This window comes from Pseudarthrobacter sp. MM222 (assembly GCF_947090775.1).
In the GTDB taxonomy this organism is placed as follows: Bacteria; Actinomycetota; Actinomycetes; order Actinomycetales; family Micrococcaceae; genus Arthrobacter.
This window is the reverse complement of record NZ_OX352321.1, coordinates 2,408,486-2,465,129: the sequence shown is the minus strand read 5'-3', so window position 1 is coordinate 2,465,129 and position 56,644 is coordinate 2,408,486. Positions and strand designations below refer to the sequence as shown.

Sequence of the window (56,644 nt, the reverse complement as noted above, 5' to 3'; positions counted from 1 at the left end):
AGTTCGTGGTGGAGATCCCGCTCCCGCTAGGCGAAGCGAACTTCCATGACCTAATGCCCGCTGTTCGGTTTGCTTCCCGTCGACCCCCGGACCGTGAGGTGGGTAGGCATCACGGACCGGCTGCGAATGGCGCCGCCGGAGAGGGGATTGAGCTGGGCCAGCAGCATGGACACGGCCACGCGTCCGGCCTGCTCGATTGGCGACGTCATGGTGGTGAGGGGCGGATTGCAGAAATCAGCACCGAAGATGTCATCGCAACCCACGATGCTGATGTCCTCCGGGACCCGGATGCCGCGTTCCCGGAGGCGCTGGAGCATTCCGATGGCAATCAGATCGTTGAAGGCGATGCAGGCTGTCGCGCCGCTGTGGACCGCTGCGTCCGCCGCGGCTGCGCCCGATTGGGTCTTGGGCGCGAAAGGCCCCAGGTTTCGGACTTCGACTGCGCGTTCCTCTGCCGCTTCCGAAAGGGCGGCCCACCGCCGGGTGCTGGACTGGGAGGTGGCCGGACCTCCTATGTAGGCGATCCGCGTGTGGCCCAGTGAAATCAGGTGATCAAGGGCCTGACTGGTCGCCGCCGGCGTGTCGATGATGACGGCCGGAACGCCGGAAACATCCCGGTTGACGGTAACCAGGGGCATCTTGGCCGCAGCGGCGAGAAGGTCATCATCACTCAGCCTCGAGGCCGCAACAATGACCCCGTCGGCCCCCTTGCGCAGCTGTTCCAGTGCGCCGGCCTCAACTTCATCCGATTCCTCGGTGTCCACCAGCAACTGGGTGTAGCCGGCAGCCTTTAGCTGGAGCTGGGTCCCTCGGATGAGGTCGAAATAGAAGGGGTTGGTGATGTCGGGGACCAGCACGCCCACGGCGCCGGTCCGGCCGGAGCTTAGGGCCTTGGCCTGGTTGTTGGGAGTGTAGCGGAGCTGGGCTGCCGCGGCTTCGATGCGCTCCCGCGTGCGGAAGTTGACCCGGTCCGGCGTGGAGAGCGCCCGGGAAACCGTTGAAGCGGCGACCCCGCACAAGGCTGCGATGTCGTGGATGGTTGCGGGACGGTCGGTCCCGGCCTGTGCAGCCATGGCGTTCACCTCTGGTCGTGTTGACGCGGTCGATTGACGCGGCGCCGGAGCCGCCAGAAGGCTTCCGCCGCGACGCCAGTGGATAAAGAGTGCCACATGGACCGGAGCATGGCAATCGGTTGTCAAATATTCGCAAGCCGAACTAGACTGGCACCATACCCCTATTGGGTGTGAAGTGAGTCACTGCGCGACGAAGCCCGCCCCTATGGCGGCTCGCCGGGCGTGGTCGAACGCAAGGAGTTTTTCATGACCGATGCATTGAGCGCCGTGTGGCCGCTGTCCGGATTCGGCGACGAAGTCGACCCGGACCCGGCCGTGCAGGCGGCCGTCCTGCTTGCCCTGGGCGCCAGCCATATCGAAGTCCGCAGCGCGTGGGGCACCAACGTCTCTGAGCTGGACCCCCAGCAGGTCGGAACGCTCAAGGGCATCCTTGACGCAAAGGGGCTTCGGGTATCGGCGGTTGCGAGCCCGATCGGGAAGGTGGATGTCAGCCTTCCGGTGGAGCACGAGCTGGAACGCCTGCGCCGCATTATTGGCGTTGCCAAGGCACTGGACACCAGCTACATCCGTATCTTTTCGTTCTACCGGGGGCCCGGGCAGAGCCCGGCGGACATTCGGAACGATGTCCTGGTCCGGATGGCGGCGCTGGCCGCGGAAGCCGCGGAGGCCGGCGTCGTACTCCTGCATGAAAACGAGAAGGGCATCTACGGCGATACGCCGGATCGGGTGCTCGACATCATGGAGTCCGTGAATTCCCCGGCGTTGCGGATCGCCTGGGACAACGCCAATTTTGTCCAGGTGGGCGTCAAACCGTACACCGAGGGGTACGCCATGCTGCGCCCGTACCTGGAGTACTTCCAGGTCAAGGACGCCGTCCTGGCGACCGGTGAAGTGGTGCCGGCGGGGGAGGGCGACGGCGAGCTGGACGCCACCATCGCCGCGCTGAAGGCCGACGGCTTCGCCGGGTTCGCCTCGCTCGAACCGCACTTGGCCAGCGCCCATGAACTCGGCGGCTTCTCCGGCCCGGGAGCCTTCGGCGCGGCCGCCCGGGCCTTCGCCGGGCTGGCGGCCAAGAACGGCGTGACACTCTCATGACAGTCAGGGCGGCGGTGATCGGCTGCGGTGACGTGTCGTCCGTACACTTCGGGGCGATCGCCAAGCTGGACGACGTCGAACTTGTCGCCGTCTGCGACACGGACCCGGGCCGGCTCGCCGCCGCCGTGGCAAGCTATGGCGTGCCCGGCTTTCCCGACCACCTCAGCCTGCTGGCCAGGCTGAGACCGGACGTGGTCCACATCAGCACGCCGCACTCCGAGCACGCGTCGCTGGCAGCAGACTGCCTGGAGCGCGGCGTGAACGTCATTGTGGAAAAGCCGTTGGCGCACACCCTGGCCGAGGGGCACCGGCTGGTCGAGGCCGCCGCCGGCAGCAGCGCCAAGATCGCCGTGTGCTTTCAAAACCGGTACAACGCCACTGCCCAGGCGATGCACGCGCTCCTGCGCTCCGGTGCGTTGGGCGCTGTCCAGGGCGCGTCGGCGACCGTGATGTGGCAGCGAAGTGCCGGGTACTACCAGAACCGGCCGTGGCGCGGGAGCTGGGCAGGCGGCGGCGGGGGCCTGATGATGAACCAGGCGATCCACACGGTTGACCTGCTGCAGTGGCTGATGGGGGACGTTGTGTCGCTGAGCGGCAACGCCTCCACACGCTTCCTGGCGGGGGCAATCGAGGTTGAAGACACCGCCGAATTCGTGGCCGAGCATGCCGGCGGCGCCCGGAGCGCCTTTTATGCCACCCTTGCCAATGCCGTCAACGCCCCGGTCACGCTGGACATCGTCACAGAGCGGGCCACCCTGAGCCTGCGCGGCGACCTTACCGTGACCCATCAGGACGGAAGCGTCGAGGTGGTGCCCGAGCGGCTGGCGGAGTCCGGCGGCAGGGCCTACTGGGGCGTGTCCCATGAGCTCCTGATAGCCGATTTCTACGCCCGGCTGGGCGAGGACGGCCCGTTCTGGATCGACCCTTCCGAGGCCGCGAAGTCGCTGCGGATCGTCAAGGAGCTCTACCGGCAAAGCTACCCGGAGTTGCGCGACACCGTGCGCTGACGCCCTTTCACGACGCCGGGACCTGAGCTTCCGCAATAGTTGCGACAATCGGTTGCCAAAAACGGCAACAATGCGTACTGTCGGTACACGGAGTGAATGTGGCACGCGCCACATCCCCTCAGCACGGAAGCGATCCGTTCCACCAGACTCATAGGAGCCAACAATGAAGTTAGGTCCCCAGGCAGCTACAGCTGCCCTCATCCTCAGCGCAGCCCTTGCGCTGACGGCCTGCGGCGGCGGTGCATCAGGTGCCAACGGCCCTGCCGCCGCCAAGACAACCACGCTGACCGTGGGTGCCGTTCAGGAAATCCGTTCATGGGACCCGGCCCAGGCGCACGTTGGCCACTTCCTGCAGCCCTACCAGGCGGCCTACGACTCCCTGCTCCTGCGGGAACCGGACGGCAAGCTCAGCCCCATGCTGGCCACCGGATGGAAGTACAACGATGCGAACACGCAGCTGACCGTTGATCTCCGCACGGACGTGACTTTCAGCGACGGCGCCAAGTTCGATGCCGAGGCTGCGAAGGCCAACCTGGATCACTTCAAGAAGGCCAACGGGCCGCAGATGGCCCAGCTCACCGCAGTCTCCGACGTCAAGGTAGTGGATGCCGACACCATCGAACTGAACCTGGCCACACCGGATCCATCCCTCGAGTTCTACCTGAGCCAGGCAGCAGGCCTGATGGGCAGCCCCAAGGCCCTGGGCACCGAAGCCATCAAGACCGAACCCGTGGGCAGCGGTCCGTACGTTATGGACAAGGCTGCCACGGTCAAGGACTCACAGTCCGTGTTCACCGCCCGCAAGGACTACTGGAACAAGGATCTCCAGAAGTTCGAGAAAATCACCTTCAAAATCCTCATTGACTCGACCGCCAGAACCAATGCCCTGGTCTCGGGACAGGTTGACGCCACGCTGCTCGACCCCAAGACCGGCAAGCAGGCGGAGGGCGCCAAGATGAAGCTGGTCACCAATGAGGTGGACTGGCAGGGATTGCTGCTGTTGGACCGCGACGGCGCCAAGAACGCTCCGCTGGCGAACGTCTTGGTCCGCCAGGCCATCAACTACGCCTTTGACCGCAAGACCATCCTGGACCAGGTCCTGCTGGGCCAGGGCACGCCGACGTCCCAGCCGTTCGGCAAGGCCAGCGGAGCCTGGACCGAAGAGCTGGAGACGTACTACCCGTACGATCCCGCCAAGGCAAAGCAGCTCCTGAAGGAAGCCGGCTATGAAAGCGGCGTTACCCTCGAGGTCCCCGCTGTCCCCGGGTTTGAAACCCAACTGGCGGTGGTGAAGCAACAGTTGGCTGACATCGGCGTCACCCTCCAGGTGGGCGCCGCCATCACCAACACCTACACCACGGATGTTGCGGCCCAGAAGTTCAGCAGCATCTACTTCTCCCTGTTCCAGGGTGAGCCGTGGGTGGCCGTCAACCAAATCATCTCCACGAAGGCCCTGTACAACCCCTTCAAGAACACCTCGCCCGAACTCCAAGCCAAGATCGATGCCGTTCAAAACGGCGGCAAAGATGCGGCAAAGCTGGCCCAGGAAGTGAACAAGTACGTGGTGGAGCAGGCATGGTTTGCCCCGCTGTTCCGGGTGAATCAGATGTACTACACCAACTCCAAGATCGATGTGACGCCGCAGGTCCAGCAGGCCGTTCCGTCCATCTACAACTACACGCCCGCCAAGTAGTACGGGTTCTGTAGCAACACACACCGGCGCAGGTCCGGCAGCCCGACTACCCGCGTCGGGCTGCCGGACCGGCAGTCAAACCATGCCAGTTCAATGGAGCCAGCAATGATCACATTCATCCTCAAACGCCTCGGCAGCGGACTTGTAGTCCTGTTCGCCGTCTCGATCCTCACGTTTTCCCTGCTTTACCTGGCGAGTGGCAGCATTGCCCGGAACATCCTGGGCGACCAGGCCACGCCGGAGCAGCTGGCCGTGAAGGAAGCCGAGCTGGGCCTCGACCAGCCCATCGTTCCGCGCTACTTCAGCTGGCTCACGGGCGCGCTCCAGGGGGACTTGGGAGCATCCTGGTTCACTTCCGAGCCCGTAGCTGACGCGCTTGCCACGCGGATTCCCGTCACCATGACCATGGTGATCGCGGCCATGGTCCTCATCGCCATCATCGCAACCCTGATCGGCGTAGCCGCGGCCGTCAAGCGCGGTTGGGTGGACCGAGTGGTCCAGGTCGCGGCCATCATCGGCGACTCCATTCCCGGGTTCGTGATCGGCATCATCCTTGTGACAGTGCTGGCCATCCAGATGGGTCTTTTCCCCGCCACCAGCACCATTTCGCCGGGCGAACCTGCCTCCGCCTGGGTGCTGTCCCTGACCCTTCCGGTGCTTGCCCTGCTCATCAACGGAGTCACCGGCGGCGCGCAGCAGATCCGCAGTGCCGTCATCAAGCAACTCGAACGCGATTATGTCCGCACCCTCCGCAGCCGCGGCATCGGCGAGCGCGAGGTCCTGTTCAAGCATGTGCTGCGCAGTGCCGCCCCGGCGGGGCTCACGGTTCTCAGCCTGCAGCTGATCGGCATGCTCGGCGGCGTGGTCATCATTGAGCAGATCTTTGCCCTTCCCGGCATGGGCCCGCTTGCCGTGGCGGCCACCGGCCAGAGCGACCTGCCAGTAGTTATGGGCGTTGTCATGTACACCGTCGCCGTTGTCATTGGCGTCAACCTCATCGTTGACCTGCTCAACGGCTGGCTCAACCCGAAGGTGCGTGCCTCGTGACCGAGTCCGTCGAAACCTCAGCCCTGACGCCCATCCCGGGAACGTCGGGCCAGACCGGAACAGTCGTCCGGTCAACAGTCCTCAAACGGCTGTTCAAGAATCCCCTCGGCATCATCGCCATCGCCATCCTGCTCGGCATGGCCGTGCTTGCCGTGTTCGCCGATGCCCTGGCCCCGTTCGACGAGAACTTCGCCAACATCTCCAAGACCCTCGCCGCTCCCGACGCCGTCAACCTCCTCGGCACGGACAGCTCCGGGCGCGATGTCTGGAGCAGGCTGCTCTTCGGTGCGCAGCTGACGCTCCTGTCCGCGCTGCTGTGCGCCGCCGTGGCGATCGCGATCGGCCTCCCCGCCGGCCTGATCGCCGGCTACTATGCCGGCAAGTTCGAAGCAGTCTCGAATTGGATTGTCAGCATCCTGATGAGCCTCCCCGGCCTGATCGTGCTGCTGACCATTCGAGCTGCCTTCGGCCCGTCGGTATGGATTGCCATGATCGCGTTCGGCGTCCTGATCAGCCCCTCCTACTTCCGGCTGACGCGCTCGGCGGTGCAGTCGGTCCGCAATGAGCTCTACGTCGATGCCGCGCGGGTCTCCGGGCTGTCAGACCTGAGGATCATCACGCGCCACATCTTCTCCGTGGTGCGGGCACCGATCATTATCCAGACTGCAGCGATCGCCGGTGTGGCCATTGCCATCCAGTCCGGACTCGAGTTCCTGGGACTGGGCGATCCGGCCAAGGCAACCTGGGGTGTGATGCTGAGTGAAGGATTCAAGAACGTCTACCTCACGCCCACGTTGCTCTTCTGGCCCGCGTTCGCCATGGCACTGACCATTGGCGCACTGGTGCTCCTGGGAAACGCCATCCGGGACGCCCTGGAAGACGGCGAGAAGATCAAGCACCGCAGGAAGCAACGCACGGCGGCGCCTGCCGCTCCCGCCGTCAAGCGGGCAACACGACACAGCGTCGCCGCCGTCGAGCCCGGAACCGAGCACCACCTTGTCAGGGTGACCCACCTCGGCGTCGGGTACCCGCAAGCTGACGGAACGGTCAAGAAGGTCGTTGACGACGTGTCCTTCCACGTTGACCGCGGCGAAATCCTCGGGATCGTGGGCGAGTCCGGCTCCGGCAAGTCCCAGACCGCCTTCTCGGTCCTGGGCCTGCTGCCGGACACCGCCCGCGTCGTGGGTGGCTCCATCCAGTTCGACGGCAGCTACACCGTGGCGCCGGGCGATGACACAGTCAACCAGGCCAGGCTCTCCAAGCTGCGCGGCAAGCGGATCTCCTACATCCCGCAGGAACCCATGAGCAACCTGGATCCGGCCTTCACCATCGGCTCCCAGCTGGTCACGCCGATGGTGCGCGTGCTGGGCATCTCCAAGGCCGAGGCGGCAGCGCGGGCGTTGAAACTCCTTGCCGACGTCGGGATCGTCAACCCGAAGCGGACCTTCGACGCCTACCCGCACGAAGTGTCCGGCGGCATGGCCCAGCGCGTGCTGATTGCCGGCGCCATCAGCTGCGAACCGGACCTGATCATCGCCGACGAACCCACCACGGCCCTGGACGTCACGGTGCAGGCCGAGGTCCTGGACCTTCTCCGCGACCTCCAGCGCCGGCTCGGCGTCGGGGTGATCCTGGTGACGCACAACTTCGGCGTGGTGGCGGACCTCTGTGACCGCGTGGTGGTGATGCAGAACGGCCGGCTCGTCGAAGAGGGACCGGTGCGCGACATCCTGCGCAACCCGCAGGAAAGCTATACCCGGACGCTGCTCGGGTCCATGCTCGAGGGCAAGGAACCCATGAGCATGCTCGTTTCATCCACCTCCAAGGGAGCGACATCATGACTGCAGACCTAGTCTCGGGGACGCCCGCCAGAAAGGCAGGGGACGAACTCCTCCGGGTGGACAACCTCGTGGTGGAATACCCGGGCAAGGGCTTCCGCGCCAAGCCGTTCCGGGCCCTCACGGACATCAACATCTCCATCGGCCGGGGCGAGACCCTTGGCCTGGTGGGGGAGTCGGGGTCCGGCAAGACCACCCTGGGCCGCGCCGTCCTGGGGCTCGCGCCCGTCACGGCCGGCAGGATCACCTTCGAAGGCAAGGACATCAGCTCCGCCAGCCGCAAGGAACGGCGCACCCTGAGCCGGGACCTCCAGGTGGTCTTCCAGGATCCCTACACCTCGCTGAACCCGGCCCTGGAAATCGGCGACATCCTCGCGGAGCCGCTCGGTGTCCAAGGCAAGTCGCCGGCGGAAGCCAAGCGGCGGGTCCGGGAACTCCTGGACCAGGTGGGCCTGCCCTCCGACGCCCTGCACCGGCTGCCGCGGGAATTCAGCGGCGGCCAGCGCCAGCGCGTCGCCATCGCACGCGCCCTGGCGCTGTCCCCGAAGCTGATCGTGTGCGACGAACCCGTCAGTGCCCTCGACCTGTCCACCCAGGCACGGGTCCTGGACCTGTTCCTGCAGATCCAGCGGGACACCGGCGTCTCCTACCTCTTCGTCTCGCATGACCTCGACGTGGTCCGCCATATCAGCCACCGCGTGGCCGTGATGTACTCCGGGGAGATTGTCGAGCAAGGCCCGGCCGACGTCGTGACCCGCGATCCCGAGCACCCGTACACCCAACGGCTGCTGCTCGCTTCACCGGTGCCCGACCCGGACCGGCAGGAGCAGCGCCGCGCAGACCGGCACCGGCTGCTCGAAATCCAGCGGATGCAGGACGAACAGGCCGGCGCCCTGGCCTAAGCCGCGGCACCCACTAACAATCAACAACGGAGGACGAACATGGCCAACACAGCCACCGTCGGCGTACAGGCAATGATGCTGAAGGACAGCTTCGCGGACCTCGGGGCGTTCGAAACGCTTCGCAAGGTAAGCGCGATCGGATACAACGCCGTCGAGATTTCGCAGATCCCGATGACGGCGGACAACGTGGCCGAACTGGACCGTTCCCGCAGCGAGCTCGGGATGGACATCGCCGCGCTGTCCGTGGCGATGGAAACCCCCAAGGGCCGGCCGGGTGACTCGCTGGCTGAGCACTTCGACAAGATCGTGGACGACGCCAAGCGGCTGGACTCAAAGCTCCTGCGCATCGGCATGCTGCCGTTTCCCGCGATGACGTCCATCGGAGCCCTCATCGACTTCGCCAAGGAAGCCAACGGTTACGCGGAACGGCTGCAGGAGCACGGTATCGGCCTGTACTACCACAACCATCACATTGAATTCGCGAAGTTCGACGGCAAGTACCTGCTGGACATCATCGCGGAAAATTCCCCGGCGATGGGGATGGAAATTGACGTGCACTGGGTGCAGCGCGGCGGGCTGGACCCGGTCCGGACCCTCGAGAAGTACGCCGGGCGCACGGCCATGGTCCACCTCAAGGACTACCGGATCGGCGCCCTGCCCGAGAATGCCTTCGGACTGCTGGAATCGGGAGACCTTCCCGGCTTTATGCAGGAATTCCGGAACGTGGTGCAGTTCGCCGAAGTGGGCGAGGGCAACCTCGACTTCCCGTCCATCATTCCCGCAGCCCAGGCCGCCGGGGCGGAATACCTGCTGGTGGAGCAGGATGAGCTCTATGGCCGCACCGTGTGGGATGCCCTGCAGACCTCGCATGACAACCTCGTGGCGATGGGCCACTCCCACCTCTTCTAGACCGCCTTTTCCGGGCGGCCCCTTACAACACGACAGGAAGCACCATCCATGAGCAAGAAAGTACGCCTCGGTATCATCGGGCTGGGCCAGCAGGGCGGCGCCTACGCCACGTTCATCACCGACGGACTGGTCCCCAATATGGAGATCGGTGCCCTCTGCGACATTGACCCGGCCAGGAAGGACGCGGCCGCGGCCGCCCACCCGGACGTGCCGTTCTACGAGGACTACATCTCCATGCTGGAAAGCGGGACGGTGGATGCCGTTGTCACGTGCGTTCCGCACTTCCTGCACCCCGAAATGGGCATCGAGACGCTGAAGCGCGGCATCCACGTTTTGGTGGAGAAGCCCGCAGGCGTGTACACGAAGCAGGTGCAGGAACTGAACGACTTCGCCGCCGGCAAGCCCGAACTTTCCTTCGCCATCATGTTCAACCAGCGCAACAACCCGCTCTACCAGCGACTCAAGGAAATCGTGGACAACGGCGAGATCGGCAGGATCCGCCGTACCAACTGGATCATCACCACCTGGTGGCGTCCCCAGGGCTACTACAACTCAAGCGAATGGCGCGCCACCTGGGGTGGCGAGGGCGGGGGCGTCCTGGTCAACCAGGCACCGCACCAGCTGGACCTCTGGCAGTGGATCTGCGGGGCGCCCCGGTCCGTGTACGCCAAGGTGGCGTACGGCTTCCGCCGGGACATCGCCGTCGAGGACGAGGTCACTGCCGTGGTGGACTACGGGGACGGCGCCACCGGCGTCTTCGTTACCGCCACCCACGACCTCACCGGCACCGACCGCTTCGAAATCCTTGGCGACCAGGGCAAGATCGTCGTCACCGACAGCAAGACCGCCACCGTGACCCGGCTGACCAGGCCGGAGCGCGAGCTCAGCGACGGCATGGGCATGGATGACGTGCGCAAGCTCTTTATGGGCGAGCTGAATCCCGAGGAGTACTACAGCTCCGAGGTCATCGAATTCCCGTCCGCCTGGGGCGCCCAGCACGCCGGCGTCCTGGCGAACTTTGCCGCCAACATTTTGGACGGCACCCCGCTGCTCGCCCCCGGCTCCGACGGCATCAAAGGCGTCCGCCTGGCCAACGCCATCCACCTCTCCAGCTGGACGGGCAGGGAAGTAGCGCTGGACTTCGACGAGGACGAGTTCCTTACGGAACTCAACAAACGGATCGCCGAGGAAGGCAAGTTCCCGCAGCGCACCTAGCAGCAACCTGCTCGCGAGAGAATGCGGGAGCGCTTGGTGGAGGCAGGACGGCCGGGGCCGTTGGCAACCGGCTGGCCTGCCCGCATTCCCGCAGTAGCTATGTACGATGGGGCAGTGACCGAACCCGCAAAGCCAGAAGTTGCCGCAACAACCGCTGCTGCCAGGAAGTCCAGCCGGGACGGAAAGCCGAGCGCCACCATCTACGACATCGCCAAGCTTGCCGGCGTGAACCCGTCCACGGTGTCCCGGGCGCTCAGCAAGCCCGGCCGGGTCAGCGCCAAGACGCAGAAACTGATCGAGGACGCGGCCGCCGAACTCAATTACCACGTCAACCCGTTCGCGCGTGCCCTGCCCACCGGCCGGACCAGCACCCTTGGGCTGATCGTCGCGGACATCACCAACCCCACGTTCTTCGGCATCATCCGCGGCGCGGAATCAACAGCCACCGCCCGGAACTACACCCTGATGCTCGCCGAATCCGCCGAATCCGCGGAAACGGAACTCACCGCGGCCCGGCGGATGATGGCCACGGTGGACGGCCTGATCCTGGCCAGCCCGCGAATGGACGACGACCGGATCCGCGAGCTCGCTCGGGAAAAGCCGGTGGTGGTCATCAACCGCGAGGTTGACGGCGTTCCCTGCGTCGTTCCCGAGGTCAACAAGGGCATCGGCGAAGCAGTCCGCAGCCTCGCGGCCAACGGACACTCCAGGATCGCGTACGTGGCCGGCCCGCAACGGTCGTGGATGTCCGGCCGCCGGTGGGAGGGCGTCCAGGCGGCCTGCGAATGGTCCAGGTTGGAGGCCGTCCGGCTTGAGTCCGTGAAGCCAACGGTCGACGGCGGCCGGCAGGCCGCGCGCGATGTCGTCGCCAGCGGCGCCACGGCCGTGATCACCTACAACGACCTCCTGGCCATCGGACTGATGCAGGAACTGCAGGCCGCCGCAGTGGTGGTTCCGGACCGGATCAGCATTGTGGGCTTCGACGACATCTTCGGCGCGGACTTCACCACGCCGCCGCTTACCACCGTGCGCTCACCGATGACCGCCTGCGGCACGGAAGCCGCCACGCTCCTGCTCAACGTGCTGCACGGCGCGGAGCAGGTGGCCGCGATTGTCCGGGTGGACACTGAACTGGTGCTGCGCGGATCCAGCGGACGGCTGCTTCCGGCAAACTGAATGGCAATTTTTGGCAACCGGTTGACAATGACCAATGAGGCGCCTGATCATTGACGTATGTCACAGTCGATTGCCGCCCACCCCGACCGGCTCCTCCCCACGGATCCCGGAACGCGCAGGATTGCCCGCGCGCTGCTGGAGCGGGTACAGGACCTCCCCATTCTTTCGCCGCACGGCCACGTTGATGCTGCCGTTCTTGAACAGGACACCCCGTTTCCGGATCCCGCCGCGCTGCTGGTCAGTCCGGACCACTACGTCACCCGCCTGATCCACGCCAGCGGGGTGCCGCTGGGCCGGCTGCGCGCCTCCTCCGATGCGGCGCCCGGGTCCCGCAGCGTGTGGCGCGAGTTCTGTGCCGCGTGGCCGCTGTTCGAAGGAACAGCGTCCGGGTACTGGCTCCGCCACCAGTTCGAAACCGTGTTCGGCCTCCACCACGAGCTCAGTGCCGAGACCGCGGACGCCACCTATGACGCCATCAACGCCAAGCTGCAGGAGCCCGGGTTCCGGCCCCGCCAGCTGTTCAAGGACTTCAATATCGAGGTCCTCGCCACCACGGATGATCCGCTGGACGATTTGGCCAGCCACAGGGCCATCGCCCAGGACCCCACCTTCCACGGCCGTGTCCTGCCCACGTTCCGGCCGGACCAGTACCTGGACATCGCCCACCCGCGGTGGCAGGCGAACGTCGAGCGATTGATCGGGGCAGCCGGCGACGGCGGCACCGGTTATGCCGCGTACCTCACCGCCCTGGAGAACCGGCGCCGCTATTTCTTGGAGCACGGGGCTGTCTCCGCGGACCACGGCGTCCGCACACCGGCAACGCTGAAACTCGACGCCGCCGAGGCGGCCAGGCTCTTCGACCGCGCCCGCAGCGGACAGGCCACGGCCCAGGACCGCGACGACTTCGAAGCCCACATGATGTACCAGATGGCCCGGATGTCGGTCGAAGACGGGCTGGTGATGACCATCCATCCGGGTTCCTACCGCAACCATCACGAGCCCACGTTCAACGCCTACGGCGCGGACACCGGGCACGACATCCCCTTCGCGGTCAACTACACGGAGGCCATCCGCCCCGTGCTGCAGGACTTCGGCACGGCCAAGGACTTCCATCTGGTGCTCTTCACCCTGGACGAGACCGTGTTCTCCCGCGAACTCGCGCCGCTGGCCGGCTTCTACCCGTCCGTGTACCTTGGCGCCCCGTGGTGGTTCCTGGACGCACCGGATGCCATGCTCCGCTTCCGCGCGGCGGTCACTGAGACCGCTGGATTCTCCAGGTCGTCGGGTTTCATCGACGACACCCGCGCCTTCTGCTCCATTCCCGCGCGTCATGACACCTCCCGCCGGATCGAGGCGGCCTTCCTGGCCCGCCTGGTGGCGGAGCACCGGGTCAGCGAAGAGCGTGCGCACGAGATCATCGTCGACGTCGTCGATTCCTCCCCGAGAAGGGTTTTCAAGCTGTGAGCCTCGAACTGCAGCAGGGCGAGCCAGCGGTGCCTGCAACGGTGTCGCATCCCCGTCTGAACCGGTCCATCCGGTCGGCCGCCAAGGCCCCGGTAAGGATTGTCCACCTGGGGCTGGGCGCCTTCCACCGCTCGCACCAGGCCTGGTACACCCAGCGGGCAGGCGATGCCGCCGGTTGGGGCATCGCCTCCTTCACCGGCCGGCGGCCGGACGCCGCGCTGGCCCTCGCCGAGCAGGACGGCCTGTACACCGTGGTCGAACGCGCTGATGCCGGCGATTCGTTCGAGGTTGTCGGCAGCATCGTCGAGGCTGTGGACGGCGCCGATGTGGACCGCCTCGCCGAGCTGGTCGCCGCTCCGGCGACGGCCGTTATCACCCTGACCATCACCGAGGCCGCGTACCGCCTTGACGCGCACGGCCAGCTTGACCGCGCCGCCCCCGACGTCGTCGCAGACCTCGCGCTGCTGGAAGCGGGCGACGGCGGAGCCGCGGGAGCCGCCGGCAGGCCGACGACGCCGCTGGGCCGGCTGGTCTTCGCCCTGGCTGCGCGGAAGGCGGCCGGCTCTGGCCCGCTCGCCGTCGTGTGCTGCGACAACCTCGCGAACAACGGCAGCGTTGCCCGCAGCGCGGTGCTGGGCCTGGCCGCAGCGTGGAATGCCGGCCTGGCGGCCTGGGTCTATGCCAACGTCAGCTTCGTCAGCACGTCCGTGGACCGCATCACACCGCGGACCACGGAGGCCGACGTCGCAGCGGTCCAGGCCGCCTGCGGTTACTCCGACTCGTCCCCGGTGGTCGCGGAGCCCTTCCGGAACTGGGTGCTCAGCGGCGACTTCCCGGCCGGCCGGCCGCGCTGGGAAGACGCCGGCGCCATGTTCGTGGCCGAGATCGAACCCTACGAGAACCGCAAGCTGTGGCTCCTCAACGGCGCCCACTCGCTCCTGGCATACGCCGGACAGCTGTGCGGCCACGCGACGGTGGCAGAGGCGTTGGCCGACCCGGCGTGCCTGCGGGCCGTCGAGGAGTTTTGGGACGAAGCGGCCGCCAGCCTGGCAACAGCGGACCCGAAACGCGCAGACCTGCGGATCCCGGAGTACCGCGCGCAACTCCTGGCCCGCTTCCGGAACGCCCGCATCGCGCACCACCTCGCGCAGATCGCGGTTGACGGAAGCACCAAGCTCCGGATGCGCGCCGTTCCCGTGCTGCAGGCCGAGCGGGCCAAGGGCCGGTCAGGCGAGGCGGCAGCGCGGCTCATCTCCGCCTGGCTGGACTACACCCGGCTGGACTTCCCCGGCGCGGCGCCGGAACTCGCCGACCCCCTCGCCGCAGAGATCGGGGTCGCCAACAGCCTGTCGGGCACCCGGCGGATCGCCACCCTGCTGGGCCTGCTGAGCCCCGGACTCGGCGAGGACGCCGCCGTCGTCTCGCTTATCGAAGACTTGTGCGGAACGCTTCCGGGGCCGGCTGTCTCCGGGTAGCGCTCCGCACATCATTGCGGCTTTGGCAACCGCTTGCCAAATGATTGCCAAGTGACTAGCATTACATCCAGAAGCAAAACCCCCTGCGGCCCAGCCGCAAATTCTTCCTCCCGGCTCAGCCGCAAAGATGCGTTAGGACCCGAAAATATGCTTAAGCCCCAGGCCAGCGAAACCCGCGAAATGGTCAACCTGGACGGAATCTACCGGTTCAAGGTCGACTTCGACCGAACCGGCCACCGGCAGGAATGGTTCAAGGCGCCGCTGGCGACCGGCCTCGAAATGGGTGTTCCGGCCAGCTACAACGACGTCTTCCCGGACAAAGCCATCCGCGACCATGTCGGCTACGTCTGGTACCAGCGTGAAGTGCGGGTACCCCGCGGCTGGGCAGGGGAGCGCATCCACCTCCGCCTCGATTCCGCCACGCACGAGGGCATGGTCTGGGTGGACGGCGTCCTCGTCGCCCAGCACACCGGCGGCTACATGCCGTTCAGCGCAGACATCACGGACCACGTTCAAGCGGGCCAGACGTTCCGCCTCACCATCTCCGTGAACAACGAGCTCACCCAGGCCACCATCCCGCCGGGCAGCATCACGGTCACCGGCGACGGCCGCCGCCAGCAAAGCTACCTGCACGATTTCTACAACTACGCAGGACTGCACCGCAGCGTCTGGCTCTACAGCACGCCTGCCGTCACCGTTGATGACATCACGGTCGCGACCGGCTTCGAGGGCACCACCGGCACAGTGGATTACCGCATCGCCACCGCCGGCGGCACCGGAAGCGAAACCGTCAAGGTCTCCCTTCGCGATGCGCACGGCACCGAAGTGGCAACCGCCGACGGCGCCGACGGCGCCCTGGCGATTGACGACGTCGTCCTGTGGAAGCCCGGCGCCGGGTACCTGTACCGCCTGACGGCTGAAATCCACGACGGCGGCGAGCTGCTGGACACGTACACGCTGCCGGTGGGCGTGCGGACCGTTGAGGTCAGCGGCAAGGAATTCCTCATCAACGGAGAGCCGTTCTACTTCACCGGCTTCGGCATGCACGAGGACCACGTGGCAATCGGCAAGGGCCACAGCAACGCCCAGATGGTCAACGACTTCCAACTCCTGGACTGGGTGGGCGCCAACTCGTTCCGCACCTCGCACTACCCTTACGCCGAAGAGGTCATGGAGTTCGCCGACCGGCACGGGATTGTGGTGATCGACGAGACGGCCGCCGTCGGGCTGCACCTCGGCTTCGGTGCCGTGTTCGGGGGCATCGCCAAGAAGACCTACGTCGACGGCGGTGTGGACGCCAAAACCGCCGAGAACCACCGGCAGGCCATCGCCGAGCTGGTGGCGCGGGACAAGAACCACCCGTCGGTGGTCATCTGGTCCATCGCCAACGAACCCAACAGTTCCGAGGAAGGTGCCCGCGAGTACTTCCAGCCGCTGGCCGAACTCACCCGCCAGCTGGACCCGACCCGCCCCGTGGGCTACGTCAACGTCATGTTCGACACCCCGGACAAGGAAGTGCTCGGCGACCTCTTCGACGTCATCATGCTCAACCGCTATTACGGCTGGTACCTGCACAACGGAGACCTCGAAACGGCCGAGCAGGTCCTGGAGAAGGAACTGCGGGAATGGGAAGCCAAATACGGCAAGCCCATGATCATGACCGAATACGGACCGGACACCATGCCGGGCCTGCACTCCATCTATGAACAGCCCTGGAGCGAGGAATACCAGGCCGCGTTCCTGGCCATGTACCACCGCGTCTTCGACCGCGTGGATGCCATGGTGGGCGAGCAGGTCTGGAACTTCGCCGACTTCCAGACGTCCAACGGCATCATGCGCGTGGACGGCAACAAGAAGGGCGTCTTCACCCGGGACCGCCGCCCCAAGCCCGCCGCCTTCGCCCTGCGCCAGCGCTGGACCGCGCTTGCGGGGACCAAGAACGGCAGCGACAAGAAGCTCAACAACGACTAGCGTTTTCACCATTGTTTTCGCCGGCCCCGCGGGGCCGGCACCGGGTAAAGGAGCCCACACATGAAAAAGCTGAACAATCTGAGCATCATCGGCTACGGCGCCGGCGACGCCGCCAACAACCTCGCCTTCACCACGGCCACCATGTTCCTGCTCGTCTACTACACGGACGTAGCCGGCATTTCCGCGGCCGCCGCCGGCACGCTGCTGCTGGCGGTCCGGATCTTCGACGCCTTTGCCGATGTGTTCGCGGGCCGGGTGGTGGACCGTGCCTTCAGCAAGCGCTTCGGCAAGTTCCGCCCGTTCATCATGTTCGGTTCCATCCCGCTGCTCCTGCTCAGCGTGGCAACGTTTTCCGTGCCCCAGATCGGCGAGACGGGCACCCTGCTGTACGCCTACGTCACGTACGCGGCGCTCGGTCTCGCCTACAGCCTGGTGAACATTCCGTACGGCTCGCTGGCCGGCGCCATGACGCAGGACCCGGGGGAGCGGGCCAAACTCGGCTCCGCCCGGATGATCGGCGCCCTGCTGGTCGGTTCCGCCCTCGGCATCTTTGTGGCCCCGTTGATTAAGCCCGGCGCGGACCTGCAGTCCACGTTCACCACGGTGACGCTGGTCTTCGTCGTTATCGGCGCGGCGCTCTACTTCTTCACCGTGCTCACGGCCAAGGAGCGGGTGCACCGCGCCGTGCCCAACGTCACCTTCACGCAGAGCATGGACACCCTCAAGGGCAACAAGCCGCTGCTGATGCTCTGCCTGAGCTCCTTCTTCTTCCTCACCGGCTACCTCGCCCTGACCTCCGTGCAGCTGTACTACCTCCGCGACGTCCTGGGCCGTCTGGACCTCTATCCGGTCCTGTCCATCACGCAACTCGTCCTGACCTTCGTGCTGGCCGCCTTCATGCCCAGGCTGGTCCGTTCGTTCGGCAAGAAGCGCGTGTACATCCTCTCGTCCCTGCTGACCGTGGCCGGCGGAACCCTCATTTTCCTGACCCCGGCGAGCCAGGTCTGGATCGGTTTCACCGGCCTGGTGATCAGCCTTGTGGGCGTCCTGGCCGTGAACATCGTGGTCTGGGCACTGGAAGCGGACACCGTGGAGTACGGCGAATGGAAGACCGGTGTTCGCACCGAAGGCATCACCTACGCGCTCTTCTCCTTCACCCGCAAGACGGGACAGGCAGTCGGCGGAGCCCTCGCCGCCTATGCCTTGGCCCTGGGGGGCTACAAGTCCGGCGCCGTGCAGACCGCGGACGCAGTCTTCGGCATCCAGGTAGCCGCCGGAGCCATGCCCGCCATCATGACCATCCTGGCCGTGCTGGTGATGTCCAAGTACAAGCTCACGGACGCGATGCACGCCCGCATACTCGAAGAGATCACCGCCCGCCGCGAACGCGGCGACGGCCCCCACCCCACTGGTCCCGCCGCCGGGCAATCCTCCGACGGTACCGGAACCGCCACTTCACCCACGCCGCTCGCGGCGCCCACCAACTGACCCTGACCCAGTCCCCCCGAAAGGACCTGTTGTGAAAATCATTGCCGCGGAAGTCTTTGTGACCAGTCCCTCCCGTAATTTCGTGACGTTGCGGATCACCACCGAGGACGGGGTGACCGGGATCGGCGATGCGACGCTGAACGGGCGTGAGCTCGCGGTTGCGGCGTACCTGAAGGAGCACGTTGCGCAGTTGCTGATCGGGAAGGATCCGCACCGGATCGAGGACACCTGGCAGTTCCTGTACCGCAGTTCGTACTGGCGGCGGGGGCCGGTGACGATGGCCGCGATCGCCGCGGTGGACATGGCGCTGTGGGATATCAAGGGCAAGCTCGCGAACATGCCGGTGTACCAGCTGCTGGGCGGGGCGTCGCGGAACGGGTTGCGGGCGTACGGGCACGCCTCGGGCGCGGACCTGGAGTCGTTGTTCGATTCGGTCCGGGAGCACCTGGCGCTGGGGTACAAGTCGATCCGGATCCAGACCGCGGTGCCGGGGATCAAGGCCGTGTACGGGGTCGCGGCGCAGGCGCAGGCCTCGGGGGAGCGGTATGACTATGAGCCGGCCGGGCGGGGGGCGTTCCCGCTGGAGGAGGACTGGGACACCCGGGCGTACCTGCGGCACCTGCCGGGCGTGTTCGAGGCGGTCCGGAACGAGTTCGGCCCGGAACTGCCGCTGCTCCATGACGGGCATCACCGGATGACGCCGATCCAGGCCGCGAAGCTGGGCAAGGCGCTGGAGCCGTATGACCTGTTCTGGCTGGAGGACTGCACCCCGGCGGAGAACCAGGAGGCGCTGCGGCTGGTCCGGCAGCACACCACCACGCCGCTGGCGATCGGGGAGATCTTCAATACGGTGTACGACTACCAGACGATCATCAAGGAACAGCTGATTGATTATGTCCGGGCGGCGTCGACGCACTTCGGCGGGATCAGCCCGCTGAAGAAGGTGATGGACTTCGCCGCGCAGTATCAGATCAAGTCCGGTTTCCACGGGCCGACGGATATTTCCCCGGTGGGGTTTGCCGCGCAGCTGCACGTGGGCCTGGCGATCCATAACTACGGGATCCAGGAGTACATGCAGCACTCGGACAAGACCAATGAGGTCTTCGAGCAGTCGATGACGTTCGTCGACGGCTACCTGCACCCCGGGGACAAGCCCGGCATCGGCGTTGAGTTCAACGAGGAAGCCGCCGCGGCCTACCCGTACCAGCAGGCCTACCTGCCCTACAACCGCCTCGTCGACGGCACGGTTCACGACTGGTGATGACTCCCTCAGCTTCCGCAACAGCTGCGGTGCGGGCGCCCCGTGTGATCGTCATGGGCGTGTCCGGCTGCGGCAAGACCACCATCGGCGACCTCGTGGCCCGCGAACTGGGTGTCCGCTTCCTCGACGGCGATTCCCTCCACCCTGTGGAGAACGTGGCCAAGATGGCAGCCGGCACGCCGTTGACCGACGATGACCGCTGGCCCTGGCTCGCGATAGTCGGCAGCGAACTGGCCGCGGCCGGTTCGGGCGGCCTGGTCCTGGCCTGTTCAGCGCTTCGGCGCAGTTACCGGGATGCCATCCGGGCCCAGGCGCCGGACACGGTGTTCCTGCACCTGCACGGCAGCAGGCAGGTGCTGGGCTCCCGGCTGGAGGGCCGGAGTGGCCACTTCATGCCCGCGGCCCTGCTTGAATCGCAGCTGGCAACGCTGGAGCCGCTCGGCCCGGACGAAGCCGGTGTCGTCACCGATATCGCCGCCCCGGTTGCCGAGGTGGTGCGCGACGCGCTGGAGGGCCTTGCCCGCCTGCGTTCCGGTGCCCCGGCCGGCCTGGTCAGCTGGCCGGGATCACCAGGCCCTTGAACTTGGTCTGGATGAAATCCTTCATCTCTTGCGAGGTCAGGATCTTGTAGAGCTTCTGCACGCGGGGATCGTCCTTCATCTCGGCCTTGACCGCCAGCACGTTGTAGTAGGCGCTGTCGCTGCCCTCGACCAGCAGTTGCTTGTCGGCACTCAGGCCGGCGGGAAGGGCAAAGGCCAGCGTCACGATGGCCGCGTCCTTGTCGTTGAGGGCCTGCGGCAGGCTGGCGTTCTCGATCTCCGTGAACTTGAGGTTCTTCGGGTTCGCCTTGACGTCCTTGAGCGTGATCGGGTTCTCGGTGACTTCGATGAGCCCCTTGGACGCGAGGAGCTTCAAGGCGCGGGACTCATTGGTGGGGTCGTTGGGGATGGCGACGGACGCGCCGTCGGGCAGTGCATCCAGGGTGGCCACGCCATTGGAGTACAGGGCCATCGGCGGGAGGTAGACCTTGCCCACGCTGACAAGGTTCTTTCCGGAGGCCTTGTTGTAGGTCTCCATGAACGTGGTGTTCTGGAACAGGTTGGCGTCGATGTCCCCGTCGCTCACGGCCGGGTTCGGCGTGTTGTAGTCGCTGAACTCCTTGTACTCCACGGTGAGGCCCTCCTTGGGGGCGAGCTCCCGCTGGACATGCTTCAGCATGTCCCCGGCCGGCACGGCCAGGGCGCCCACCTTGATGGTCTCGGTGGCTCCGGCGGAGTTGGTGGAGGAGCCGGCACCGCAAGCGGACAGGGCGAGGATTGCGGCCACGCCGGTTGCGGCGGCCTTCAGGACTGGGAAACGGAACATTGGAACTCTTTCGCAGAATGGGATGGGTTGAGGGGAAGGATTGGGCGGTACGGGGCGGTGGCTACCGGTGGGACAGGCGCCGCGCCGCGAAGTTGCCCAGGGATTGGAACACCTGCACCAGCAGGACCAGGAGGATAACGACGCCGAACATGTATTCGGGGCTGTACCGCTGGTAGCCGTAGCGGAAGGCAACGTCCCCGAGGCCGCCGCCGCCTACGGCGCCGACCATCGCGGAGTAGCCGATGAGGCCGACGACGGTGGTGGATAGCCCGAGGGCAAGGGCCGGAACCGCCTCGGCAACCATGACCTTGGTCAGGATGGTCCACCGGGTGGCGCCCAGCGACTGGGCCGCCTCGACGAGGCCCACCGGCACTTCGCGGATGCCGATCTCCACCAAACGGGCGAAGAACGGTATGCCGGCGATGGTCAGCGGGACAATGGCCGCGGTGGGTCCGATGAAGGATCCGACCAGAAGCCGCGTGAATGGAATGAGCAGGATCATGAGGATGATAAACGGGATGGAGCGCCCGATGTTCACCAGGAGGTCCAGCACACGGTTGACGACGAGTCCCAGCGCCCGGCTGCCGAAGAGCTTCGACAGCAGGCCGCCGGACTCGGTGGTCACCAGGAGCACCCCGGCCGCGAGGCCGAAAACGACCGTGAAGAGCAGGCTCAGGCCCACTGTGTAGAAGGTCTCGCCCGTGCCCTTCAGGATCGTGTCCAGGAGGTCCGACCAGAAGTAGGGGTCATTGCGGTCGATCACTTGATTACCTCCACGAAGAGTCCCTGCGAACGGAGATCGGCCACGGCGCCGGCCACGGTCCGTTCGTCTCCGGGCAGCTCGAGCCTGGTGCGTCCTGTCTGGTGTCCGTGGATGGTTTCAACGGCGGCGCCCAGGATTCCGACGTCGATGCCGTGCTTGCGCGCCAGCTGCGCGATCACGGGACGGTCCGTCTTGACGCCGTTAAAGGTGATTTCCACGATTGCGTTGGACGTCTCCGGGATTTCCCCCAGTTGGAACAGGGCCTGGCCCAGCAGGGACTTCTCCGTTGTCAGCAGCTGTTCCACGGGACCCTGCTCCAGGATCCGCCCCCCGCTCATGACGGCGGCCGAGTCGCAGATTCTCTTCACGACATCCATTTCGTGCGTGATGAGCAGCACGGTCAGGCCCAGGTCCTTGCTCAGCTGGCGGATCAGGTCAAGAATTTGCCTCGTCGTTTCGGGGTCCAGTGCCGACGTCGCCTCGTCGCTGAGCAGAACTGTTGGGTTGGACGCCAGCGCACGGGCAATGCCCACGCGCTGTTTCTGTCCGCCGGACAGCTGCGCGGGGTAGGCTCCGGCCTTGCCGTGGAGGCCTACCAGCTCGAGGATCTCGAGTGCCCGGTACCGCCGCGCCTCGCGTCCCGCGCCGGTGATCTCGAGGGAGAGCTCCACATTCGCCTGCACAGTCCTGCTGCTGAGAAGGTTGAAGTGCTGAAAGATCATGCCGATGTTGTGGCGTGCAGCGCGCAACTCTGTGCCGGACAGGGTGGTCATCTCGCGGCCGTCGACCAGGACGCTTCCCGAGTCCGGACGCTCCAGGGAATTGATGGTGCGGATCAGCGTGCTCTTACCGGCGCCGCTTTGGCCAACGACGCCGAAAATCTCGCCGCGGGCGACGGACAGCGAGACGTCGTCAAGTGCCCGGACCGCCGTCGACCTGGAGCCGTAGCTCTTCGAGACCCGGCCTACGGAAATCATGGTGCTCCCTGTGGTGGATGGAATCTTCACGGAAGCCTCCGCAAAAGCTGGCGGGGACATCGTCCGCACCCAATCTAAAAATTCTGCCAAGCGGGAGTGGCTGGCAACAAATCCGAATTTTAAGCCCAAAATCACGCCGCCGGGCCCGCATAATTCTATCAAGCCGAGGACTTCGCCCCGGAAGCGGCCGCCGCGTCCGGAAGTGCCCGGACAAACGGGAAGTGCGGTGGTGTCCACGGAGAGTGAGAGCTTCGTCACTAGCATCGATGCGTGCGAGGGCCCTGTCCGGTTGTGTGGTTCTCATGCAAGCATGAGGACTCTGGAATGAAGCACCGTGAGGAGACTCGATGAAATCCAACGAATTGCTGCTGGACGCTTTCGGCCGGATCCGTGAAACCGTGGCCGCCACACTGGAAGGGGTCAGCCACGAGTCCCTGGTCCGGCGTCCCGCTGGCACCGGAAACTCGATCGCGTGGTTGATCTGGCACCTCGGCCGTGTAGAGGACGCGCAACTCGCCTCCGCCGCGGGCCTGGAGCAGGTCTGGACCTCGCAGGGGTTTGCCGGCCGCTTCGACTTGCCGTTGCCCAAACGCGACACGGGCTACGGCCATTCCAGCCGCCAGGTCGACGCAGTGCAGGCCGCGCCGGAGCTGTTGCTCGAGTACTACGACGCCGTCCACCGGCCGACCGTGGAGTATGTGGAGGCGCTCGGCGACGGCGACTTCGACCGCATCGTCGACACGCGCTGGGACCCGCCCGTCACTCTCGGGGTGCGGCTGATCAGCACAATTGCCGATTGCCTCCAGCACGCGGGCCAGGCCGCGTACGTCAAGGGCCTGAACCCGAACGAAAACCCGAGGGATCGCTAGGATGAACGACTCTTCCGGCGTCGTCCGGGACTAGCTGTGATGCCGCGATCAATCCTTGTGGACCTCCACGAGCCGGACATCCGCCAGCGCTCCGCCGTCGACGCTTGCCGTGAGGTAGGTGCAGACGGGCTGGCGCCGGCGGTCGGTAGGGGAGCCGGGGTTCAGCAAGCGGAGGCCCTTCGGGCAGATCGTGTCCCAGGGGATGTGGCTATGTCCGAAGACCAGGACGTCGGCGTCCGGATACAGGGCCTCGCACCGTTGCTCCCGGCCTTTGGCCGGGCCCGTCTCGTGCACCATTGAGAACCGCACTCCCTCCAGGGTCACGGACGTGGTTTCCGGCAGCCGACTGCGAAGCTCCGGGCCATCGTTGTTGCCGTAGACGGCAATCAGCCGGCGGCTGCGGGACTCGAATTCGTCCAGCAGGCCGGCCGTCACCCAGTCGCCGGCGTGGAACACCACATCGGCGCTCTCGACGGCGGCCCATACCTGGGAGGGAAGGTTCCGGGCCCGGTGGGGGACGTGCGTATCGGAGACGAACAGGAGGCGCAGCGGCATAGCAGAATCCTCCCACGAACGGCCGCAGCCCCTCACCGGCCTGACGCCTCCGGCGCCGCTGGAAACATAGAGCGGCTGGAAACATAGAGCGGCTGGAAAAATAGAGCGGCCGATCCGCTTGGTGGATAGCGTGGCTACGTCTCGATGCTGGTGGAGGAACCCGGGCCGGGGCCGATTGCCGCGGCAACCAACCGGTCGAAGCTGGCGGTGCCGTTGTCCGGCGGAATTACGGTGAAGACCGCAGAAAACTTTTCCGGCGCATTTTTCTCCAGTATCGGGGCCCGTTCCACGTGCAGGCTCAATCCTTGTACACCGCTGACAGGAAGGTAAAGCCGCTCGCCGCTTTTGACCAAGCCCCGAAACTGCTTGACGGAGAGTCGGTCCCCAGACCTGCCGGTCACTTCAACGATCGTTTCATTGACCCGCCTGGTGAGCCCCTGCGTGAATCCCCTCTGGCTCGACACCGTGGGAGCCGTGAGAATCACCGCGAAGAAGGCCGTGAACAACGCAACAGCACCGAAACTCCTGAGACCGGGCAGAAAGGCCATCAAGACCAGGCACAGCAGCAACCCGACGATACTGAACAGGACAAGCCTGGCAACGGGATCCTGACCGGGCTTCTTCGTCCAGCGGACAAGAGTGACGGAGTTCCTCGGGGACTGACCCGGCACCGACTTTTCCATTTCTACTGCCCCTTCACTTCAATCAGCGCTTCAGCCAGGATGACTGCCTCGCGTGCTTCCTTGAGGTCCCCGAGCAGGCCCAGGTCGGACATGGTATCGACGGCACCAGCGGAACCGGCAAGGTCGTAAAAGACCCGGTTCAGCTTCTCGCGGTCCCGGGACAGCATCCGGGAAGAATTCAGTTTGACCCTGCTCATCTCCAGCTCCAGCAGCGACTTGTCGATTGCGGCGCGACGCTCCTGCATGACCAATAGCTTGTCCGCGACGCGCTCGGTACGGTCGCGCAGCATCGACTCCATCTTCACCGCCATGTCGTGGAGCTCGCACAGTGCGGAGTAAGTCTGTGGCGTCCCGGAGTGACGGCCCAGCTGATGACCGACGTGAACGCGGCGACGTTCCCATTTCCGGACGGCGGATTCGTAGGGTCCCAGGAGCAAAGCAACAGCCGATATCGCCTTATCCAGCGCGGCGGCGCGCGTGCCCAGGCTTGTGGTGGCAACGTCCAGCCTTGAGAGGAATTCGTCGTAGTTGTCAGGCGGCGGGGCGCTGCGGGCGTTCATGTGCGGCTCGCACGCTCATCTGCGCCCCCGACTCTCATGGCAAGAGAATAGAGGCTCCGGGCCGGATGGGATAGAGCCGGACTTGTACCTTTTTTGGCGCGCGGAAGCTGCTAGCGCTCCAGGTTGACCGTGATGTCGAGGTGGATGCCGTTCCTGAGCAGCCGGTCCTCCAAGTACCTGGCGAGGCTCGCCTCGTTCTCGGTGTGCTCGCCCTTGGCTATCGCGCCGCGGAGGCACGCCATCGTGTCCGTCGACCCGACAGTAGACAGCGGCGCACGGTGGTCGGAGGTCAGCCGTTCAATATCCGTCCGGAAGGCCCGGAGGTGGCCTTCCCGGGCAGTAGCGCGCAGGGTGAACGGGATAAAAGCAGTGGGCAAGAGGAGTCCTTTTTTCTGGCGGTGGCCACCTGGCCCCGCTGTCTGGAACAAGCCTTCCAAAGCCGCTGTTATTCCTCCGAGAGCGCTTCTGAGGCAGAACTCACGCCGCGCTCCCCGGCACTCCGGGGAACCACGGTGACGGAGGCGACCAGTTCCAGCCCCGGATGCAGGTGGTCGCCGTCGTTCACGACCCCCGTCTGCCACCACAGCTTCAGCCCCTCCGGCGCCACCTCAAGGCAGGCCAGGTTGTTGTCGAACCATGGCCCCTTGACGCCGGACCAACGGAACGGCGGGTCCGGGACCTTCGCGGAGCGGGCGGCCAGGGAACCTGCCGCTTCGCCCAGGCCATAGGACAGGATGGCCGAAAACGACCTCATCAACCGGGGCAGCGGGTTTCGGATAGGGGAGCAGACTGCCTGCACGATCCGGCTGCCCGAGGAGCGCCTCACCTCCGAAACGTAGGAAAAATGTACGTCTCCGGAGAGGAAGGTGACGGTGTCCGGTGCCGCGCCCCGCTTGCCATCGGCGACGTCGGCCGCCATGGCCGCCACTTTCTGGAAACTCCTCTGGAAGGCGCCCCAGTGTTCAAGGTCCAACGCCTGGCGCAGTTTCTCGCCGGCTCGGGCGCCCAGTTTTCCCCACGCGCCTTCGGACACGGCCTCATCCCAGGCCTCGACGTGGTGCAGGCCCATCGGCAGCAGGAATGGCAGCGACGTCGCCACCAGCAGGTGGCGGAAACCGCCGCGCATCCGGCCGTCGAGCCAGGCCATTTCCGCTTCGTCGAGCAGGGAGCGGGTTTCCGGTTGCAGGTTCCGGGCGGCGCGGGAATCCACCACTACCAGCCGGGTGTCCCCGAAATCCCGGCAGAAGCTCCAACGGTAGGATTCCGGGTCCTTATCGGCCCGTTCGGCGAAGCGGTCCAGCTCCGCGCTCAGGTCGAGCTCTGTCTCGGCACCGTGCCGGGCGATTTGCTGCCAGATAGGATCCTCGACGCGCTCCTGCGGCGACAGGTTCCCCAGATGCTGGTAGACCCAGTACGAGGCCAGCCCCGCGACAATCCGTTCACTCCACCAGGAGGTGGCTTCCATTTCCTTCTTCCAGCTCAGCGAGGAGTTCCAGTCGTCGCGGATGTCGTGGTCGTCGAAGATCATGGCGCTGGGAAGGGTGGACAGCAGCCACCTGTTGGCCGGGTCCGACCAGGCCAGGTAGTAGAGGTGGGCGTATTCCTCGTAGTCCTTGAGCTCCTCGCCAGGCGGTTCGGCGATGTTCCGGCGGGCGCGGATGAACTGTTGCATCTGCTCGCTGGTCGAGTCGGCGTACACCTGGTCCCCGAGGAAAGCCACCAGATCCGGCCACGCCTGGTCGCTGCCGGAGGCCATTCGGAGTGCGTAGGCACGTAGCGAGTCGATGCCGTGGGTCCGGTTGCCCGACTCGTCGTGCGGGACACTGGTCCGGCAGGAGCCGAAGGCCATCCGCAGCGGCTTGCCGGGCTTCAACGTGGTGATCATTGGCGGCGGGAACCCGGAAGACGGATCGGGCCAGACGCTGGATCCGTTGACCTCCAGGGTGTAGGGCGTGACCGTTCCCGGCTCCAGTCCGTCCACCTCCACCAGCGCGTAGTGATGGCCGTGCACCGCGAATGTGCGCGCGTCCCAGCCTCTGCCGTCGGCACGGACCGAGACCCGCGCTGGGCTCCGGGTCTCCACCCAGATACTGGCCGACGTCTCGTCCACGTACCGCATCATCGGACCGAGCGCCAGGGGTGAGGTCGTCATCCCTCAGTTGTACCTGCTTCGGCCCGGTACGACCATGGCAGCGGAAAGATCATGGGATGCGTATGTTGTGACTGGTGACCTCGGCAGGAAGTGAGTAGAAGAGAATGAACGAAATAAGCAAAGAAGACGTCCTGGCAATCCTGGAGTCGGAGAACCTCGGCCGCGTTAATTGGTTTGAGGACCGCGGTCCCCGCGCCGACGAGGCGGGAATCGTCCTGCAAATTGGCGGATGGCGCGTTTATTCGACGGATGAGAGGGCAGCCGAACAATATGAAAAGGTCCACGGAGACGAGCGAGAGGCCCTTGCCGATTTCTTGGAGAAGGTGCGAGCAACGAATCGCTATTTTGCCCTGCGCGCGGAACGCCTAAGCTCAGAGGCTGATGTCAATGTCCTGAATGTCTTGGTGGCCGAAAACCTCGGCCGCTTCAATTGGCATGAGGACCGTGATATGGGAATCGAGGAAGCCGGCATCCTTACGCAAGGTGCAGGTTGGCGAGTCTATCTGACGGATGAGCAGGGTCGTCCGAGGTACGAAAGATTCCATGAGGACGAGGGTGAGGCCGGCGCCGACTTCCTGAAGCGAGTCAGAGCCATTAACGAACTCGTTGCCCGACGCGAGAGCCGCATCCGGAAGCAGTCGAACGCCGCAGGTTGTTGCCAAAGTGATCCGGCGGGGCCAAAGTGAAGTAGGTCATGCCGTGGCCGGCTTCCGGCAGCGGTTCCTCAGGGTAGATGTACGCGCTGTGGAGGTCATCATGAGTAAGGCTTCTGAAGAAGTGTTCGACGCAACGCCGGAAGGCGACGAACACGAACTCAAACGGGTACTCGGGCCCAAGCTCCTGCTCCTGTTTATCGTCGGTGACATCCTCGGCGCAGGAGTCTATGCCGTCACCGGAACCATGGCCGGCACGGTCGGGGGCATCGTCTGGCTTCCGTTCCTGCTTGCCTTCATCGTGGCGACGCTGACCGCATTCTCCTACCTGGAGTTGGTCACGCAGTACCCCCAGGCAGCGGGAGCGGCGCTCTACGCGCACAAGGCGTTCGGCATACACTTCGTGACCTTCCTCGTGGCATTTGCCGTGGTCTGCTCCGGCATCACCAGCGCGTCCACCTCCGCGAACGTCCTTGCCCAGAACTTCTTCGGTGGCCTGGAGATCAACGGCTGGATGGACCTCCCCGATAAGGGCGTGATCACCGCCGTGGCGATGGGGTTCATGCTCCTGCTGGCCGCGATCAACCTGCGCGGGGTGGGCGAGAGCGTTAAGTTCAACGTGGTGCTCACCCTCGTGGAGATGACCGCGCTGTGCATCGTGATCGGCGTCGGCTTTTACGTCATGACCCAGGGCACGGGGAATGCAGGAGAAATATTCGTCTTCAACGACTACCAGGACAAAGGCCTGTTCCTGGCCGTCACCGCGGCGACGTCCATCGCCTTCTTTGCCATGGTGGGCTTCGAGGACTCGGTGAACATGGTCGAGGAGACGCAGCACCCCGAGCGGATTTTCCCGCGGTCCATGCTCACCGGCCTGGGCATCGCGGTGCTCCTCTACATGCTGGTGGCCGTCTCCGTGGTCAGCGTGCTGTCGCCCACTGAGCTGGAGAGCATTAGGCAGGCAGAAGGCGCTGCCCTCCTGGAGGTGGTGCACAAGGGCTCCCCGGACTTCCCCATCGACAGGATCTTCCCGTTCCTTGCGGTCTTCGCCGTTGCCAATACCGCATTGATCAACATGCTGATGGCGAGCCGCCTGATCTACGGCATGGCGCGCCAAGACGTCCTTCCCCGGCCGCTGGGAAAGGTGCTGCCGGGGCGCCGGACGCCGTGGGCAGGCATCGTCTTCTCCACCATCCTGGCGCTGGGGCTGATTCTGTACGTCACCAGCGATCCGAAGAGCAACGTCGTAGCCAACCTCTCCGGCACGACGGCGTTTTTGCTGCTGTGCGTGTTCACCGTGGTGAACGTGGCCTGCCTGATCCTCCGCCGCAAGCGGGACCCCAACCGCAAGGTGTTCTTCACTTCCCCCGGGCAGTTGCCCCTCGTGGCGGCCCTGCTCTGTGCCTTCCTCGCCGGTCCCTGGGTGGGCCGCAATGTCATCCAATACCAGATCGCGGGCGGGCTGATGGCGATCGGCGTCCTGCTGTGGTTTATCACCTGGTTGATCAACAGGAGGACCAACACCGGGCAGGGTCAACCGGTCGGCACTCAAAACGTCGGCAAGGACAACTAAGCGCCGGGCCCGCCCGGCCCCCCGCCCGGCTGGCGGATCAGGGCTTGGTCATGGCTTCGGGCGGCGGCGGAAAAGCAGCAACCGCGTAGAGCCCGACAACCTGCTGCATATAGTTCGCCCACTGCGGGCCGGCCAGCATGTATCCGTCAATGGCCTTGTAGAAATTGCCGTTGATGGTGACGTTTTGGCCGGGCCGTTTCTGACCTTCGAGGGTGTCGCCGAAGAAGGACGCCGTGGCGAGGCCTGAGGTGTAGCCGACCACCCAGGTGGCCCCGTTGTTGTTGGACGTCCCGGTCTTAGCGGCCACCGGGACTACGCTCTGGACCTTCGGATTGATGTAGACGCCGGATCCCCGTTTCAGCACGTCCTGAAGCACGAGATTCACACCGCGCGCGACCTCGGGTTTGACGGCGTCCCGGCAGTTCGGGGCCTCCGCCGGAAGCTTGCGTCCCGCTGCATCGGTCACTTCCACCAGAGCGATCGGCGCGCAGTACTTGCCGTCATTGGCGAACGTGGCAAACGCGTTGGCCAAGTGGAGCGGCGCCACGCCAATGGCACCCAGGAGGTTGCCGAGCTGGTGCATGTTCACCGGGGCGTTATCCACACCGCTGTGGAGCCCCACGGCGTCCACCATTTTCTGGATGCCGCAAAAATCAAGTTGCGCGGCCTCAGCGAAGGTTGCGGTGTTGATGGAGTTGTAGAGCCCGTAATCGACCGCCATGGGGCGGTAGTACCCCTCGTCGTTGTTCTGCAGGTCATCTGCGGCGCCGAGGCCCGCATTCTTCTGCGCCGTGCTGTAGGCGCCGAGGACCTTGCCGCAACTGGACTTCCACGGGAAATCGAGCGGGTATGTCCGCCGGGAGGCGTCCACCATGGCCTTCAGTGACTTGCCCTCATTGAGCCATTCCGCGAACGTGAACGGTTTCATGGTGGATCCGGGCTGGAACCCGCCGGCGCCATTCAGGTCATTGCCCTTGGCGTCCTTGGAATCGACGTTGAAGTTCAGCTGGGTGTCGAATTTTCCCGGTGCCGGGAGGAACACAGTGTTTTGTGCCATCGCCACGATCTTGCCGGTTCCGGGCACCACCGAAACCAGGGACGCACCCCACCTGTCCGGGTTGGCCCCCGCGGTGGCGTCGACCTGCGCCTGCGCCGCCGCCTGCAGTCGGCTGTCCAGTGTGGTGGTGATGGTCAGGCCGCCGCGGTACAGCCTCTTCTCGCGGTCGGCCGGGCTGACGCCAAAGGCCGGGTTGTTGAGGATGAGGTGGGAAACGTAGTCGCAGAAGTACGGTGCGATTTCGGCGGCGGCGCAGCCCTGCTTCCCCGGGGTGATCTTGAGGTCCACGCCCGTGGCGACGGCGGCGTCATGTTCCGCCTGGCTGATCTTGTTCTGGGCGAGCATGCTGTCCAGGACCTGATTGCGCCGCTGGAGGGAGTTTTCCGGATTGACGGCGGGATCGTAGAAGCTGGGACTGTTCACCAGTCCGGCGAGGAGAGCCGACTGGGGAAGTGTGAGGTCCTTGGCGGTGGTGCTGAAAAAGTAGCGCGACGCGGCCTCGATTCCGTAGGCGTCACGGTTGAAGAACACGATGTTGAGGTAGCCCTCGAGGATCTGGTCCTTAGTGAACTTCTTCTCCAGTTCGATGGCGAGCTTCACCTCCCGCACTTTGTCGCCGACGCTCTTCTGCCCGCTGAGAATGACCTGATTCCCCTTGTCGGCCGACAGCAGGGACTCGTTGATCACGTTGGTGACGTACTGCTGGGTCAGCGTGGATGCACCTTGCCTGTCACCGCTGGTCAGGTTGGACGTCAGGGCCCGGAGAATGCCCTGCGGGTCCACGCCGGCGTGCTCGTAGAAGCGGCTGTCCTCAATGGCCACGATCGCATCTTTGATGTACGGCGACATCTGGTCCAACCCGACCTTCAAGCGGTTCTCCGCGTAGAAGGTGGCGATCGGTTTGCCGTCTGCGCTCAACACTTTGGTTGACTGTGCCGGCGTATCCACTATCAGCTCAGAGGGAAGATTGTTGAAGAATATGATCGAGTTTCGGACAGCGACTCCGGCTGCAGCGACACCGGGGACCACCAGGCTGGCGGCCAGAACCCCGCAGAGCGCGCTGACAGTCAGCAGTAGTAGGACCCTCCTCAGGGCCGCGACCAAGCGAGATCCTATCCGGTTGTTCCGCGCCATCTTTTGTCCAGCCATCACGCTCGAAAACGTGTGTTCAGAATACGCCGATTGGCCACTGATGGGCAGACAGCGGGCACACGTCTATTATGGCTCGGAATGCGGCTACGGAACGGGGTAGCGTTCGATGGGTGAAACGGAGGCCGGGGCGGAGGCGCGCTGGGCGGCGGCGGCCGTTCTCGGATACAAACTGAAGAAACCCCCTTACCCGGAGCCAGACCGCTCCCAATCTTGAGAAGTGGAGTATTCATGAAGCGGATCGGGTTTCTCTCCTTCGGCCACTGGCGCGACGTCGAAGGTTCACTCGTACGTTCCGCCCGGGACTCCCTCCTGCAGGGCATCGAGTTGGCCGTGGCCGCGGAGGAAGTCGGCATCGACGGAGCGTACTTCCGCGTCCATCACTTCGCCGAGCAGCAGGCCTCGCCGTTTCCCCTGCTCGCCGCGATTGCCGCCCGCACCTCCCGGATTGAGGTTGGCACCGGCGTCATCGACATGCGGTACGAGAACCCGCTCTACATGGCTGAGGAGGCCGCCCCCGTCGACCTCATCAGCGCAGGCCGTCTGCAGCTGGGGGTGAGCCGTGGCTCACCCGAGTCCGTGGTGGCCGGCTACCGGAATTTCGGGCACTTCCCGGCAGAGGGCGAGTCCGACGCCGACATGGCCCGCCGGCACACCGCGCTCTTCCGGAACGCCATCTCCGGCGCAGGCATTGCCCGTGCCAATCCACAAGCCAGCGGGCGCACCGGGCCGGTGCCGGTGCAGCCGCTGTCACCTTCTCTTCCCGAACGAATCTGGTGGGGTGCCGGCAATCGTGCCAGCGCCCGGTGGGCCGGGCAGGAGGGCATGAACCTCATGTCGTCGACATTGCTGACGGAGGATACCGGGATTCCCTTCGACCAGCAGCAGGCCGAGCAGATTGCCGGCTACCGGGCGGCCCGGGCAGACGCAGGCCACCGGCAAACTCCGCGGGTGTCCGTATCGCGAAGTATTGTTCCGCTGATCGATGACGACTCCCGCCGCTACTTCGGATTGCGTGCCCAGGCCGATGCCCGGGACCAGGTGGGGTACCTCCACGGCGGGCTGGCCCACTTCGGGCGCAGCTACATCGGTGAGCCCGAACAGCTCGTGCAGGAGCTGGCCCGCGACGCGGCCGTAGCCGCGGCAGACACGTTGCTCGTCACCGTCCCCAACCAGCTCGGCGTGGACTTCAATGTCCGGCTGCTTGCAGCGATTTCCCGCGACCTGCGCCCCGCCTTGGGCTGGGACTGACGCGGATGCGTCCCACGCCCGGGGACGGTGCTGGCTAGCTCCCGGGATGGAAGGCGGCCGGCCCGCCAAATTCCGGTCCACCAGGGAATGGCCCCGCGAAGCCCGGCGCCCCCGGGAAGGGACCGCCAACGCCACCGCCATCTCCTTCCCCGCCGGTAGCGCTGCCGAGAAGGCTCCGGGTCAGCGCTTCGCCGTCGGCCATCAAGCCCTCCACCGCCTGGGCGAGATGACTATCCCCGACCGGCGTGCCATCCAGGGCAGCCGCGACGACGGCCCGGCGAACAAGCTCACGTGCGAACGAAGCCGTTGTCCCCTCGGTCCGCGCGGCCGCGTCGTGCACCGCTTCGGCGCTGAACGGAATCCCACGGGCGTAGAGCTCGACCAGCCCCACCCGCTCCGCCAGGGCCGGAAGGGGAATATCCACGGCGAGATCCACGCGCCCGGGCCGCTGCGCCAAGGCGCGTTCGAGCATGTCTACCCGGTTGGTGGTGAGAACGAATGCAACATCGGCGTCGTTGTCCAGGCCATCCATGGCGTCCAACACCTCGAACAGCAGCGGCTGGGGGCCATGCCCGAAACTGCGGTCCTCCGCGATGAGATCGCAGTCCTCGAGTACCACGATGGAGGGTTGCAAGGCCCTGGCCATCGTGGCAGCCTCTGAAATCCGGGCCAGCGATCCTCCGGACAGCAGAATTGCGGTGGCGCCCTCGCTCTGGCTCAACAAATACCTCACTGTGTGGGTCTTGCCGGTCCCCGGTTTGCCGTACAGCAGGATTCCCCGCTTGAGATGTTGTCCGTAGTGGTTGAGGGAGTCCCGGTGCCGGGCAATGCCGACGGCGTGGTCCGACACCTTCTGTAGCAGGCCCTCCGGCAGGATGACATCGGAGGCGGAGAGGGCAGGGCGGGCATGGAAGGTCACACCGGCCGCGCTCGGGCCATACTCGCCCATGACAAGCGAGATGACCTGGCCCTTGAGGACACTGCGGTGCTGCATCCGTCGACGGAATTCCGACAGGAAGCCGGCGGCGTGGCCGGTATCGCCGGCCAACACTTCAAGCGAGGCCGACTGCCGCCCATAGCGCGGGTTGGCGTCGCGCTGCAGCACCGCGACCGGGCCTCCTGCGTGGCTGAACAGCCACAGCCCCAGGGCCACCGCCTGCCGCTGTTCGTCCGGGCCGACCGCCAGATTGGTGAAGTCCGGTTGGGAAATCGGGAACTGGGGGAAAAACTGGGATTGCTGCAGCATGTCGCTGAGCGACTGATGGTGGCGCTGGTCCCCGCCGCCAACACCGAGCAGCCGGAAATCCGTGTCCTCGGCCGCGAGCTCTGCCATCAGGATGTCGGCGTCGACGAAGCGGTGCGGCGGAATTTCTTCCACCACGACGGACAGTGATTCCGCCGGAACCGCCAGATGGTCCGTCAGGGTTCTCAGCAGTTGGATTCCCGACTGCACCCGATGCTGCCCGGACTGCGCAAGCTGCACCAGCTCGGCAAAATTGTCGATGAACTTCCCCAAATTTTCATCCATGCGCAGACCCTACCAGCAGCATGGGGTATATAAGCTTCCGCTGGCCCTTGAGGATGTGGCCGCCAGGCATAGACTGAAATCCCCAATATTGCATCGATTGCGGAGGCTGGAATCGCACTCGTTCTGGCGCAGAAAACGGAGCGCCTTTCCTTCCATAGTTCGGCCTTGCAGCCGGTGATTCCTCGGAGAATCTCGTGAAGAAACCTAGAAACCCGAAATTCCGGGCAGGCGTGTCCTTACTGGCTTCAAGTGCCGTGCTGTCCCTGTCGGCCACCCCCGCGGCAGCTGCTCCTCCGCAACACTTCGTGTTCGCCGAAGTGTGCCACTACGTTGCAGCTCCGTATGATCATCTCGTCTGTATCAGCCAGTCGGGACGGTTCAGCCAAACCGATACCCCCGGTGGTAAGACCATCACACAATCCGCCGTCACAACCAGTACTACCGTCTACGCAGGGCCCATCAAGAACGGCCTCGTGACCGCTTGGTCGGATAGTACGCAGCAATTTAATGCGCTGGTGAAAAGCGGTGAACCTGCCCTGTTTCAACTGCGGCAGGTGATCAAGGACGACGGTGTCCTCTCAACAATCTCATGCATGATCAATGTTCGATTCGTCATCGTGGGAACGCAAATCCGGCAGACACACACCGAGGCCAGCTGTCAGTGATGTACGACGGCGTCCCGGGCGGGCGCCCGCCGGAACGGCCCCGCACGCGTACGCGTGCGGGGCCGTTGACACGGGAAGCCCGCGTAATTTTTGTTGCCGAACTACTGCTCAGCGCCGCCCTACTGCTCAGCGCCGCCGTGGAGGCCGTCGTCGCTGCTGTCGCTGGACGGTGACGTGCCCGCGTCGTCAGGAGCCAGGTCCATGTTCCCCCGTGCCTCCTCCATGGTGGGACCGCCGGACGGGACGCTGTAAGTGTCCGGCCGGATGCCGTGGGCCTGTTCCTCGATCAACGCCTGTTCTTCACTGAAGCGGATCACATTCGCTTCATCGCCGGCGTCACCTGGAACGTCCTCGCGGAGTTTTGAGGGATCCGGAACTATAAAACCGTTGTCGCTGTCGTTTTTTTCAGTCATGGCCTTGTCCTTTCCGTGCAGCGCTGTCCCTTACATCGTAAGCTTACTTTCCATTTCGCGGATCGCTGGCGCGGCAAGGGGTAGAAGTGCCTCGTTGGTCGGGAGTAAAGTCTCCCCACCAAGCAAGGAGGCCCTCATGGCTATGAAGGTTCACCACGTCGCCCAGCTCGACAGGGATGTCTCGGGGGAGGTTACGCAATGGCTGGAGTACCTGAAGGGCCAGGTGACAAGCGTGCAGTTCCTCACCACCTCTGTGCCTGACCCCCAGGCTCCCGAGAAGTGGCGGGTGCAGTACGAGGCATACATTACGTACCAGCAGTAACGCGGCCGCGGTCCGCGCTAATGCCTTAGCTGGCTCGCGTGTAGGTCCCGGCGGTGTCGTCCCCGTGCCGGTTGGCGACCGTGACGTAGTGCCCCTGGGCGCGGTTGCGATTCTCCGGGACTCCACTGGACGTCGTTACGTAGCCGCCTTCCGTGTGCGAATCGGCGGCTATGGTGCTGGTTGTCACGTAATTCCCTCCCCGCGGAGCCGGGCGGACGGACTTCTGCTTGTGGGTGGTGGGGCGTGCGGTATTTCGTTCGGCTTGCAAAGTCATGATCTGCTCCTAGGTACAACGGATAGCTAAATGGGTGGTTGATCTGCGGCGGCACGGCGCTTGGAGCGGCGGTCCGGTGTACCGGGCAACCGGCACGGCTAACGGCGCCCGGGCGGCGAACACGTTGAAGGCAACTTCGCTAGTGACGACAACAGGCGGTGTTGGATATAGCCACCCGGCACTCAGCGCGTTGGTGGTGCGTGCAGGCAATGCGGCCGCCTGGGGCAGACCCGCGCTGTGCCCACCAATGCGGCCGCGCGGTTGGTCGGGGCTTGATTGTCCGGCTTCATCCCTGCCGTTGCCCGCCTGACTAAAACGCTAACAGTTATTTTGAGTAGATCAAAATAAGAAGGATTCCGACGGGTACTCCCCGGGGGTAGTTGTTGCTATCGTCGGTAGTGGACGGCCTGCGGGCAGTGCAGCCGGCGAGCCCTGCCGGCACCAGGATTAAGGATCAATATGAATCGCACACGACTTTCCGCCATCGGTCTCATGGCCGCCGCAGCACTGGCCCTGGCCGGGTGCGGGTCGGGGTCGACGACGCCGGCCAGCTCGGCGCCGGCGGGCGGCGCCGACACTTCCCTGAGCGACGTCCAGAGCGCAGGAACGCTCAAGGTCGGCACCGAAGGAACGTACAAACCCTTTTCGTTCCACGCCGACGGCAGCGGCGAACTGACCGGATACGACGTCGAGATCATCACCGCCGTCGCCGGCAAGCTCGGCGTCAAGCCGGCGTTCCAGGAAACGCAGTTCGACGCCATCTTCGCCGGCCTGGAGGCCCGGAGGTTCGACGTCGTCGCCAACCAGGTCTCCATTACCGATGAACGCAAGGCAAAATACGAGTTCTCAACCCCGTACACCGTGAGCACGGGCGTCGTGGTGACCAAGGCCGACAACACCAGCACCAACTCGTTCGAGAGTCTCAAGGGCAAGACCACAGCCCAGTCGCTGACCAGCAACTGGTACAAGCTGGCGCAGGAAAGCGGCGCCACCGTCGAGGCCGTGGAGGGATGGGCGCAGGCGATCACGCTGCTCAAGCAGGGCCGCGTGGACGCAACCATCAACGACAAGCTGACGTACCTGGACTACCAAAAGACCGCCAAAGATAGCGATATTAAGATCGCGGCGGAAACCACGGACAAGTCGCTGAGCGCCTTCGCCTTCCGAAAGGGGTCAACAGGCCTCGCGGAGGCGGTCAACAAGGCCCTCGGCGAGCTGCAGACCGACGGTACGCTGACGAAAATTTCGCAGAAATACTTTGACGCGGACGTCACGAAGTAGCCGGGCGGAAGCCGTCGGCGGACTCTGCGTCAGAGCATGAATATCAACTGGGATCTCGTCTGGGGGTCGCTGGGGCCCATTCTCGTGGGGGCGGTCACCGGCACCATCCCCTTGGCGCTTGCCTCGTTCGGTCTGGGCCTGTTGCTGGCCCTGCTGGTGGCACTGATGCGGCTCAGCCGCAATCCGGTGTTCGCCGATGTCGCCCGGATGTATATATCGGTTATCCGCGGCACACCGCTCCTGGTCCAACTGTTCGTCATTTTCTACGGGCTGCCTTCGGTCGGGCTAACCATCAGCCCCTGGCCCAGCGCGATCATTGCCTTCTCGCTCAACGTGGGCGGGTACGCGGCGGAAGTGATCCGCGCGGCCATCCTCTCGGTTCCCAAGGGGCAGTGGGAGGCCGGACACACCATCGGCATGTCCCGCCGGCAGTCGCTGGTACGGATCATCCTGCCGCAGGCCGCCCGCGTCTCGGTCCCGCCCCTGTCCAACACGTTCATCAGCCTGGTGAAGGACACCTCGTTGGCTTCCCTGATCCTCGTGACCGAGCTGTTCCGCCAGGCGCAGCAGGTGGCCGCCTTCAGCCAGGAATTCATGCTGCTGTACCTGGAGGCCGCAGTCATCTACTGGATCATCTGCCTGTTCCTGTCCGGCGGACAGTCAGCCCTGGAAAAGAGATTGGACCGCTATGTCGCCCATTGAGCCCACCGCCCCGGACGCGGCCGCCATCCTGACGGTCCGGGGGCTGCGCAAGGCGTTCGGTCGACATGAGGTCCTGAAATCGATCGACGTGGACGTCCGCCGCGGCGAAGTCGTCACCCTGATCGGACCGTCCGGCTCGGGTAAAACGACGGTCCTGCGGTGCCTCAATGGACTTGAGGTGCCCGACGCCGGCATCGTTTCCTTCGCGGGCGAACTCACCGTCGACTTCACCGCACCCGTGTCGAAGAAGCAGGTGAATGCCATGCGGGACCGGAGCGCCATGGTCTTCCAGCACTACAATCTTTTCCCGCACAAGACCGTCCTGGAGAACATCATTGAAGGCCCGGTCCAGGTCCAGAAGCGCCCCAAAGCCGACGCCATCGCAGAAGCCCGGGAATTGTTGGCCCGCGTTGGCCTGGAAGACAAGGAGAACAGCTATCCGTTCGAGCTCTCCGGGGGGCAACAGCAACGCGTCGGCATCGTGCGGGCGCTTGCCCTGCGCCCGCAGCTGCTGCTTTTTGATGAGCCGACGTCGGCGCTGGACCCGGAGTTGGTGGGCGACGTCCTGACCGTCATCAAGGAACTCGCCGACGAAGGCTGGACCATGGTGGTCGTCACGCACGAGCTCGCCTTCGCCCGCCAGGTCGCCGATGAAGTCATCTTCATGGACGGGGGCGTCGTCGTCGAACGCGGCCACCCGGATACCGTACTGCGCGACCCGCGGGAGGAACGCACACGCCAGTTCGTGGACCGGCTGCTGAACCCGTTCTAGCAAGTGCAGTATCCGGCGGGCGGCGCTACCGTTGAGGTGGAGCCCCGGATGGACGAGTTGGACGAATTGCTGGCCACGGCGCGGACGGCACACGCCCGCGGGGACTGGCACGCCGCCCACCGGCAGTTTCTGCAGGCACGGACACTCTCGGAGCTGGCCACCGGGGATTTGGATCTTCTGGCCGGCGCGGCGTGGTGGCTCGGACGGGTCAAGGAATCGTTAGGGATTTCGGAGGCAGTGTACAACCGCTTCCAGGACGACGACGATGCCCCCGGAGCCGCCATGAAGGCCCTGAATCTCGGGCTGCTCTGGTTCATCCGCGGGGACCTGGTCATCGCATCCGGTTGGGTAAACCGCGCCCGGCGGCTTTTGCAGGAACTTCCCGATGGCCCGGAGCACGGCTATCTGCTCTACATCGACGCGGCCCTCGCACTGGGAAGATCCGACGCCGGACCGGCCCGGGAGACGGCGGTGAAGCTGCAGGACCTGGGCCGGCGCCTTCGCGCCCCGGCGCTCACTTCATTCGGCTTGGTTCTTGCCGGCCTGGCTGACTTGCGCAACGGCGGCACCGCGTCCGGCTTTGCCCAGCTGGATGAAGCAATGCTGCCTGTGCTCGCCGGTCAGCTGCCGCCTGAATGGGCCGGCGAAATATACTGCACCGTGATCCATGCGTGCCATGAGCTGGCCGACCTGCACCGGATGCGGGCCTGGACCCAAGCCACGGAGCAGTGGTGCGAACAGTTTCCCGGCGAGGTGGTGTACTCGGGAATCTGCCGCATCCACCGGCTGCAGTTGCTGAGCATCGAAGGTGGCTGGGAGGCGGCGGAACACGCCATCGAGCAGGGCGGGGCAGAGCTCGTGGGTCGGAACAACTGGGTTGCGGGTGAGGCCTTCTATCAACTGGGCGAGATCCGTCGGCTGCGTGGGGACAGCAGTGGTGCCCAGGAAGCCTATGCCCGCGCCCGCGACCTCGGAACCGACCCGCAGCCGGGCGAGTCCCTGCTCCAGCATGCCGCCGGGAAGAGCGACGCCGCCTGGGCCGGTTTGTGTGCCGCCATGGCCGGGCGGGACCGGCTGGCGTGCGCACGGCTGCTGGGATCCGGCGTCGAAATTGCCCTCGCCCTCGGTCACCGGGACGAGGCCGAGCGGCTGTGCGCCCAACTGGAGGAAACCGCCGTCGTATTCGCCACCGCGGGCTTCCGCGCCTGGGCCGGCCAGGCCCGTGCCGCCGTGCTGATCGCCGGGTCGCGGCACGCCGATGCCCTGCCCGTGCTGCAGGCCTCCGCCCACGAGTACCGCGGTCTGCACGCCCGCTACGAACTGGCCAGAGTCTACGAACAGTTCGCCCAGGCTCACCGGGGGCTGGGTCAACCCAATGTCGCCGCCGCCGATTCGGCCGCAGCGCTGGCCATCTACCGTGAACTCGGCGCCCTGCCGGATATACAGCGGCTCGACGGCGGCCGCCTGCCCGGAGGGCTGACGGAGCGGGAGGCGGACGTGCTCGCCTTAACCGCCGGGGGAGCCAGCAACAAGGAGACCGCCGCGGCGCTCTTCATCAGCCAGAAGACGGTCGGCAGGCACCTGGCCAATATCTTCGCCAAGATCGGGGTCTCCTCGCGCACGGCGGCGGCGGCCTGGGCCCACGAACACGGTCTGCAGCCGCGCCGATAATGGCCGCATCCAGCAACCCGGCCACTGCCTGCAATGAGCAACCCGGCCACCGCCTGCATCATTCGCCCCATGGCAGCTGGGAGACAACGCATCATTCGCCCGATGCCGGCCCCACGCGGTCATTCCTACAGTGAAACCAATCGGGCGGAGAAAGCCCGTAGCAACCGGAGGAAGAACAATGACTGTCGACCAAGAAACATCGCTGGCGGGGATTGACACCGAGGCCGCCCAGGCCTTTGCGGGGCGCTTCGTGGGCATTCTCAACGACGCGGCGATCGCGCTGCTGACCAGCGTCGGTCACCAGACCGGCCTGTTCGAGACGCTGGCGGCGCTGCCGGCCGCGACCAGCCAGCAGATCGCGGACGCCGGCCACCTGGACGAGCGCTATGTGCGCGAATGGCTGGGTGGCATGACGGCGGCGCGCGTGACCCGCTATGACCCGGCCACCGGGACGTACTGGCTGCCGCGCGAGCATGCGGCGGTGCTGACGAGCGCCGCCGGACCGGACAACGTGGCCATCCTGATGCAGCACATTTCGATGATGGGTGACGTGGAGCAGAAGATCATCGAGCGGTTCCGGCACGGTAGCGGGCTGTCCTACGCAGACTACCCCCGCTTCCACCGGAACATGGCTGAGACCAGCGCCGCGGTGCACGACGCGGCCTTGCTGGACGTGATCCTTCCACTGGCACCGGAGCTGCCCGGGCGGCTGAAGGCAGGGATCGACGTAGCTGACGTCGGCTGCGGCAGCGGCCACGCGATCAACCTGATGGCTCAGGCCTTCCCTGCCAGCCGCTTCACCGGCTACGACTTCTCCGAGGGGGCCGTTCGTGCGGCCCGTGCCGAGGCCGGACGTTTGGGGCTGGCGAACGCGGGCTTCGAGGTAGTTGACGTTGCCGCCCTGGATCTCGAGGCCTGCTTCGACGCCGTCACCGCCTTCGACGCCATCCACGACCAGGCACATCCGGCCGCGGTACTGCGCAATGTGCACCGGGCGCTGCGACCCGGCGGAACTTTCCTGATGGTGGACATTAAGGCCTCCAGCAAGGTGGAGGACAACATCGAAATCCCCTGGGGTAGCTACCTGTATGCCATCTCGACTTTCCACTGCATGAGCGTTTCGCTCGGGCTCGACGGCGACGGGCTGGGAACGGCCTGGGGCGAACAGCTCGCGTTGTCGATGCTCGCCGACGCCGGCTTCGCGAACGTTGACCCAAAGGAAATCGACTCGGATCCGTTCAACACCTACTTCATTGCCAGGAAGTACTGATCAACCGGGCTTGCCGGGCGCCGGATCGGCGACCATACTGGCAGCGTCACGGACCGGATGAAGGAGCTGGGGGTCGCGTGGAGCACAGGCTTCAATTGCGTAGACGGAGTCCGCGCGGGCATGGTCGGCAGCCCCGAAATGCGAGCGGCAAGCTGCCCGGGCGGTCCGGATCCCGGCACGGGCTCTCCCGTCAGCTGCTTCCCTCCGTGCTCGTGTCGTTCTCCGGATTTGTCCTGTTTGTTCTGGAAAACAGGGTTGGTGGCTTTGGCCTCCTGGCACTGGCACTCCTGCTGGCAGCTTGGATCGACGCGGCGCTGCTGCGGGATCTGGCCCTCATCGCCGTCGGACTCATGGCAATGAGCCTGGTTCCGATCACGACCGATATCAGCACGGAGCACATGGCGGTCATGGGATCCGCCATGATCCTGGCTGTCGGGATTCCCTACGCTGTCTCGCGCTTTGTCTTCAAGGATTATGCCGTCAGGTTTCCGGTGCTGACCGGGAAGGCATGGACGCGGGCCGAAAGGTGGTACCTGCCCGCCGTGGTAATCATGGGGTATGCGGTGCTTCCGGCCTACATGGTCAACACCGGTGTCTACCGCAATTGGCCGGCCGTTTCGGATCCGGAAGGAATCGCGCGCCTTTTCCTGGGGACCAATGTCCTGGGCATTTGGGACGAGCTGTTTTTTATCTGCACAGCATTCGCGCTCCTGCGCCGCCATTTACCCGTGGGCCAGGCGAACGTCCTGCAGGCTGTCCTATTCACCTCTTTTTTGTGGGAATTGGGGTTCCACGCCTGGGCGCCGTTGTTCATCTTCCCGTTTGCGCTCCTCCAGGCGTTCATATTCACGCGAACGAAATCCCTGTCCTACATCGTGAGCGTCCACCTGCTCTTCGACTTCGTCCTCTTCCTGGTCCTGATTCATGCCCACAACCGTGCCTGGATTGACATTTTCATCTATTGAGGAAGCCCGGCGCTTGGGGAACGCGAACCGGTCAAGGTCGTTTGCTGCCACCACGGTGGCGTTTCCCGCGCGGGCCCGCGCTTGCCCGGCGAGTGGGGCGGCGTCGGCGTAGCGTGAGGAGAAGTGGCTGAGGACCAGGCTGCCCACGCCGCCGTCGGATGCAAGGTGGCCGGCCTGTCCGGCGGTGAGGTGGCGATACTGCGACGCGAGGTCGGCGTCGTCGTCACTGAATGTGGATTCGGCGACGAGCAGGTCGACCCCGTGGGCGAGCTCCTCGGCGCCGGGACAGGGCGCGGTATCCATGACGAAGGCGAAACTCTGGCCCGGCCGCGGGACGCTCACGTCCTCCAGCCGGACGCCGTTCAGCCTCCCTTCGCGCTGCAGACGGCCGATGTCCGGCCCTGCAAGCCCCGCGGCAGCCAGCCGTTTAGGCAAAAGGGTGCGGCCGTCGGGCTCAGCGAGTCGATAGCCGTACGTCTCGATTCGGTGCCGTAGGGGAAGGACCTCAAGTCCCGGCGCCACCAGACCGGCACTTCCGTGTGGGTGCAGCCGCACGTCGGGGCCTGGGGAGGAGAGCGACACGAGCGCGCGGACCACGTCGTCCCCGGAGGCGGGATAGTGCAGATGGATCGGGTGCGTCACACCGTCGAGGGCCAAGCGGGACAGGACGCCGGGCAACCCGAAGCAGTGATCGCCGTGGACATGCGTGAGGCAGATGCGCGTGATCTGGGACGCCGACACGCCGGCATGGATCATCTGCCGCTGGGTGCCTTCGCCCGGATCAAAGAGCATGCCCTCGCCGTCCCAGAGCAGCAGATAGCCGTTCTGGTTCCTTGTACGGGTCGGGACCTGTGAGGCGGTGCCGAGAATGACCAGTTCGCGCATGGAACCGAGTGTCTCACCCCGTTGCGGCGCCGACCATTGCGGTTAACCTGGAACGGCCCCGCACGCCGAGGCATGCGGGGCCGTCCGAACCGTCAATAGCAATAGCTGCCTGCAGACAGGCGGTGGTTCTTTACTTGTAGACGCGGACCCAGTCGACCTGCATCTCGGAAGCCTTCGTGGCGGAACCGTCAGGGAACCAGTCGAGCTGCAGCGTCTGGTGCATGCCCACAGTGGGCTGGTGCGCCGGGTTGGTGTCGCTGAAGGTCTTCACACCGTCGACGTACCCGGTGATGCCGTCCGGGGTCCACTCCACGGCGTAGTTGTGCCACTGGGTGCTGTCGATCGGCTTGGTGGCGTACGTCTGGAAATCCTTGCCGCCGCACTCGTAGTGCAGGAAGAACTTCATCATGGAAGTTTCCGTGCTGCCTTCGGCGTAATCGATTTCGGCACAGTTGGCCGACGAATTGTCATTGGGCCAGAGGATCAGGACCGGGTGGTACTCGGGGTCGCGGTCGTTGGTCTTCATGCGGGTTTCCCAGCGGCCGTACTTCTGCTGCGCAAACTTAGCGGACATGCCGCCGGTGGTGCCGGCGGAGTCACCCTTGACCGTGGCCACGCCATTGGCGACCGACCAGGCTTCCGCGCTGCGGATGCCCTGGCTGTGGTGTCCGGGACCCTTGAAGACACTCCACTTGGTGGAGTCCGGTGCGCCGGTATTGGAGAACTCGTCGCCGGTCAGGACCGGGCCCCAGTTGAAGTTGGTGGCTGCCTCGGAGCCGCTGCCCGTTGATACTGCTGGTACAACTGGCGCGGGTGCTGGTGCCGGGGCGGCAGGCGCCGGGGTGGCGGGCTTTGCCGGAGCGGGGGCGGCGGGCGCTGCGGCGGGTGCCGATGCGCCTGACGCTGCCGGGGCTGCTGCGGGGGGTGCCTTTACGGCTGGCGCTGCGACAACGGGTGCTGCGGCGCTCGGAGCCTTTGCGGCAGAAGCTGCGACAGCCGGCACTGCGGCTGCCGGCACGGCCTGGGCTGCGGCTGCCGGCACTTCGGCAGGCGCAGAGTCCGGAACAGTAGCAGTCGCATCAGCGTCAGCGCCAGCATCAATATCAGTCTCGTCCGGCGCGTCGGTTGCCGGGGCTTCGTCCGAGTCGGTGGCCGGAGTGGTCTGCGTCGGGGCCGGGGTTGCTTTCGCGGTCTTTACCGCTGCAGATGCCGACTTTGCCGGCGCTGCCGATTCGCTGGCACTCGCTGGCGGCGCGTTCCCCTCGGAAGTGGGAGCGATGCTGCACCCGGTCAGGGACAGTGCGCCCATCGTGAGCGTGATGGCTATTTTCTTAAACAAGAGAACCCTTCGGGCTTAGGACTGACGCAAACGGCAGCCTCCACTGAGGCGATGACGAGTGCTCGAAGCTTCGTTCGGCCCCCTGCACTAGGCGGGAGCGAGCAGGCGCCGATCGGCGCAGCGGTGCCCGCATATGCGGACCTCCGGGGCCCTGCGTGCGGGCCGGCCCCTCAGGGCCAGCCGCAACGTTACCTGACCGTGACCTTCGCCCGCAAACCGCCGTTCCTCTGCTCTGCCCACCGCGCGCCTAGGCAACGAGGCCGGGGCGCCGCGCCGGCATGCAGGGGAAAGCGGTGTGTCCACGCCGCCGGCACCGGCCTTTCCGACCCGCTCCAACGCCTAATGCCGCCGGCCTCAACCGAGGCCGCTACGCCGCCTGCAGCCGATGAGCGCGGGCTTGTCTGGCTATCTTGGCGGCGTGTCTTAGCCCCCGCCGACCGACTTGAAAGTTGGGTATCGCTTCCCCCGGCAAGGGTGGCGCGGTGGAGTGATAGCTGTGTCCGGTGGGGGTGGTGAGCTCGAGGCGGTGTCTCTGGCTTGGGCTCTCTCTGGGTTCGTGGGTGCCGGTGCGTCCGGGGAGTGGCCGGCTGGTCCAGCCGGGGGTTTCTTTGATGTGGTTGCAGGCTTCGCAGAGCCCGGCGCCGTTGGCCGTAGTGGTGGCTCCGCCGTGCTGCCAGGGGATGATGTGGTCCATATGGCGGATCGGGGCGTCGCAGTAGGGGATGCGGCAGGTGTCGTCCCGAGCCTGTAGGAAGCGGCGGAGCCCGGTGGGGAAGAGCCAGGCGCGGGAGTCCATCGCGACCAGGTCCCCGGTGCCTGGGGCGGTGTAGAGCCGCCGCAGCCAGGTCTGGAGGTCGCGGTTGCTGGTGCCGGGGACCCCGTCGGTGCCACAACCGCCTTCCGCGCCGGGACTCGAGCCGGCGGGCAGGCTTGGGCTGGTGCTGGGGGCTGCCCGAACCTGAGCCACCACCCTTGATCAGTTCGCGGGCCCAGCCGGCGGGGACGATGCCGTAGCCGGGAAGCCGTGCGGGTTCGGAGTCGCCCTGGAAGAGGGTGCGGTCGGTCAGAACGAGCTGGATTTCGATGCCGCTGATCCCGCCTGCCTTGCCGGTGGTGCGTTCGGCCAGGGCGTCGGCCATCAGCTGTCCGCGGCTACGGGAATCCCCGGCGGCGCGGGCGGTGTCGGCGTGCCGGGACAGGGCGGTGTAGGCCGCGACGCCTTCGGCGACCGGCAGCAGCGCGGTCAGATAGGTCATGGTGTCCGGCGCGGGGCGGAGGCTGACATGCCGGTCGGCGGCGGCATGCGCTGCCCGCTGGGTGACGGACCGCGGGTCCCGGCGGTACGCCGCGGCCCGGGCCGCGGCCACGATCGTGCGGTCCCCGGCGCCGGTGAAGGTGCCTGTGTCGGCGGCGAGTTCCTCGTCGACGGCGGCCCGGTCCGCGGCGGGCAGGCACGCTGTCTCGCGCACCAGGAGGGTGGCGCGCCATTCGTTGAGCTGGCCGGTCTCCAGCGCGGCGAGGGTGTGCGGCATTTCGGTCACCAGGGCCTTCGCCAGCCCCAGCAGCCGCCCACCCTTCGCGGGGGACTCGCGCCGGGCGAGCGCGATCTGCGCCGCTACCCCGGTTCCGAGCTCGGCGACGGGGACGCCGGCGGCCCGCTGGGCGCGGCGCTGGGCTAGGTCGAAGGCGACAGCATTCCGGGCCCGGCGGGCGGCCAGGGCGGACTTCAGGTCCTCCAGTTCGCGTGTTTCGTCGATAAGGGCGGCGGGGCTGTCCGGGGCAGGGAGGCCGGCCACGAACCGGACGAGGTCCGCGACCGTCACTTCGGTGAGCCCGCAGCCGCCGCAGAGGCCATCGCACGGGCCGGCAGCACCGCCGTCGTTGGCGATGCACTCTCCTGACCGATGCACTTCGGGTTCCCGATTTGCGTCCATGAACCAAGTCTTCTACGGGGGTCTGACAGTAATGATGAAATTGGTTGTGTTGCGGTGTGACTCGGCCTACGACTGGCGCCCTGCGAGGGGTTTCTCTTCAAAATGATCTGTCTGCCGCAGCACAGCTGCAGTAAACGCGGCGGCCAGGTGCACATGACCTCATAGGAGCCTGTTCGAGAAGTCCCATTACTGTCTGGTCTGCCCACCCGGCCGGCGTGCCCTTCATGTTCCACCGCTACGGTGGGCGACAAACCCCGAATGGATCAGCACGGAATCCAAATTCGCGGCCCTGGTCGGCGTTGCCCCGATCCCGGCATCCTCGGAAAAGACCACCCGGCACCGACTCAGCCGCGGCGGTGACCGCCAGCATTGACACCAATAGGAGCATCAATAAGAGACGGACAACAAAGAGGGCGGGACTGCCCCGGCCGCCCAACAAGGAGGGCCGCCGGCAATCACTGGTAGATGCCGCCAACCCCGTCCGCAGCAGCCGAAACGAACAAGCACTAATGCGGAAGACGAATGCGAAAGAATGGACGCATGAGCGACGCCGGCGACCTTATTGATGCATCGCTTCAACGCGAGGGGTCATGGCTTCGGGCCGAGGACCTGCAATCGCGCTGGGGGAGCGGACTCGGGTATTACGGCGCTTCGGTCGGCGCGGTGCGCGGAACGGTCCGCGACGCCTTGCGCCGCCACCGGGACCTGACGCATGACGACATTACTTCGCTGAGTTCCGAACTGTGGTCGGTACCGGTCTTCGAGCGACGGTTGTCGGCTGTTGTGCTTCTTCAGTCCAAGGTCAGGCTGCTGGATAACGCGGATCTGACCCGGATTGAAGGCTTCCTAAGAACTGCGCAAAGGCGCGAGCTGTCCGATCCCTTGGCCGTCGACGTCGTCGGTCCGCTGGTTTCGGGGTTGGACCTGCCGGGCAGGGTTCGGGCAGACAGTGTGCTCGACCGCTGGGCACGGGAACCGGACATCTGGCTGCGCCGCGCCGCCCTGCTGTCGCCGCTCCGTGCGCTCCGGGCTGGCGGGGGAGACTGGCCCGCGTTTGTCCGCCATGCCAAGCTGGCGCTTGCCCACCCCTCGGACCCCGACGCCGGGACCGACCCCGTCCGGGAGGCGGTCGCCGTCGTGCTGGCGGACGTTGCCGTACATCGACCGGAGCTGGAGTTCACGGCCGACGCGACGTGATGGAAGTCCGCTATGCCTTAGCGCTGGTCCGTCGTTCCACCACCGCGTACGCCTTGCCGTCCAAAAACTGCCAGTCGCTGACAACCATGAAACCGAGGGCATCGGTGCGGTCGTTCAGCATCTGGACGTCGAAACCTCCGTCGCGGGGCTCGGCGTCCCACGTGGAGATGCGGACGGTGCCGCCCTCGAGGATCAGCAACTCTGTGTTGACGTCAAAATCCTCCTGAGGCTGGTCGCTCAGCTGGCAGATGGCAACACAGTGGCTGGTCATTTTTCGAGCCTCCGCTTCAAGGAATGCTGATGGCTTAATCCTATGTCGGCGCCCGTGATCCCCATGGACGACTGTGGACCGGGGCCGGACTCCGCCCGTTACCTCGATGTGACTTTTCGTAATCATCCCGTTACCTTTGATAGGTGCCTGTTGTCTCCGATACGGGCGCTCCCCTGCCGATTGCCTAACTCTGCCGCGGCCCGGGGACAAATCGCATCGACGTCCGGCAGAGACGGGGAAACCACTTTTTGACCGGCGGATATGCCGGTCTTGGGGTGAAGCCGCACGGCCCGCCACGCGGGCTACTCTGCGGCCGGGTGCCTCCCATCCGAATCCGACAGCTCACCTCGCAGGCATTGGGAGAGGCTACAACCATGACTTCAAGCAACACTTTCGCGCGCCATCGCAGCGCCGGTTCCACCAGCCGACTTTCGGCAATTTCCTCCGCTTTTGCGGGCAACGCAGGCACCATCGGCCGCCAGGCCGCAGTGATTGCCGCCGCGTCCGGCCTGGTACTTAGCAGCGCCATGGCGGCAAATGCGGCTGAAGCCCCCATCAAGCGCGACTCCGCACCGGCGTCCATCGACGTCAAGGACCAGCTCTCAGCTCCGGTCAGTGCGGATTCCACCGTTCAGGTCAAGTTCGAGCGTCCGGCCGTGGTGTCCACCCCGGCGCCCGTCGTCGAACAGCCCAAGCCCGTTGCGGCTGTGCCTGCCATCGCCCCGCAGGTTGCTGCCGCCCCGAAGGCAACAGTCACGGTCCAGGCGGCCGCCCCCGCCGCTGCCCCCGCCCCCGCAGCTGCTCCGGCAGCCGGCGGCGCAAACGCCACCCTGCTTTCGGCCGCCTACGGCCAGGTCGGGATCACCCAGGACTGCACCGCGATGGTTGAAAAGGCCCTCGGAGCAGCCGGCATCCCGGTTGGCAACATCGGCCCGGCCGCTTTCCTGAAGTACGGCAAGGTTGTTGCGACTCCCCAGCCGGGCGACATCATCGTTCAGTCCGGCCACGTAGCCATTTACGCGGGCAACGGACAGGCCGTCAGCGGCGGAATGAACGGCATTAACGCAACTATGGCGCACCCGCTCTCCTGGCTGACTGCCACGGGCGGCGTAACCTTCGTCCGCGTCGGAGCCTAACGCGCCGGAGTTTCAAGACCTGAAGTCTGACGCGGAGCCTCGGGACCGCAGTTAGCCCTCGGTCCAACCCGCGGCAAAAAGGCCGGTGATCAGTTGCCTTGGGGGCAACGGATCACCGGCCTTTGCCGTTCCCGCCGGCCGAAAATGTGCCTAGCCGGCGTTTCGCGGGGAAAACATAATGACCGCCACGCCCGCCAGGCAGATGGCCGATCCGGCAATGTCCCAGCGGTCGGGCCGGAACCCGTCGAAAACCATCCCCCAGGCCAGGGACCCCGCCACGAACACGCCTCCATAGGCGGCAAGGATCCGGCCGAAGTGCGCGTCCGGCTGGAGCGTCGCGGCGAAGCCGTAGAGCCCCAGTGCCAGGACTCCGAGTCCGGCCCACCACCAGTCCTTGCCCTCCCGCACCGCCTGCCACACCAGCCAGGCGCCACCGATTTCCGCGGCGGCGGCCAGGACGAACAGGAGCACGGTTTTCGCGATAATCACCCACCAATCATCGCAGGGTGTCAGGAAGTCCGGGCAGTCCACAGACGCAAGCGCAGCACGCGGTACACGACGCCGGCGGCGAACATCAGCAGCCCCGCGACTACGGACTCCACGGGCAGCGTGACTACCAGGACGGCGCACGCCACGGCGCCGGTGAGCTGCAGGGCCCTGGGGTAGCGGCGGTTGTCGCCGGTCTGCGTGTACGCGGCAGCGTTGGCCACGAGGTAGTAGATCAGGACGCCAAAGGACGAAAATCCGATGGCGCCGCGCAGGTCAGCCACGCTGATGATTCCGCAGATGACCGCGGCCAGCACCAGCTCGGCCCGGTGCGGGACTTTGAAGCGTGGATGGACGGCGCCCAGCCAACGGGGCAGGTCGTTCCCGCGTGCCATGGCAAGGCTGGTCCGGCCCAGGCCGGCTATCAGGGCCAGCAAGGCGCCCAGCGCTGCCAAGGCGGCCCCCATCCGGACAACCGGGGCGGCCCAGTCCCACGATCCGGCGGTAACGGCGGCGGCAAGCGGTGCCGGTGTCTGGGCGATCGTGTCCGCGCCGAGCACGGCCAGGATACTGATGGCGATGGCTGCGTAGACGGCGACGGCGATGCCCAACGCCGTCACGATGGCGCGCGGGATGGCCTTGCCGGGGTTGATCACTTCCTCACCCATCGTGGCAATGCGGGCATATCCGGCGAAGGCGAAGAAGAGCAGGCCCGCCGACTGCAGGATGCCATACCAGCCGTGGGCGAGGACGCCGCCGTCGAGCAGCTTCAAAGGGTCAGCCGCACCGGGGGCCCAGCAGGCGGCGACAACAATGGCCAGGACCACCAGTACGGCGGCGACGATGACCCGGGTCAGGCCCGCGGTGCGGGTCACGCCACGGTAATTCACGGCCGCCAACAGGACGACGGCGGCAATCGCCACCGGCCGCTCCCAGCCGGCCGGCGCCGCGTAGGCGGCGAAGGTCAGCGCCATCGCCGCGCTGCTCGCCGTCTTGCCGATCACAAAGCCCCAACCGGCCAGGAACCCGGGCCACGGGCCAAGCCGCTCGCGCCCGTAGACATACGTCCCGCCCGACGTCGGATATTCCGCAGCGAGCTGGGCGGAAGCCGTCGCGTTACAGAACGCGACGGCGGCGGCCAGTACCAGCCCGATGAGCAACCCCGATCCTGCAGCCTGGGCCGCGGGGGTAAAGGCTGCGAACACGCCGGCGCCGATCATCGAACCGAGGCCGATGAGGACCGCGTCAAGGGTCGTCAGCCTGCGGGCCAGCCGGGGGTGGGAGCTCAACGCTCACGCCTCGTAACGGAGCAGCACGACACCATTTCCGAACGCACGGGTCTCGGCCAGGCGAAGCTGGGCGGTGGCGTCGGTGGGCTGGAACAGGGGCTTCCCGCGGCCAATCAGCACAGGATGGACGTAGATCCGGTACTCATCGATCAGGCCTAGGTTCCGGAAGGTCGCGGCGAGGTCGGCGCCGCCGAGGGCAAGGTCCCCGCCCGGCTGCGCCTTCAGCGCCTGCACCTCTTCGACGACGACGTCCCGCACCACCGTGGTGTTCCAGCCTGCCGATTCCAGCGACCGGGAGTACACAATCTTCGGCATGTCCCGCCAGATGCCGGCGAATTCGACCATCGTTGGGGGGCTCGTGGGGTCACTGTCGGCCGTCGGCCAGTAGTCGGCCATGAGCTCGTAGGTGACCCGGCCATCCAAAAACGCCCCCATCCTCCGGAGCTCGTCATTGAAGTGCGCGTGGAGCTCTTCGTCCACCAGATGCCAACTCAGGTCCTGATCGGGCCCTTCAAAAAACCCGTCCAGGGACACCTGCATCATCAGGATGATTTTCCGCACCGGGACACCTCCTTCTCTACGGAGAAAGCGTACGCCGTTGTCCTCCCGGAGGGGATTTACCCCAGGCCGCGCCACCGCCTAGGCTTGCGCTCGCGTCCAGGCTGGGCAACAATTCAGGAGATCTAAAGTCCAGTGCAGCTTTTACTTCGGAGGGACCGCATGCCTGCGAACGTACGTCTGGCGCCAGCCATTATGCGGTGCGTTCCCGCCATCCGACACAGTCCGATGCGCCGGGACTAAGATCCTGTGGAAACGATGGACCCGCGCCCGCAACTCCGTTCCGGCCGCCGCAGACGGGGCGGCGATAGTCGGGGTAAGGGGCTGTTCGGCAGGCGCCGCGCTCAAGTCCTGACCGCGGCCGCGGCAGCGCTGACCCTGCTGTCCGGGACCGCAGTCTACGTCGCCATCCAGGCCGGTCCGCCGGCCGATGCGGTAGCACCGCCGGAATCGTCAATCTCTGGGACCCAGGCCGCACCGGGCATGGCCGGCACCGGAACCACTGGGGGCGCCACTGCATCAGCGTCCTCTCCCGCCTCGGCTTCGCCGGTATCGCCGACCGCGGTACCGCCCACTGCAACGCCTTCCACCGCCGGACCGGACGGTGGGGCGGCGGTTTTCAGCCCTGCCTTCGATGCTCCGATCAACGCCATCATCAACGCCAACAGCCGGTACGACGTGGGAGTGGCCCTCATTGATGTGAAGGACGGCGTAGTCCACGAATACGGCGACAACACCAAATTCGTAGCAGCCAGCACTGCCAAGATCCTGGCCGCGTCGGCCTACTACCATTTGGTGGAAACCGGCAAGGCTTCGCTGAGCACCCGGATGGGTTCGTCGACGGCGGCGGTCCAGATCCGGCAGATGGTCCAGCAGAGCAACAACGATTCGTGGGCACTGATCCTACGGGCCGTCGGACATCAGGGTTTGACGGCATATGCGGCGTCTCTGGGCATTAGTTATGACCGCACCGTGAATCTCCTTACCCCGGCCGAAACCGCTACCACACTGTCTTTGCTGTACTCCGGCCAGCTGCTCAACCCGGAAAATACAGCGCAGCTGCTCTCCTATATGAAGCAAACGAATTACGAAACTCTCATCCCCGCCGCCGTCCCGGCCGGCATCGAGGTGTTCCACAAGTACGGCCTGCTGTCCGGTAACCTGCACGATGCCAGCGTTCTGGTCAAGGGCGACAGGGCCTATGTTTTCGTGGTCTATACCCTCGGCAAGAACGGGTCGGATATGCCTGCCCGCACCAGCATCATCCATCAGCTGACGCAAGCCGTGGCCGAAGGACTGTTCTGAGGGGCCTCGCACGGCGTTGAGGCCGCACGTCCTGGGATGTCCGGCAAAACGGGATGCCCGTTCCGCGATGAAGCGGAGAATCGTACGCTGGAGAAGGGAGGTGATTGGAATGAAAGCAGTTCAGGGAGACCGCATCATCATCCGGGGCCACACCGTGGAGTCCGCGGACCGGCACGGCGAGATCCTCGAAGTCAGGGGTGCCGATGGGGCGCCGCCGTACCATGTCAGGTTCGACGACGGCCACGAGACAATCCTGTTTCCCGGCGGCGACTTCGTCGTCGAAAGCAGCCAGAAGGGCTAACACCCCCTTCGCCCCAGCCCTAGAAGTTCGAGGAGCTGCCGGAGCCGGAAAAGCTTCCGCCGCTGCTTCCGTAACCGGTGGTGGTGCTGCTGCTGCCGCCGCGGGCACTGCTGACGGTGCTCACGCCTGTGTCAAAGCCTGAGTTGAAGGTGGGCACCGAGAAGAAGTAGTAGGACGGGTAGACCGTGCCGAGGATGCTGGGCTCGTAGCTGCGGCCGTAGCTGGCTTTCGGGCCGGCCTGGACAGTCTCCATTTCCTTGCGCATCAACCCGGCCTCCTTCTCGTTCCTGGCGAAGCCGTCGATGACGGTGTCGGCGTGGTTCTTCAGGAGCTCGGAGAGGTGCGTGCGGGCGTTCCGCAGCCGGTCGAGTGCCGTCTCGGGAGTGACGGCGCCCTCGGCGAGTTCCGAGGTCCATCGTTCCAGCTCCCGGTCACTCTCCTCGCGGAACGACCGGAGGGCCATAGCCGTCGCGGAGCCGCCCTCGGCATGGCGCTGGCTGAGCATCGGCTCAAGGGCGGCGAGGTCGTTTCGGAACGGTGCCAGCTGCCGGTCCCAGGCCGGCGCCCACGACGATCCGCGGTTGAGCAGTGCGTTGGTGTCGGCAATGACGTCGTCCAGGGCGTCGAGTTCGGCTGCGGTGTCGGCGTAACTCTGGACGAGTTTCAGGTTGGGCCGGCGGCTCAGGTCCTTGGCCGTCAGCGCGTGCACCTGGTTGGAGAGCCCGGTGGCGGTGTTGTACTTCGAGAGGAAGCTGCGGTGCTTCTCGAGGACGGTGCTGCCGTAGCGTGATGATTCGGGGATGGTGCTGGCGTTGAGTTCGGTGATTGGCAGGTCCATGCTGACACTCGCGTAGCTGGCGTCCCCGCGGGCGAGCTCCTTTCGGCTGCTGGCCCGGGTCCGCCACCGGACGATCAGCCAGGTTGCGGCGCCCGCCACGGCCGCGATCGCCGTCGTCCACGCCGTCACAACGAACGCGGTGGACCGGTACCACGGCTGGTTGATCAGCTCGGCGCCGCGCCTGATACCTGCGATGGTGCCGTCGGTCCACTGGGCGTCACGGAACAGATCCTTGGATGCGTTCTGGATGTCGTCGCGCTGTTCCAGACTGACCTTGCGGTCCTCGCCCATGTAGGTCCCCACGTGCCGTCCCACCGGGTCCAGCGCAAAGATGAAGAGCCCGTCCGCCCACTTCTGCCCGTCGGCGCTGATCCAGTCGGCGTGCTCGGCACGGGCGAAGCGGAGCACTTCCTCATTGAGGTTGTCCGAGGCCGTTCCGTTGTAGGTGTAGACGGCCACCTTGGTGGGCTGATGGAAGTCGATGGCACGGACCGCAGGAAGGAGCGCGGTGCGGTCCAGCACCCCGGCCCGGTCCTCCACCACGACGTCGGCCGGCGGGACGGCGAGTGCGGCCGGAGCTGGGCCCGCCAGCCCGACCAGGACCAGGACCAGGCCGCCAAGGAGTTTCCGAATGATGCCCATTTGCTGAGCGTAATGCTTGCCGAAGACGCCGTCGACGGCACCTGGGCGCAAGCCGGGGTTGCAGGTCGGCTAGGCTGGCCCCAACGCCGTCCGGCTCAAGGAAAGGGCGTAGCCGAGTGTTCGAGAATTCATCCTGATGGCGGCCGCTGTGGGGGCGGCCAGCCCTGTGGACGACCTCACCGGGATCGTTGGTTTTGCCGCCCGCGCGGTCGACTCGCTGGGGGAGTGGGGCGTGGGCCTGTTCACGCTGGCCGAGACGGTGTTCCCGCCCATTCCGAGCGAGGTCATATTGCCGCTGGCGGGTTTTCTCGCCCGGCTGGGATCAATGAACCTCGTGCTGGTCCATTTCACCAGTACCTTGGGTGCCTACGCCGGCGCGCTGGTGCTCTATTGGCTCGGCGCCCGGCTGGGGCTGGAGCGCTCGATCCGTTGGCTCGCCAGGATGCCCTTCGTCGACCGGGAGGATTTCGAGAACGCGGCCGCATGGTTCAGGAAGCATGGCCGGTCCGCGGTCTTCTTCGGCCGCCTGCTCCCGGGCGTGCGGAGCCTCATTTCGCTGCCCGCCGGAGCCCAGCGAATGCACCTAGGCACGTTTAGCGTTTTCACCGTCGCGGGAAGCGGACTCTGGAACGGCTTGTTGATCGGGCTCGGAGCCCTGCTGGGCCCGCAGTACCGGCTGATCGATGAGTACGCGCGCTTCCTAAACTATGCCGTTTCCGCCGCCGTGGCCGCCGTTGTGGCCTGGGTGATCGTGCGAAGCATCCGACGCCGACGCAACCGGCCATCCGGGCGGGACGGGGAGTAGGACAGCGCGTAAGGGCGGCCCGCTACGAGGGAGCGGGCCGCATCCGTAAATGCTGGTTAAGGCCTGGACCGACGGGGCCCCGAATTCGGGCCGGGCAGTCCAGGGTTTCCCTGTCGGGTTCAGTAGGCCTCCAGCATCTACACCCTGCTTCTGCGGCCAGCGACGGCGCCGTAGATCAGCAGCACGATGATGGCGCCGAGGATGGCGAGGAGCCAGGTCCGCAGATCGAAGAATTCACCCAGGCCTCCGCCGAAGATCAGCGAGCCGATCCAGCCGCCCAGTATTGCGCCGACGACTCCCAGGACAAGCGTGATAACCCAGCCTCCGCCCTGCCTGCCGGGAAGGATGGCTTTAGCGATTGCTCCTGCGATAAGCCCGAGAAGGAGAAATCCGAGGATTCCCATGTCTGTACTTCCTTTCGGTCTGACGGTCGCGCAATTGCGGCCGTAACCATGAGTTTCTCAGTATGCTTACTGGCGTTCAAGACCCTACGGTTGACGCGGCTACGATTGCTCGTGATCCGTGGCAGATTCCTTTGCCGGGTGCGCTTCCTTTGCCGGGTGCCGGGCCTGTT

The 56,644-nt window shown here is 65.6% G+C and carries 53 protein-coding genes, 3 pseudogenes and 1 riboswitch (1 of these 57 only partly in view); of the genes and pseudogenes, 33 read left to right on the top strand and 23 right to left on the bottom strand.

Features of this window, described 5'->3' with window-relative positions:
- Positions 1-50 precede the first annotated feature (50 nt).
- A complete protein-coding gene (locus OM977_RS11175) occupies positions 51-1,073 on the bottom strand; it encodes a LacI family DNA-binding transcriptional regulator (protein ID WP_264354042.1) in 1,023 nt (340 codons plus the stop codon).
- Between the two features lie 246 nt (positions 1,074-1,319).
- Here OM977_RS11175 and OM977_RS11170 point away from each other — a divergent pair, with 246 nt between their 5' ends.
- From OM977_RS11170 to OM977_RS11100, 15 genes are all read left to right on the top strand, one after another.
- The gene (locus tag OM977_RS11170; RefSeq protein WP_264354041.1) at positions 1,320-2,168 is read left to right on the top strand and encodes a sugar phosphate isomerase/epimerase family protein; all 849 of its coding nucleotides are present in this window, start codon (positions 1,320-1,322) and stop codon (positions 2,166-2,168) included.
- Complete coding sequence (locus tag OM977_RS11165; RefSeq protein WP_264354040.1) at positions 2,165-3,175, top strand: Gfo/Idh/MocA family protein; 1,011 nt, start codon at positions 2,165-2,167, stop codon at positions 3,173-3,175. The genes OM977_RS11170 and OM977_RS11165 overlap by 4 nt, the downstream gene beginning before the upstream one ends.
- 163 nt (positions 3,176-3,338) lie before the next feature.
- Positions 3,339-4,868: an ABC transporter substrate-binding protein gene (locus OM977_RS11160; RefSeq protein ID WP_264354039.1), complete on the top strand. Its 1,530-nt coding sequence runs from the start codon at positions 3,339-3,341 to the stop codon at positions 4,866-4,868.
- Between the two features lie 105 nt (positions 4,869-4,973).
- Complete coding sequence (locus OM977_RS11155; RefSeq protein ID WP_264354038.1) at positions 4,974-5,915, top strand: ABC transporter permease; 942 nt, start codon at positions 4,974-4,976, stop codon at positions 5,913-5,915.
- On the top strand, positions 5,912-7,756 hold the full coding sequence (locus OM977_RS11150; protein ID WP_264354037.1) for a dipeptide/oligopeptide/nickel ABC transporter permease/ATP-binding protein: 1,845 nt from the start codon (positions 5,912-5,914) through the stop codon (positions 7,754-7,756). Before OM977_RS11155 ends, OM977_RS11150 begins: the two co-directional genes overlap by 4 nt.
- Positions 7,753-8,655 (top strand): ATP-binding cassette domain-containing protein, encoded by a 903-nt coding sequence (locus OM977_RS11145; protein ID WP_264354036.1) that lies wholly within the window; start codon positions 7,753-7,755, stop codon positions 8,653-8,655. The genes OM977_RS11150 and OM977_RS11145 overlap by 4 nt, the downstream gene beginning before the upstream one ends.
- A 39-nt stretch (positions 8,656-8,694) precedes the next feature.
- Entirely contained in the window at positions 8,695-9,564 is an 870-nt protein-coding gene (locus OM977_RS11140) for a sugar phosphate isomerase/epimerase family protein (RefSeq protein ID WP_264354035.1), read from the top strand.
- Positions 9,565-9,612: 48 nt separating this feature from the next.
- Positions 9,613-10,779, top strand: coding sequence for a Gfo/Idh/MocA family protein (locus tag OM977_RS11135; protein ID WP_264354034.1), 1,167 nt, complete (start codon positions 9,613-9,615; stop codon positions 10,777-10,779).
- Between the two features lie 114 nt (positions 10,780-10,893).
- A complete protein-coding gene (locus OM977_RS11130) occupies positions 10,894-11,955 on the top strand; it encodes a LacI family DNA-binding transcriptional regulator (protein WP_264354033.1) in 1,062 nt (353 codons plus the stop codon).
- A 57-nt stretch (positions 11,956-12,012) separates the two neighbouring features.
- Positions 12,013-13,419 (top strand): glucuronate isomerase, encoded by a 1,407-nt coding sequence (uxaC, locus tag OM977_RS11125; RefSeq protein WP_264354032.1) that lies wholly within the window; start codon positions 12,013-12,015, stop codon positions 13,417-13,419.
- Positions 13,416-14,894: a mannitol dehydrogenase family protein gene (locus OM977_RS11120; protein WP_264354031.1), complete on the top strand. Its 1,479-nt coding sequence runs from the start codon at positions 13,416-13,418 to the stop codon at positions 14,892-14,894. The genes uxaC and OM977_RS11120 overlap by 4 nt, the downstream gene beginning before the upstream one ends.
- A gap of 147 nt (positions 14,895-15,041) precedes the next feature.
- Positions 15,042-16,865, top strand: coding sequence for a beta-glucuronidase (gene uidA, locus OM977_RS11115; protein WP_264354030.1), 1,824 nt, complete (start codon positions 15,042-15,044; stop codon positions 16,863-16,865).
- A gap of 60 nt (positions 16,866-16,925) precedes the next feature.
- Positions 16,926-18,353 (top strand): glucuronide transporter, encoded by a 1,428-nt coding sequence (gene uidB, locus OM977_RS11110; protein ID WP_264354029.1) that lies wholly within the window; start codon positions 16,926-16,928, stop codon positions 18,351-18,353.
- 31 nt (positions 18,354-18,384) lie between these two features.
- Positions 18,385-19,614: a D-mannonate dehydratase ManD gene (gene manD / locus OM977_RS11105; protein ID WP_264354028.1), complete on the top strand. Its 1,230-nt coding sequence runs from the start codon at positions 18,385-18,387 to the stop codon at positions 19,612-19,614.
- The gene (locus OM977_RS11100) at positions 19,614-20,195 is read left to right on the top strand and encodes a gluconokinase (RefSeq protein ID WP_264354027.1); all 582 of its coding nucleotides are present in this window, start codon (positions 19,614-19,616) and stop codon (positions 20,193-20,195) included. Before manD ends, OM977_RS11100 begins: the two co-directional genes overlap by 1 nt.
- Here OM977_RS11100 and OM977_RS11095 read toward each other — a convergent pair.
- From OM977_RS11095 to OM977_RS11085, 3 genes are all read right to left on the bottom strand, one after another.
- Positions 20,167-20,979, bottom strand: coding sequence for a MetQ/NlpA family ABC transporter substrate-binding protein (locus tag OM977_RS11095; RefSeq protein ID WP_264354026.1), 813 nt, complete (start codon positions 20,977-20,979; stop codon positions 20,167-20,169). The genes OM977_RS11100 and OM977_RS11095 overlap by 29 nt on opposite strands.
- Before the next feature lie 61 nt (positions 20,980-21,040).
- Positions 21,041-21,742 carry a methionine ABC transporter permease gene (locus tag OM977_RS11090; protein ID WP_264354025.1) on the bottom strand — a complete coding sequence of 234 codons (702 nt, stop codon included), beginning with the start codon at positions 21,740-21,742 and terminating at the stop codon, positions 21,041-21,043.
- Positions 21,739-22,749 carry a methionine ABC transporter ATP-binding protein gene (locus tag OM977_RS11085; protein WP_270102943.1) on the bottom strand — a complete coding sequence of 337 codons (1,011 nt, stop codon included), beginning with the start codon at positions 22,747-22,749 and terminating at the stop codon, positions 21,739-21,741. Before OM977_RS11085 ends, OM977_RS11090 begins: the two co-directional genes overlap by 4 nt.
- Before the next feature lie 317 nt (positions 22,750-23,066).
- Between OM977_RS11085 and OM977_RS11080 the strand changes: the two genes are divergently transcribed.
- The gene (locus tag OM977_RS11080; protein ID WP_264354024.1) at positions 23,067-23,588 is read left to right on the top strand and encodes a mycothiol transferase; all 522 of its coding nucleotides are present in this window, start codon (positions 23,067-23,069) and stop codon (positions 23,586-23,588) included.
- A 48-nt stretch (positions 23,589-23,636) separates the two neighbouring features.
- Here the strand turns inward: OM977_RS11080 and OM977_RS11075 are convergent, their stop codons facing one another.
- The 5 genes from OM977_RS11075 to OM977_RS11055 all read right to left on the bottom strand — a co-directional run bounded on the left by OM977_RS11075 (position 23,637) and on the right by OM977_RS11055 (position 27,538).
- On the bottom strand, positions 23,637-24,143 hold the full coding sequence (locus OM977_RS11075) for a metallophosphoesterase family protein (RefSeq protein WP_264354023.1): 507 nt from the start codon (positions 24,141-24,143) through the stop codon (positions 23,637-23,639).
- A gap of 134 nt (positions 24,144-24,277) precedes the next feature.
- The gene (locus tag OM977_RS11070; protein WP_264354022.1) at positions 24,278-24,826 is read right to left on the bottom strand and encodes a hypothetical protein; all 549 of its coding nucleotides are present in this window, start codon (positions 24,824-24,826) and stop codon (positions 24,278-24,280) included.
- 2 nt (positions 24,827-24,828) lie between these two features.
- Positions 24,829-25,386: a hypothetical protein gene (locus OM977_RS11065; RefSeq protein ID WP_264354021.1), complete on the bottom strand. Its 558-nt coding sequence runs from the start codon at positions 25,384-25,386 to the stop codon at positions 24,829-24,831.
- Positions 25,387-25,496: 110 nt separating this feature from the next.
- Complete coding sequence (locus OM977_RS11060) at positions 25,497-25,763, bottom strand: hypothetical protein (RefSeq protein ID WP_264354020.1); 267 nt, start codon at positions 25,761-25,763, stop codon at positions 25,497-25,499.
- Positions 25,764-25,831: 68 nt separating this feature from the next.
- Positions 25,832-27,538, bottom strand: a complete 1,707-nt coding sequence (locus tag OM977_RS11055) for an alkaline phosphatase D family protein (RefSeq protein WP_264354019.1) — start codon at positions 27,536-27,538, stop codon at positions 25,832-25,834.
- Between the two features lie 104 nt (positions 27,539-27,642).
- On the opposite strand from OM977_RS11055, the gene OM977_RS11050 reads away from it, so the two are divergent.
- Positions 27,643-28,224, top strand: coding sequence for a hypothetical protein (locus OM977_RS11050; RefSeq protein WP_264354018.1), 582 nt, complete (start codon positions 27,643-27,645; stop codon positions 28,222-28,224).
- 70 nt (positions 28,225-28,294) lie between these two features.
- Positions 28,295-29,764, top strand: a complete 1,470-nt coding sequence (locus OM977_RS11045; RefSeq protein ID WP_264354017.1) for an APC family permease — start codon at positions 28,295-28,297, stop codon at positions 29,762-29,764.
- A 37-nt stretch (positions 29,765-29,801) separates the two neighbouring features.
- Here the strand turns inward: OM977_RS11045 and OM977_RS11040 are convergent, their stop codons facing one another.
- Positions 29,802-31,955, bottom strand: a complete 2,154-nt coding sequence (locus OM977_RS11040) for a transglycosylase domain-containing protein (protein ID WP_264354016.1) — start codon at positions 31,953-31,955, stop codon at positions 29,802-29,804.
- Positions 31,956-32,201: 246 nt separating this feature from the next.
- On the opposite strand from OM977_RS11040, the gene OM977_RS11035 reads away from it, so the two are divergent.
- Positions 32,202-33,221, top strand: coding sequence for an LLM class flavin-dependent oxidoreductase (locus tag OM977_RS11035; RefSeq protein ID WP_264354015.1), 1,020 nt, complete (start codon positions 32,202-32,204; stop codon positions 33,219-33,221).
- Between the two features lie 34 nt (positions 33,222-33,255).
- On the opposite strand, the gene OM977_RS11030 is transcribed toward OM977_RS11035, so the two are convergent.
- Positions 33,256-34,749, bottom strand: coding sequence for an AAA family ATPase (locus OM977_RS11030; protein ID WP_264354014.1), 1,494 nt, complete (start codon positions 34,747-34,749; stop codon positions 33,256-33,258).
- Between the two features lie 194 nt (positions 34,750-34,943).
- On the opposite strand from OM977_RS11030, the gene OM977_RS11025 reads away from it, so the two are divergent.
- Positions 34,944-35,414, top strand: coding sequence for a hypothetical protein (locus OM977_RS11025; protein ID WP_264354013.1), 471 nt, complete (start codon positions 34,944-34,946; stop codon positions 35,412-35,414).
- A 119-nt stretch (positions 35,415-35,533) separates the two neighbouring features.
- On the opposite strand, the gene OM977_RS11020 is transcribed toward OM977_RS11025, so the two are convergent.
- On the bottom strand, positions 35,534-35,827 hold the full coding sequence (locus tag OM977_RS11020) for a hypothetical protein (RefSeq protein ID WP_264354012.1): 294 nt from the start codon (positions 35,825-35,827) through the stop codon (positions 35,534-35,536).
- 136 nt (positions 35,828-35,963) lie between these two features.
- Here OM977_RS11020 and OM977_RS11015 point away from each other — a divergent pair, with 136 nt between their 5' ends.
- Positions 35,964-36,149 (top strand): hypothetical protein, encoded by a 186-nt coding sequence (locus tag OM977_RS11015; protein WP_264354011.1) that lies wholly within the window; start codon positions 35,964-35,966, stop codon positions 36,147-36,149.
- A 25-nt stretch (positions 36,150-36,174) separates the two neighbouring features.
- On the opposite strand, the gene OM977_RS11010 is transcribed toward OM977_RS11015, so the two are convergent.
- A complete protein-coding gene (locus tag OM977_RS11010; protein WP_264354010.1) occupies positions 36,175-36,423 on the bottom strand; it encodes a hypothetical protein in 249 nt (82 codons plus the stop codon).
- A gap of 459 nt (positions 36,424-36,882) precedes the next feature.
- Here OM977_RS11010 and OM977_RS11005 point away from each other — a divergent pair, with 459 nt between their 5' ends.
- The 6 genes from OM977_RS11005 (at position 36,883) to OM977_RS10980 (ending at position 43,084) form a co-directional block, all read left to right on the top strand.
- Positions 36,883-37,704, top strand: coding sequence for an amino acid ABC transporter substrate-binding protein (locus OM977_RS11005; protein WP_264354009.1), 822 nt, complete (start codon positions 36,883-36,885; stop codon positions 37,702-37,704).
- Between the two features lie 36 nt (positions 37,705-37,740).
- Positions 37,741-38,406, top strand: a complete 666-nt coding sequence (locus OM977_RS11000) for an amino acid ABC transporter permease (protein WP_264354008.1) — start codon at positions 37,741-37,743, stop codon at positions 38,404-38,406.
- Positions 38,393-39,178, top strand: coding sequence for an amino acid ABC transporter ATP-binding protein (locus OM977_RS10995; RefSeq protein WP_270102940.1), 786 nt, complete (start codon positions 38,393-38,395; stop codon positions 39,176-39,178). The genes OM977_RS11000 and OM977_RS10995 overlap by 14 nt, the downstream gene beginning before the upstream one ends.
- A gap of 48 nt (positions 39,179-39,226) precedes the next feature.
- Positions 39,227-40,849: a helix-turn-helix transcriptional regulator gene (locus tag OM977_RS10990; RefSeq protein WP_264354007.1), complete on the top strand. Its 1,623-nt coding sequence runs from the start codon at positions 39,227-39,229 to the stop codon at positions 40,847-40,849.
- A 178-nt stretch (positions 40,850-41,027) separates the two neighbouring features.
- On the top strand, positions 41,028-42,119 hold the full coding sequence (locus OM977_RS10985) for a class I SAM-dependent methyltransferase (protein WP_264354006.1): 1,092 nt from the start codon (positions 41,028-41,030) through the stop codon (positions 42,117-42,119).
- Between the two features lie 212 nt (positions 42,120-42,331).
- Positions 42,332-43,084, top strand: coding sequence for a CPBP family intramembrane metalloprotease (locus OM977_RS10980; protein WP_264357386.1), 753 nt, complete (start codon positions 42,332-42,334; stop codon positions 43,082-43,084).
- A gap of 6 nt (positions 43,085-43,090) precedes the next feature.
- On the opposite strand, the pseudogene OM977_RS10975 reads toward OM977_RS10980, so the two are convergent.
- The 3 genes and pseudogenes from OM977_RS10975 to OM977_RS10965 form a co-directional block, all read right to left on the bottom strand.
- Positions 43,091-43,969: pseudogene (locus OM977_RS10975) on the bottom strand (ribonuclease Z); the annotation flags it as partial.
- Positions 43,970-44,099: 130 nt separating this feature from the next.
- Entirely contained in the window at positions 44,100-45,308 is a 1,209-nt protein-coding gene (locus OM977_RS10970; RefSeq protein ID WP_264354005.1) for a glycoside hydrolase family 16 protein, read from the bottom strand.
- Between the two features lie 367 nt (positions 45,309-45,675).
- Positions 45,676-47,242: pseudogene (locus tag OM977_RS10965) on the bottom strand (HNH endonuclease).
- A 283-nt stretch (positions 47,243-47,525) separates the two neighbouring features.
- Between OM977_RS10965 and OM977_RS10960 the strand changes: the two are divergent.
- Positions 47,526-47,606, top strand: a pseudogene (locus OM977_RS10960) (hypothetical protein); the annotation flags it as partial.
- Positions 47,607-47,782: 176 nt separating this feature from the next.
- On the top strand, positions 47,783-48,439 hold the full coding sequence (locus tag OM977_RS10955; protein WP_264354004.1) for a DNA alkylation repair protein: 657 nt from the start codon (positions 47,783-47,785) through the stop codon (positions 48,437-48,439).
- A 10-nt stretch (positions 48,440-48,449) separates the two neighbouring features.
- On the opposite strand, the gene OM977_RS10950 is transcribed toward OM977_RS10955, so the two are convergent.
- Entirely contained in the window at positions 48,450-48,710 is a 261-nt protein-coding gene (locus tag OM977_RS10950; RefSeq protein WP_264354003.1) for a hypothetical protein, read from the bottom strand.
- A 181-nt stretch (positions 48,711-48,891) separates the two neighbouring features.
- A riboswitch (cyclic di-AMP (ydaO/yuaA leader) is annotated at positions 48,892-49,076 on the top strand.
- An 8-nt stretch (positions 49,077-49,084) separates the two neighbouring features.
- Here OM977_RS10950 and OM977_RS10945 point away from each other — a divergent pair.
- Positions 49,085-49,846 (top strand): hypothetical protein, encoded by a 762-nt coding sequence (locus OM977_RS10945; RefSeq protein ID WP_264354002.1) that lies wholly within the window; start codon positions 49,085-49,087, stop codon positions 49,844-49,846.
- Positions 49,847-49,996: 150 nt separating this feature from the next.
- Here the strand turns inward: OM977_RS10945 and OM977_RS10940 are convergent, their stop codons facing one another.
- The 3 genes from OM977_RS10940 to OM977_RS10930 are packed head-to-tail and all read right to left on the bottom strand — an operon-like array spanning position 49,997 to position 52,182.
- Positions 49,997-50,335, bottom strand: coding sequence for a YnfA family protein (locus OM977_RS10940; protein ID WP_264354001.1), 339 nt, complete (start codon positions 50,333-50,335; stop codon positions 49,997-49,999).
- Between the two features lie 20 nt (positions 50,336-50,355).
- On the bottom strand, positions 50,356-51,621 hold the full coding sequence (locus tag OM977_RS10935) for an APC family permease (RefSeq protein ID WP_264354000.1): 1,266 nt from the start codon (positions 51,619-51,621) through the stop codon (positions 50,356-50,358).
- A gap of 3 nt (positions 51,622-51,624) precedes the next feature.
- Positions 51,625-52,182, bottom strand: a complete 558-nt coding sequence (locus OM977_RS10930; RefSeq protein ID WP_264353999.1) for a dihydrofolate reductase family protein — start codon at positions 52,180-52,182, stop codon at positions 51,625-51,627.
- Between the two features lie 255 nt (positions 52,183-52,437).
- Between OM977_RS10930 and OM977_RS10925 the strand changes: the two genes are divergently transcribed.
- A complete protein-coding gene (locus tag OM977_RS10925) occupies positions 52,438-53,484 on the top strand; it encodes a serine hydrolase (protein WP_264357385.1) in 1,047 nt (348 codons plus the stop codon).
- A gap of 109 nt (positions 53,485-53,593) precedes the next feature.
- Positions 53,594-53,785: a DUF1918 domain-containing protein gene (locus OM977_RS10920; protein WP_264353998.1), complete on the top strand. Its 192-nt coding sequence runs from the start codon at positions 53,594-53,596 to the stop codon at positions 53,783-53,785.
- A 19-nt stretch (positions 53,786-53,804) separates the two neighbouring features.
- Here the strand turns inward: OM977_RS10920 and OM977_RS10915 are convergent, their stop codons facing one another.
- Positions 53,805-55,265, bottom strand: coding sequence for a DUF5129 domain-containing protein (locus OM977_RS10915; protein WP_264353997.1), 1,461 nt, complete (start codon positions 55,263-55,265; stop codon positions 53,805-53,807).
- 136 nt (positions 55,266-55,401) lie between these two features.
- On the opposite strand from OM977_RS10915, the gene OM977_RS10910 reads away from it, so the two are divergent.
- Positions 55,402-56,070 (top strand): DedA family protein, encoded by a 669-nt coding sequence (locus tag OM977_RS10910; RefSeq protein ID WP_264353996.1) that lies wholly within the window; start codon positions 55,402-55,404, stop codon positions 56,068-56,070.
- A 137-nt stretch (positions 56,071-56,207) separates the two neighbouring features.
- Here OM977_RS10910 and OM977_RS10905 read toward each other — a convergent pair whose 3' ends face one another.
- The gene (locus tag OM977_RS10905; RefSeq protein WP_264353995.1) at positions 56,208-56,474 is read right to left on the bottom strand and encodes a GlsB/YeaQ/YmgE family stress response membrane protein; all 267 of its coding nucleotides are present in this window, start codon (positions 56,472-56,474) and stop codon (positions 56,208-56,210) included.
- 99 nt (positions 56,475-56,573) lie between these two features.
- Positions 56,574-56,644: the 3' portion of a hypothetical protein gene (locus OM977_RS10900; protein ID WP_264353994.1), read on the bottom strand. Its footprint extends 58 nt past the window's final position; the window shows 71 of its 129 coding nt (coding positions 59-129); its start codon lies beyond the right edge, outside the window; it ends in the stop codon at positions 56,574-56,576.

Coding starts and splice junctions, on each gene's coding strand:
- OM977_RS11175 (WP_264354042.1), bottom strand. CDS start 1,073: ATGGCTGCACAGGCCGGGACCGACCGTCCCGCAACCATCCACGACATC.
- OM977_RS11170 (WP_264354041.1), top strand. CDS start 1,320: ATGACCGATGCATTGAGCGCCGTGTGGCCGCTGTCCGGATTCGGCGAC.
- OM977_RS11165 (WP_264354040.1), top strand. CDS start 2,165: ATGACAGTCAGGGCGGCGGTGATCGGCTGCGGTGACGTGTCGTCCGTA.
- OM977_RS11160 (WP_264354039.1), top strand. CDS start 3,339: ATGAAGTTAGGTCCCCAGGCAGCTACAGCTGCCCTCATCCTCAGCGCA.
- OM977_RS11155 (WP_264354038.1), top strand. CDS start 4,974: ATGATCACATTCATCCTCAAACGCCTCGGCAGCGGACTTGTAGTCCTG.
- OM977_RS11145 (WP_264354036.1), top strand. CDS start 7,753: ATGACTGCAGACCTAGTCTCGGGGACGCCCGCCAGAAAGGCAGGGGAC.
- OM977_RS11140 (WP_264354035.1), top strand. CDS start 8,695: ATGGCCAACACAGCCACCGTCGGCGTACAGGCAATGATGCTGAAGGAC.
- OM977_RS11135 (WP_264354034.1), top strand. CDS start 9,613: ATGAGCAAGAAAGTACGCCTCGGTATCATCGGGCTGGGCCAGCAGGGC.
- uxaC (WP_264354032.1), top strand. CDS start 12,013: ATGTCACAGTCGATTGCCGCCCACCCCGACCGGCTCCTCCCCACGGAT.
- uidA (WP_264354030.1), top strand. CDS start 15,042: ATGCTTAAGCCCCAGGCCAGCGAAACCCGCGAAATGGTCAACCTGGAC.
- uidB (WP_264354029.1), top strand. CDS start 16,926: ATGAAAAAGCTGAACAATCTGAGCATCATCGGCTACGGCGCCGGCGAC.
- OM977_RS11100 (WP_264354027.1), top strand. CDS start 19,614: ATGACTCCCTCAGCTTCCGCAACAGCTGCGGTGCGGGCGCCCCGTGTG.
- OM977_RS11095 (WP_264354026.1), bottom strand. CDS start 20,979: ATGTTCCGTTTCCCAGTCCTGAAGGCCGCCGCAACCGGCGTGGCCGCA.
- OM977_RS11080 (WP_264354024.1), top strand. CDS start 23,067: ATGAAATCCAACGAATTGCTGCTGGACGCTTTCGGCCGGATCCGTGAA.
- OM977_RS11075 (WP_264354023.1), bottom strand. CDS start 24,143: ATGCCGCTGCGCCTCCTGTTCGTCTCCGATACGCACGTCCCCCACCGG.
- OM977_RS11070 (WP_264354022.1), bottom strand. CDS start 24,826: ATGGAAAAGTCGGTGCCGGGTCAGTCCCCGAGGAACTCCGTCACTCTT.
- OM977_RS11065 (WP_264354021.1), bottom strand. CDS start 25,386: ATGAACGCCCGCAGCGCCCCGCCGCCTGACAACTACGACGAATTCCTC.
- OM977_RS11055 (WP_264354019.1), bottom strand. CDS start 27,538: ATGACGACCTCACCCCTGGCGCTCGGTCCGATGATGCGGTACGTGGAC.
- OM977_RS11050 (WP_264354018.1), top strand. CDS start 27,643: ATGAACGAAATAAGCAAAGAAGACGTCCTGGCAATCCTGGAGTCGGAG.
- OM977_RS11045 (WP_264354017.1), top strand. CDS start 28,295: ATGAGTAAGGCTTCTGAAGAAGTGTTCGACGCAACGCCGGAAGGCGAC.
- OM977_RS11040 (WP_264354016.1), bottom strand. CDS start 31,955: ATGGCGCGGAACAACCGGATAGGATCTCGCTTGGTCGCGGCCCTGAGG.
- OM977_RS11035 (WP_264354015.1), top strand. CDS start 32,202: ATGAAGCGGATCGGGTTTCTCTCCTTCGGCCACTGGCGCGACGTCGAA.
- OM977_RS11030 (WP_264354014.1), bottom strand. CDS start 34,749: ATGGATGAAAATTTGGGGAAGTTCATCGACAATTTTGCCGAGCTGGTG.
- OM977_RS11020 (WP_264354012.1), bottom strand. CDS start 35,827: ATGACTGAAAAAAACGACAGCGACAACGGTTTTATAGTTCCGGATCCC.
- OM977_RS11015 (WP_264354011.1), top strand. CDS start 35,964: ATGGCTATGAAGGTTCACCACGTCGCCCAGCTCGACAGGGATGTCTCG.
- OM977_RS11010 (WP_264354010.1), bottom strand. CDS start 36,423: ATGACTTTGCAAGCCGAACGAAATACCGCACGCCCCACCACCCACAAG.
- OM977_RS11005 (WP_264354009.1), top strand. CDS start 36,883: ATGAATCGCACACGACTTTCCGCCATCGGTCTCATGGCCGCCGCAGCA.
- OM977_RS11000 (WP_264354008.1), top strand. CDS start 37,741: ATGAATATCAACTGGGATCTCGTCTGGGGGTCGCTGGGGCCCATTCTC.
- OM977_RS10995 (WP_270102940.1), top strand. CDS start 38,393: ATGTCGCCCATTGAGCCCACCGCCCCGGACGCGGCCGCCATCCTGACG.
- OM977_RS10990 (WP_264354007.1), top strand. CDS start 39,227: ATGGACGAGTTGGACGAATTGCTGGCCACGGCGCGGACGGCACACGCC.
- OM977_RS10985 (WP_264354006.1), top strand. CDS start 41,028: ATGACTGTCGACCAAGAAACATCGCTGGCGGGGATTGACACCGAGGCC.
- OM977_RS10955 (WP_264354004.1), top strand. CDS start 47,783: ATGAGCGACGCCGGCGACCTTATTGATGCATCGCTTCAACGCGAGGGG.
- OM977_RS10950 (WP_264354003.1), bottom strand. CDS start 48,710: ATGACCAGCCACTGTGTTGCCATCTGCCAGCTGAGCGACCAGCCTCAG.
- OM977_RS10945 (WP_264354002.1), top strand. CDS start 49,085: ATGACTTCAAGCAACACTTTCGCGCGCCATCGCAGCGCCGGTTCCACC.
- OM977_RS10925 (WP_264357385.1), top strand. CDS start 52,438: ATGGACCCGCGCCCGCAACTCCGTTCCGGCCGCCGCAGACGGGGCGGC.
- OM977_RS10920 (WP_264353998.1), top strand. CDS start 53,594: ATGAAAGCAGTTCAGGGAGACCGCATCATCATCCGGGGCCACACCGTG.
- OM977_RS10915 (WP_264353997.1), bottom strand. CDS start 55,265: ATGGGCATCATTCGGAAACTCCTTGGCGGCCTGGTCCTGGTCCTGGTC.
- OM977_RS10910 (WP_264353996.1), top strand. CDS start 55,402: ATGGCGGCCGCTGTGGGGGCGGCCAGCCCTGTGGACGACCTCACCGGG.
- OM977_RS10905 (WP_264353995.1), bottom strand. CDS start 56,474: ATGGGAATCCTCGGATTTCTCCTTCTCGGGCTTATCGCAGGAGCAATC.